Here is a 45,333-nt window from a genome sequence, read left to right as displayed (position 1 = left end):
TTTCTTGCCCCCACCCCCCCCTACTAAACACTTGCTTTTTCTATCACAAGCTATTCTGGTTGTTTTTTACTCCCCGCCCGCTCACCGGCCACTCCCGGTTGAAATCCCGGTCAGGCGCCGTTCCGCGGGCGTTTAGAAGAACCCGAGCTTCTTCGGTGAGTAGCTCACCAGCAGGTTCTTCGTCTGCTGGTAGTGCTCCAGCATCATCTTGTGGTTCTCGCGGCCGATCCCGGACTGCTTGTAGCCACCGAACGCGGCATGTGCCGGATACGCGTGGTAGCAGTTCGTCCAGACCCGGCCGGCCTGGATGGAGCGGCCGGCCCGGTAGGCGGTGTTGATGTCCCGCGTCCACACGCCCGCGCCGAGTCCGTACAGCGTGTCGTTCGCGATCTTGATGGCGTCGTCGAAGTCGTCGAACGACGTCACCGAGACGACCGGGCCGAAGATCTCCTCCTGGAAGATCCGCATACGGTTGTCGCCCTCGAAGATCGTCGGCTGGACGTAGTAGCCGCCCTTCAGCTCCCCGTCGTGCTCGATGCGTTCACCGCCGGTGAGCACCTTGGCGCCCTCCTGCCGGCCGATGTCCAGATAGGAGAGGATCTTCTCCAGCTGGTCGTTGGAGGCTTGGGCGCCGATCATGGTGTCGGTGTCGAGCGGGTTCCCGGGCTTGATGAGCTCGGTGCGAGCGACCGCCGCCTCCATGAACTCGCGGTAGTGGCCGCGCTGGACGAGGGCGCGCGAGGGACAGGTGCACACCTCGCCCTGGTTGAGCGCGAACATCGTGAAGCCTTCGAGCGCCTTGTCGCGGAAGTCGTCGTTCTGCGCCCAGACGTCGTCGAAGAAGATGTTCGGGGACTTCCCGCCCAGCTCCAGCGTGACCGGCTTGATGTTCTCCGAGGCGTACTGCATGATCAGCCGCCCCGTGGTGGTCTCACCCGTGAACGCCACCTTCGCCACCCGGGCGCTGGACGCCAGGGGCTTGCCCGCCTCCACGCCGAAGCCGTTGACGATGTTCACCACACCCGGCGGGATGAGATCAGCGATCAGGCTCATCCAGTAGTGGATGGACGCCGGTGTCTGCTCGGCCGGTTTGATGACGACCGCGTTGCCCGCCGCCAGCGCCGGAGCGAGCTTCCACACCGCCATCAGGATGGGGAAGTTCCACGGGATGATCTGCGCGACCACGCCGAGCGGCTCGTGGAAGTGGTACGCGACGGTGTCGTCGTCGACCTCGCCGAGCGAGCCCTCCTGGGCGCGGATCGCCCCCGCGAAGTAACGGAAGTGGTCGATCGCGAGCGGGATGTCGGCCGCCAGGGTCTCGCGGACCGGCTTGCCGTTCTCCCAGCTCTCGGCGACCGCCAGCTTCTCCAGGTTCGCCTCCATCCGGTCGGCGATCTTGAGCAGGATGTCGGCGCGCGTGGTCACGGAGGTGCGACCCCAGGCGGGAGCCGCCGCGTGTGCCGCGTCGAGCGCGCGTTCCACGTCCTCCGCGGTGCCTCGCGCGACCTCCGTGAACGGCTGCCCGTTCAACGGGCTCGGGTTCTCGAAGTACTGCCCGCGAGCCGGCGGAACGTACTCCCCGCCGATGAAGTGGTCATACCGCGCCTGGTAGGAGACGATCGCGCCCTCGGAGCCGGGCGCCGCGTAACGGGTCATGCTGTCTGCCTCCCGGAGAAGCGCTGCCCGCCGTTGGGCAGCTCTCGCCGCGAGGCTAGGAACCCGGACGTTGCAACCACGTTGCGCTTCCCCGGAACCGCCCGTCGCGCCCCGCGGACGGGGCTGCGCCCTCTCCGTCAGCGCGGCTCCGGTCGCATACGGCCCTTCCGCGCGGAGCGCGCCCATCCGACCGGTGCGGCCTGCTCGGACTCCAGCTCCGCCAGGCGCGCGTGTACGGCCGCGGCCGGGCGCACCGCGGACAGTGCCCGCCAGACGTCGAGATCGTCCTCGCCCCACGGCGCACGGACCCAGTCGGCGAGCAGGTCGGGGTCCCGCCGGGCGATGAGCGCCGTCCGCAGCCCGTCGGCGATCCTTCGCCGCAACCGCACCACCGCCGGCGCCGTCGAGGCCGGCAGCAACGGACCGGCGTACACCGCCGCGGCCGCCGTCACCGCGCCGGTGCCGAGTCGTCGCTCCACCACCGTCACGTCGGACTCGACCGGCAGGGTGAGCCGGTAGGGCCGCGAACCCAGCATCCCCGGACCGAGGATTCTGCGCAGCCGCGCCAGCTCGGCGCGCAGCGTCACCGGCGTCACCGACTCGTCCTCGTACAGCGCGCACAGCAACTCGTCGCCCGTCAGGCCCTCGGGATGACGGGCCAGCAGCACCAGGATCTCGCTGTGCCTGCGGCTGAGTCTGATCTTCCGCCCCTCCGCGACGAGTTGAGCCTCGTCGCGCCCCAGCGCGGTCAGTTCGAGGGCGCCGGCCATGGCCTGCGGCGGTGCGAGCAGCGCCAGATGGGCCTCGGCGGCCCGTGCCACCGCCTGCACGAAGGCGAGGCTGTGCGGATGCGCGAGCCCGTCCCCGCCGGTGATGTCGACCGCGCCGAGCACCCGCCCGGTGCGCGGATCGTGCACCGGGGCCGCCGCGCAGGTCCACGGCTGTACCCGCCGGATGAAGTGCTCGGCCGCGAACACCTGCACCGGACGGTCGACGGCGACCGCCGTGCCCGGCGCGTTCGTACCGACCGCCGTCTCCGACCACCGCGCGCCCGGCACGAAGTTCATCCGTCCGGCCTGCCGCCGCGTCCCCGGATGGCCCTCGACCCACAGGAGCCTGCCCTGCGCGTCGCACACCGCCAGAAGGTGCTCCCCGTCCGACGCGAACGTTCCCATGAGCTCCCGGAACAGCGGCATCACCCGGGCGAGCGGATGTTCCGCGCGGTAGGAACCGAGCTCCCCGTCCATCAGTTCCACGCTCGCGGTGCCGTCCGGGACGACACCCGCCCGCGCCGAACGCCGCCATGAGTCCGCCACCACGGAACGCACCGGCCGTGGCACCGTCCCGGCCTCGGTGAACGACTCGTATGCGCGACGCAGCAGCCGAACCCGCTCGGCGGGGTCGGTCCCCGGTTCCAGGGCCACCCAAGGATCGGTCAACTCGGCCTCCCGGAAGGCGATGCGGCTGGGTCCCATCGTCACTCCCGGTGCGGGCCCCGACAACCCGTGTGACGCGCACCTTCCGGTCGGTGCCTCCGGTCGGGCCTCGCGGCGCCCGCCCGGGCCCACCGCGAGGCCTCCCCGGGTCAGGCGAAGTTGACGAGCCTGATGTAGCGCGTCCAGTCCCAGTTCGGCCCGGGATCGGTGTGATCCGTGCCCGGCACTTCGTAGTGACCGAGGATGTGGGCGCGGTCCTTGGGAATCCCGTACTGGTCGCAGATCGCGGCGGTGAGCTTGGCGGACTCCTCGTAGAGGGCGTTGGTGAAGTAGGCGGGCTTGTCCACCCAGCCCTCGTGCTCGATGCCGATGCTTCTGGTGTTGTAGTCCCAGTTGCCCGCGTGCCAGGCGACATTGCGCTCTCTCACGCACTGGGCGACATGGCCGTCGGCCGAGCGCACGACGTAGTGCGCGGACACCTTCTTCTCCGGATTCTGGAAGATGGCCAGGGCGTTGGCGTACGCCGTCTGTGTCACATGGATGATCACATAGTCGAGCTGGTAGGTGTCGGGGCGATCGGACACCGTGTAGTTGGAGCTGGTCGCCGGAATCCACTCGGCGCCCGGATAGTCGACGGCCGCGGTCTGCGCCGTCGCCCTGACCTCCGGGAGTAACGCGTAGGGGAGGGCGGCGAGGGCAGCGCCCTTGAGCAGCCGCCGCCGGCTGGGGAACGACCGTGCTCGCTCCATGGAGTGCTGGCCTTTCGTCTGTGGGGGTGGGGTGGGGTGGGGTGGTGGGGGTTGTGAGGACGGATGTCGGGGGCTTGAGGGTGGATGTCGCTGGGAGCTGGGAGCTCGGGGCCGGGAGCTGGAAGTTGGGGGCCGGGGCCCGAGGCGGGAGGCACAAGTCGGGTTCGGAGCCCGGAGCCTGCGGCTCTCGGCCTCGGGAGATCGGAGCCCTGAGCCGAGGCCCGGAGCTCTGAGCCGAAGCCCGAAGCCCGAAGCCCGAAGCCGGGAGCCCGGAGCTCGGAGCCGGGAGCTCGGAATCGGGGGCCGGAGGCCCGGAGTCGGAGCGTCGGAATCGGCGAGTCGATCCGGGTTCCCGCGCGGGCCGCGCGATCAGTGCCGGAGCGCCGCGGCCGTCTCGCGCAGTCGGGCGTGCAGTCCGCGATGGGTCTCACGCGCGGGCAGCCATTCCTTGCGCAATTTCGCGACGCACGTGTAGTTCGTGTCGCAGACGTTGGCGACGGGTGACTCGACCGTCTGCGTCGCGAACTGGTACGCGTCCAGCTCGCTGAACCCGTAGTCGCGTACCAGCCACTGCACGAGGTCGAGCTGAGATATCCGGAAGGCGTCCTCCAGGGGCCGTGCCGAGCCGGTCGAGATGATGTGGGTGTCGGACTCGATGCGCGGCCAGGGGGTGGCGACTCCCTTGAGGAGCTCGACGATCACCACCGTGTTCATCGCGCACTCGACGGCCACTCCGCAGGTCTCGCCCTCGCCCTGCCGTGCGTGCCCGTCACCCAGACTGAGCAGGGCCCCCTCGACGTTCACCCCGAGATAGCAGGTCACCCCGGCCCGCATCTCCGGCGTGTCCATGTTCCCGCCGTGCGCGTCGGGGACCAGGGCGGAACGCACCTCCAGGTTCGCGGGCGCCACACCGACCGTGCCGTGCATCGGATCCATCGGCAGCTCGATCCGGATGTCGCTGTCCCGCGCGCTGAACAGCGCCGTTCGCCGCTGCCGGTCGAGCTGCCAGATCCAGACCGTCTCCGGCAGCGCCGGCTGAAGCGTCGCGGTGGTGTGAGTGGAGGTCAGGGCCCCGAAGAGGGGGACAGTCGTCGACGCCGCCCAGTCACGGGCCGGTTCGATCGAGACGAAGTGGACCGCGACCGTGTCACCCGGTTCCGCGCCTTCCACATGGAAGGGACCGGTCTGCGGATTGAGGAACGGGAACTCGCACACCTCGGACACCAAGTCCTTCTCGGAGCGCACCCGTCCGGCGAAGCAGTCCTCGGTATAGAGATCCAGCACGGTGCCCGGCTCGATCCGTGCCACGGGCGGTGCGCCACCGAACGTCCAGGCGAACTCGCCCGGTGCGGGCCGCACGGTCAGGATCCGGGGGTCGCTCATGGCTGCACAGCTCCGCTCTGCCGAGGGGCGGGGGTGAAGGTCTCGAGGTGGACACGGGCGGTGCCGGCTATCCGCCCGGGGTGGCGGAGCAGGATGATCAGTATCACGACACCGGCTGACATCCGGACCGCCACGACCGGCCCGGCGTACGACAGGGGCGCGGTCGGCCCGGTCATGAAGGCGCGGACCGGCAGGCCCGCAACCGTCGGCGGCGCGAGGACGAAGAAGATGACACCAGCCAGCGGGAAGACCCGGATGCGGCCCAGCGCGAAGGTCGTTCGCGTGGAGAGGGTGGTGCATCTGTCGGCATCGGCGATCGTCGAGCCGACCACCGTGAGGAAGACAAGCATCCAGAACAGCGCCTCCGACATGTGCCCCCCCGATCCGCCCGGAATGCAGCCATCGGCAGGACGGCTGCGCCTCGCGTGAATTACGGTACGGCGCCCGCCGGTTGGGCTGGAAGAACGAGGTGTGAATCGGTGGACAGCCCGCTGATTGTGGACAAGGCGATCACCCGCTAGGGGGAACGACTCGACTTTCGCCGCCTACGACCGTCCGGCCACCGCAGCCGGGTCGTCGAGCACCCCTCGCACCACCGAGTGAGCCGCACCCAGCAGTGGTCCCTCGGATCCCAGTCGGGAGACGGACACGGCGCAGGCGGGACCCGCTGTGCGTCGAGCCAGTTCGCCCTCCAGCGAGGGAAGCAGCCACGGTGCGAGACCGGCGAGCGCCCCGCCCAGCACGACCGTCTCCGGGTCCAGCAGGTTGACCGCTCCCGTCAGGGCGATTCCGAGCGCGGTTCCGGCGTCGCGCAGGGCGCCGCGTACGTCCGGATCGCCCTCGGCGGCACGACGGCCCAGCAGCCCGACCCTGTCCTCGCCCGGTTCCAGGCCGGCGGCACGCAGAACGGCCTCCTCGCCCGCGTACTGTTCGAGGCACCCGCGTCCACCGCAGGGACACTCCGGTCCCTCCGGACGTACGGGCACATGCCCCAGTTCGCCCGCGAAACCACGGGTCCCGCGCAGCAGCCGCCCGTCCACGAGCACCGCGGCGCCGATGCCGATCTCCGCCGAGACGTGCAGAAAGTCGCGCGGGGTCGCGTTACCGAGCCAGAGCTCCGCGAGACCGCCGAAGTTCGCCTCGTTGTCCACGGTCAGCGGCAGTTCCGAGGGCAGCAGCGCGCCGAGGTCCGTGTCGTGCCAGTCGAGGTTCGGGGCGCGGACCACGGTCCGGGCGTCGCGTGCCACGAGTCCGGGGACGGCGACGGCGAGGCCCGCGGGCCACAAGCCCTCCCGCTCGGCCTCGGCGACGACCTGGCGTACCAGCGTGGTCAGCTCGCGGATCACCGGCTCGGCCGGCCGGCCGCGGTTCGTGCCATGGCGTACAGCCCGGGCCCGCACGGCGCCGCGGAGGTCGACCGCGCACACCGCGAGATGGTCGACGCCCACCTCCGCGCCGATCCCTGCGGGACCGTGCGCGCTGACGGCGAGCGCGGAGCCGGGGCGCCCCACTCTGCCCGGCCGCTCGGGTCCCAGTTCTTCGAGGAGCCCGCCGCGGATCAGTTCGTCGACCAGGGTCGACACGGCCGCCCGGGTCAGACCGATGTGGGAGGCGACGGCGGCCCGCGACAGCGGCCCCTCGGCGCTGACGGTGTGCATGACCCGGGAGAGGTTGCGGCGGCGCATGCCCTGCTGGGTGTCGGGCAGCCGCCGGCCGGAACCGGCGGGGTGGGCCTCGTGCAGCGGTGCGGTCATGCCTCCGTCAATCCTCGTCCGGCCGTTCCAGTCGGCCTCTCGGTGCCGGTCCCCACATGGCGGTCCCTCGTCGTGCGGGGGCCAGTGGGGTGGCCTCACCGCCGGTACCGCTCACGCGGGACCGGTACTCGTGGGAGCCGGTCCCGCCGGGGCGGCATGATCGGTCCTGGTCAGTTCCTGTTCGGCTCCCGTTCGAGCAGTGGGGCCGCGTCGGAGAGTACCCCGGTGATCCTCGCGAGTGTCTCCTCGTCCCGCTCCACGGCGTCGAGCACCGGCCCGTGGGCGGTGCCCCAGCGACGGGCGACGGCCGCCGGGTCCTCTCCCGTCAGCAGGCCCGCCGCCTGGGCGGCGGCGCCGAGCGCGACCAGTTCCCTGGCCTCGGGCACCTGAACGGGCCGACCCGAGAGTCGGCGCACGGTCTGCTGCCAGGCCTTGCCCCGCGCGCCGCCGCCGATCAGCAGCAAGGGCGCCGAGAGGTCGGCGTCCGCGTCCAGCACCAGATCCAGGGCGCCCAGCAGGGCGTGCACGGCGCCGTCGTACGCGGCCTGGAGCAGCTGTCCGCCCGTCGTGTCGTGCCGGAGCCCGTGCAGCAGTCCCGAGCCGTGCGGCAGGTTCGGTGTGCGCTCACCGTCCAGATAGGGCAGCAGCGTCACCGAGGCACCCGGCTCGACGGCCTCGCGGTCGAGACCGAGCAGCGCGGCGATCCGGTCGACGGCCAGCGTGCAGTTCAGCGTGCAGGCCAGCGGGAGCCAGTCGCCGCGCGCGTCCGCGAACCCCGCCACCGTGCCGCTCGGGTCGGCGGGACGACGCGTCGAGACGGCGTACACCGTGCCCGAGGTGCCGAGGCTCACGACCGGGGTGCCGGGGCGCAGCCCGAGGCCGAGCGCGGCGGCCGCGTTGTCCCCGGTCCCGGCCGCCACCAGGGTGCCCCGGGAAAACGGGAGCTCGCCCCTGGCGTGCACCGTTCCGGCAACCTCGCCCGGCCGGACGACGCGGGGGAGCAGGGCGGGGTCGAGACCGATGTGGGCGAGGACCTCCTCGTCGTACGCCTCCGTCCCGGAGGACCACCAGCCGGTGCCCGAGGCGTCGCCGCGATCGGTGGTGCCCTGCCCCGTGAGCCGTTCGGTGAGGTAGTCGTGGGGCAGGCGGACCGCCGCCGTCGCCCGGACGGCGTCCGGCTCGTGTTCGGCCAGCCAGGCCCACTTCGTGGCCGTGAAGGACGCGGCAGGCACGCTGCCGGTCCGATCGGCCCAGGACTTCGGGCCGCCGAGCTCCTCGACGAGCCGACGCGCCTGCGGTGCCGAGCGCACGTCGTTCCACAGCAGCGCTGGGCGTACGGGCTCGCCCCGCGCGTCGAGCGTCACGAGCCCGTGCTGCTGCCCGCCGATCGACACCGCCGCGGCCTCGTGCGCGGCGTCACCGCACTGGCGCAGCGCTTCGCAGAGCGCGTCCCACCACTGGCGGGGGTCGCTCTCGCGGCCCGCCCCGGTGGAGACGGTGTGCGGCGCCTGTCCGCTCGCCACCACCTGGCCGGTCGACGCGTCGACGACCAGGGCCTTGGTGGACTGGGTGGACGAGTCCACCCCGACGACGAGCGGACCCTCGGCTGCTGACATCGGGCTCTCCCTCTTCCGCGGCTCCGCGGGATCTGTCCTGGTCACGGGGCTGTCCGGGCTGCCACGGCCCGGGTCCCGCGCTTCGTCCCTGGACCGACGTGACCAGGGTTTCGTACTTCGTCTCTTCCCAGAGAAGCGTCCGCATACTAATTTGTAAACTGCCATGACGAAATAGTCGGAGCTAGCAAGGAGCCGCGACATGAACTACCAGCCCACCCCCGAGGACAGGTTCACCTTCGGCCTGTGGACCGTCGGCTGGCAGGGAAGGGACCCGTTCGGCGACGCCACCCGGCGCGCCCTGGACCCGGTCGAGACGGTGCAGCGCCTGGCCGAGCTCGGTGCCTACGGAGTGACCTTCCACGACGACGACCTGATCCCCTTCGGATCCTCGGACAGCGAGCGCGAGTCGCACATCAAGCGGTTCAGGCAGACCCTGGACGCCACCGGCCTCAAGGTGCCGATGGCCACCACCAACCTGTTCACGCACCCCGTCTTCAAGGACGGCGCGTTCACCTCGAACGACCGGGACGTGCGCCGCTACGCGCTGCGCAAGACCATCCGCAACGTCGACCTGGCGGTCGAGCTCGGCGCCGAGACGTACGTCGCCTGGGGCGGCCGGGAGGGAGCGGAGTCCGGGGCTGCCAAGGACGTACGCGCCGCCCTCGACCGCATGAAGGAGGCTTTCGATCTCCTCGGCGAGTACGTGATCTCGCAGGGCTACGACCTGAAGTTCGCGATCGAGCCCAAGCCGAACGAGCCGCGCGGCGACATCCTCCTCCCCACCGTCGGCCACGCCCTCGCCTTCATCGAGCGCCTGGAGCGCCCGGAGCTGTACGGCGTGAACCCCGAGGTCGGTCACGAGCAGATGGCGGGGCTGAACTTCTCGCACGGCATCGCGCAGGCCCTGTGGGCGGGCAAGCTCTTCCACATCGACCTCAACGGCCAGACCGGCATCAAGTACGACCAGGACCTGCGGTTCGGCGCGGGTGATCTGCGGGCCGCGTTCTGGCTGGTCGACCTTCTGGAGAGCGCCGGTTACGTGGGCCCGAAGCACTTCGACTTCAAGCCGCCGCGGACCGAGGACTTCGACGGCGTGTGGGCGTCGGCCGAGGCCTGCATGCGCAACTACCTGATCCTGCGCGAGCGTTCGGCCGCGTTCCGCGCCGACCCGGAGGTCCAGGAGGCGCTGCGCGCCTCGCGTCTGGACGAGCTGGCGCAGCCCACGGCGGAGGACGGCCTGGCGGGGCTGCTCGCCGACCGCGGCGCCTTCGAGGAGTTCGACGTCGAGGCCGCGGCCGCGCGCGGGATGGCCTTCGAGCAGCTGGACCAGCTGGCGATGGACCATCTCCTGGGCGCACGGGGCTGATCGGGCCCGCTCTCCAGGGCACGGACCCGCCTTCGGGCGGGTTCCGGTCCGCCCCTTCGGCCACCGGTCTCCGCGTGGATTTCACCGGAATCATGCGATCCACGGCATGAGTCCGTATCAACTTCCGCACAGGGGTCGCGCCATGACCGGTTCGAGGCGACTCTTGGCGGTATGGCCATGCCGCCCGTACCGCCTCAGCCTCCACGGTCGCCGGGAGGCACGCCGCCTCCTGGAGGTGATGTTCCGGACCCGCCGTCCGGGGTCTACGGCCCTCCGCCCTCAGGTGGTTACGGTCCTCCGTCCTCAGGTGGTTACGGTCCCCCGCCCTCGGGTGGCTACGGCCCGCCGTCCTCAGGCGGATATGGTCCGCCCCCGGGTGGCTACGGCTCTCCTCCGGCGGGAAGCGGCCTTCCCTCGGGGGACCACGGTTCGCCGTCACAGGGAGGCGATGGGCCCCCCGGCCAGGGCGGCGGGGGGTGGCCGCCACCGCCACCGCCGCCTCCAGGACCGCCGGGCGGGCCCGGCGGTCATCGCGGAGGGCGGCGCCGCAACACCCTGGCCCTCGTCATCGCCGTGATCGTCGGCGTCGGAGTCATCGTCGCCGTGGCGGTGGCGGCCGCCGGTGGCGGTACCAAGGACAAGAAGTCCCCCACCGAGAGCACAGGGCGGTCGCCGAGTCCCTCGCTGAGTCTGCCGTCCGCACTGCCCTCGCTTCCCTCGGGCCTGCCCAGCGTCGTGCCGTCGCTGTCCTCGGACCTGCCCACCGAACTCGTGCCCAGCGACCTGGAGTCGTTCCTCCCGTCGCTCGCGGACGACGAAGTGCCCTACTACATGCTCCAGCAGGGCGATTGTTTCGACATGGACGACGGCCTGCCCGGGCAGGCGGTCAAGCGCCCGTGCACCGAACCGCACGACGCCGAGGTCGTGAAGGTCGCCGAACTCAACGGCACCTACACGACGAACGCGGCTCTCAAGAAGGCCGCGTCCACGCTGTGTCAGGGGCCTCTTGAGCGCAAGGCGGCCCGCCAGGCCGCCGGGACGGTGCGGGACACGTTCGTGCAGTACCCGGACACCGGCGGCTACAGGATCGGCATCGACAAAGTCGCCTGCAGCCTCGCCGCGGACATCGGCAAGGGCACCCACAAACTCACGAAGCCGCTGAAGTGACCGGCACGCGCGCGTGGCCGCTGTCCATCCTCCACGCGCGCGTGCCGAGCCCAAGGGACCCGGGATCAGATCCCGCGTGGCAGTCGTACGTAGGTGACGCTCGTCTCGATACCGCTGTCCACGAGCCGGCCCTGCGCGTCGAAGGCACCGGTCCCGTCGGTCATCCCGAAGTCGTTGTCGTTGATGAGGGCGAGTGTGTCGTGGTCCACGCGCGCGACGCCCTCGATCTTGCCGGGGACCCCCGCGACGGTGCCCAGGTCGACGACCAGACGCTTGCCCAGCACCGGAACACCGGCCGATGCCGGGTCGTCCAACTGCTCCAGGGAGGGCGACGTCGTGTCGCTGTCCCACGGGCCGCCGAGGATGTCCGCGTCGCGCGTGAGCCGTACAGTCTGCAGACGGGCCGCCTTGTCGGTGCGCTCCTCGACGAGCAGCCGGTCGCGGCCGACGGCCACCACGGAGGAGATCTTCAGCTCGGAGGTGTCGTCCTCGCTCGGGTCGACCACGTTCACCGGGTCGAAGCGGTACGCGTACTCGGCGGTCACGGCCCGCTTCCTGGGTGAGAAGCGCAGCAGCCGCGTCGTGCGCGAAGCGTCTCCCGCGTTCCCGTCCGGCAGCGAGAGCGGACTCTGCAGGGCCATCACCAGGTCGCCGTCGGGGAGTTGGGCGAGCCCTTCGAGGCCTCGGTTGATCTTCCGGTGGAGCAGAATGGCGGGCAGCGCCTCGACGACCGGGTAGTCCGTGCCGGTGAGGCCGAGCCCCTTGGGCACATGGCGCATGAGCACCTTCCCGCGCGCGGAGACATGGATCAGCGACGGGCCGTACTCGTCGATGAGCCAGAACGAACCGTCCTTCGCCCGCACGATGCCCTCGGTGTCCACGCCGTTCGGGTTGTACGCGAGCGGGGTCTGCGCGTCGTAGGAGTACGGCGCCTCGTCGCGTCCCGCCTGGTTGGACAGCCCGGTGACCGGCTTCCCGGAGGACGTGGTGATCGGAATCGCGTCGAGCACCTTCACGCTGTCCCCGCGCACCCGGATCTTCACGATCGCCGGGTCGAAGCCCGGCACCGGGAACGTCCGTCGCTTCTTGCCGTCCACCTTGATCTGGCCGTTGGGCCCCCGGTCGGTGACCGTCCAGAACTCGCCCTTACGTCCGGCCGGGTAGAGGTCGCTGCCGATGCCGCCGAGGTCGACACCGCGGTCGTCGTTCACCGTGCCGGGCAGCAGTGTGTTGCTGAACGTGCCGAGGGGCAGGTCCCCGAGCGTCGCGGTGTGCGTCACCCGCGGCTGAGCGGGTCCGGACGTCGCGCTCGCCGTGCCGGCCACCACGAAGGCGGCCAGCACGGCGAGCGGCATGCCCAGCGCGACGGATCGGTGGACGTGGCGCCGGCCGACGGCATGCGGGGACATCAGGCCTCCTGAGGCACAAGTTCGTTGACAGCGGCAAGAGTTGGCCCCGGCGTCGAACGATGTGCGACCTGAAGGTGAACGCCAGGCGTCAACCACTCATCGGGTCTTCCTCGGCCGTGGCGAGGGCGGTCGCCGGGTCCCTCACCGCCGGCCCCGCGGGGGTCCAGTGGTCCCGCTCCTCGCGGTAGGGCCACCACCTGCCGTCGCGTCCGAGCCGCAGCTGCGTGGAGGTGCCGACCGCCGTCCAGCGGTTGTGGGCCGCGCGCAGCCTCGGGCGCTCGCCCTCGTCCCAGGCCGCCTCCAGGGCGGCACGCGCGCGTGCCAGTGTTTCCCCTTCGACGGGCCACTCGTCCTCGAGGACCGACAGCGCCGCGACACCCCCGTACCGCCAGGCCTGTACGGCGAGGCGCAGTTCCTCGCGTTCGCGCCCCGATCCCTCGGCGAGCCGCCGGGCGGTCTCCTCGTCGGGGTCGCCCGCCGCCAGCCGCACCGCGTCCTGGGCGAGGGTCGGCGCCGCCTCCACCGGATGCTCTTCGTGTCCCGACGACAGTGCCTCGGCCAGCAGTCGGTGTGCCTCGCCCGCGGTCGCGGCGGCGACGAACTCCAGGGCGGCGGGATCGATTCCGGGAGCGGGTGCCGCCTCGGTGTCCAACGAGGGGGGATTTCCGGGTTCGTCGGGCAGCCGGGGAAGGGCGGGCAGCGGAGGCAGGATGTCACCGGCCGCGTACGCCTCGGCGGCGTCCACGCCTTCCTCAAGGTCCTCGAGCGGCTCGTGGGCGGGCTGCCTGCCGCGCTCCTGGAGGTCGTCCAGGAGGGTGCGTTCACCGCGCCCGCGCATCAGCAGCAGTACGAACGGATCCTCGTCGAGCAGCCGGGCCACCTGATAGCAGAGCGCGGCCGTGTGGCCGCAGTGGTCCCAGGCGCCGCAGTCGCACTCCGCGTCGAGATCGCCGAGCCCCGGCAGGAGTTCGACTCCGGCGGCCGCCGCGTCCTCGACCAGGTGCGGTGGCATGTCGCGGTCGAGGAGCGCCGCGATGTGCCCGGCGCGCTCCACGGCCATGTCCAGGAAGCGTTCCCACTGCTCGCCGGACAGTTCCTGCAGCAGGACGTCCGCGCGATGGGCGGTGCCGTCGCGGTCCTTGACCACGGCGGTGACCCGCCCGGGCCGCACCGAGACAGCGCCCACAGCCCCGGCGCGCGCGAGCCTGCGCCCGGTCTTCAACTGTCCCAAGTCCAGCGCCGCGTCCTCCAGGGCCGTCAGCCAGGCCCGGCCCCACCACGTCTGCGCGAAACCGCGTCCGTGCGCGGGCGGTAGCGCTTCGAACGTGCGTTCCTGGTCGTGATCCGTCATCGTGCGCCCCCTCGCAGTTCCACCAGGTCGGCCAGTTCCGCGTCGGTCAGCTCGGTGAGCGCCGCCTCGCCCGCGCCCAGGACGGCGTCGGCCAGCCGCTGCTTGCGGCGCAGCATGTCGGCGATACGGTCCTCGATCGTCCCCTCGGCGATGATGCGGTGCACCTGGACCGGCCGGCTCTGGCCGATGCGGTACGCACGGTCCGTGGCCTGCGCCTCGACGGCCGGGTTCCACCAGCGGTCGTAGTGCACGACGTGCTCCGCGCGCGTCAGGTTGAGCCCCGTTCCGGCGGCCTTCAACGACAGCAGGAAGACCGGGACTTCGCCCTCCTGGAAGCGCTCCACCATCGCCTCGCGTTCAGGGATGGGCGTCCCTCCGTGGAGGAACTGCGTCGGCACGGCACGCGCGCTCAGATGGCGCTCGATGAGGCGTGCCATCCGCACGTACTGCGTGAAGACCAGAACACTCGCCCCTTCCGAGAGGACGGTGTCGAGCAGTTCGTCCAACAGCTCCAGCTTCCCGGACCTGCCGGGAATCCTCGGCCCTTCCTCCTTGAGGAATTGCGCGGGGTGGTTGCAGATCTGCTTCAGGCCGGTGAGCAGCTTCACGATCAGACCCCGCCGGGCCATGCTGTCCGCGCCCGAGATCTCCGCGAGGGTCTCGCGCACCACCGCCTCGTACAGCCCGGCCTGCTCCTTGGTGAGCGTCACGGCATGGTCGGTCTCGGTCTTCGGCGGCAGTTCGGGTGCGATGCCGGGGTCCGACTTGCGGCGGCGCAGCAGGAACGGGCGTACGAGCCGGGCGAGTCGCTCGGCGGCCGCGGGGTCCTGACCGCCCTCGACAGCCTGTGCGTAGCGGGTGCGGAAGGTGCCGAGCCGGCCCAGCAGGCCCGGTGTCGTCCAGTCGAGGATCGCCCACAGTTCCGAGAGGTTGTTCTCCACCGGGGTGCCGGTGAGCGCCACGCGCGCGCGTGCTCCGATGGTGCGCAGTGCCCGCGCCGTCGCCGAGTACGGGTTCTTGACGTGCTGGGCCTCGTCCGCGACCACCAGGCCCCAGGCCACCTCTCCTAGCCGTGGCGCGTCGAGTCGCATGGTGCCGTACGTCGTCAGCACGAACTCGCCGTCGCGAAGGTCCTCCAGGCCGCGCCGGGAACCGTGGAAACGGCGTACCGGTGTGCCGGGGGCGAACCTCTCGATCTCGCGCTGCCAGTTGCCCATCAGGGAGGCAGGGCAGACGACGAGCGTCGGGCCCGCGGCCGATTCGTCGGTCTGCCGGTGCAGATGCAGCGCGATCAGCGTGATCGTCTTGCCGAGGCCCATGTCGTCGGCCAGGCAGCCGCCCAGGCCCAGGGAAGTCATCCGGGCCAGCCAGTTGAGGCCCCGGGCCTGGTAGTCGCGCAGTGTCGCGCGGAGCGCCGCGGGCTGCCCGACCGGCCGTTGCCCTTCCGGGTCGGCCAAGGCCTCCCGCAGCGCCGCCAGCCATCCTGTGGGCTCGACGTCGACCCGGCTGCCGTCGACCTCCACGGAGCCCGTCAGAGCGGCGCTCAGCGCCTCGACGGGTGTGACCCGGCGGTCCCGCTGCGCATGTGCGCGGCGTACCTCCTCAGGGTCGACGAGCACCCACTGGTCGCGCAGGCGCACGATGGGACGGTTCGCCTCGGCCAGCCGGTCCAGCTCCTGCCGCGTGAGGTGCTGGTCGCCCAGTGCGAAGCACCAGTTGAACGAGAGCAGGGCTTCCGCCGACAGGAACGACGGGGCGTCCGAGGACGCTTCGGCACCGGAGCCGCCGTCGCTGCCCGACGCGATCCCGCCCGGGGCGTCGGCGTCCTCGTGCGGGCCGACGACCGCCCGGGCCGTCAACTTCCGTGCGAGCTCCTTCGGCCAGTGCACGTCGACACCGGCGAGGGCCAGCAGCCGGGCGCCCGCTCCGAGGAGTTCACCGACCTCCTCGTCGGCGAGCTCGACGGAATCGGGCACGGCGGCCGAGAGCAGCGGAGCCAGGGGCGGCCAGGCCCGGACGGCGCGCCGCAGCGCGAGCAGGGCGTCCATCCGCGCGCGCGGGCCGAGGGGCGAGGCCCCCGCCCACACGGCCGCCGCGTCCGCGACGAGAGCGGGATCACTGACGCTGTGCAGTTGCAGTACCGCCCGGAACGGCATCCGCGTCTCCTCCGACACGGCCGACGCCAGCCCCGGCACCTCCATACGCAGAGAGATCCGTACGTCCGCGTCGTGAACCGCGGCCACCTCCCTGGCCCACGCGCGATGCTGCGGTACGCGCTGCGGCTCCGGCGCCGCGAAGGCCGGACCACCCGCCGCGATCGCCGCCGCCGGAGAGCGCGGAAGGGCGTCGGCGACGGCGTCCAGGAAGGCACGCACCAGTCGTTCCGGATCGGGCAGCAGCGGTGGTTCGGTGCCCGCCACCGGCACCGCGTGCGCCTCCGGCGGCATCGCGGCGGCCAGTTCGCGCACGCGCTCCAGGTCCTCCGCGCGCAGGGGGCCGGCGCGCCAGACGTCCTGGTCCTCGGCCGTGAGCCCGGGCAGCAGCAGCCCGCGCGCGGCGAACTGGAGGGCGAGGACGGCCGCCGCGCCCCAGAACGAGGTCGCCCGATGCGCGTGCGCGGCGGCACGCGCGCGCGTGAGGACCGGCAGGGCGGCCCTCACCGGCAGCAGCACGGCGGGCACGGACACGGCCTCGACGCCTCCGCCCTCCGCGGGCAGGACCACCGTGAGGTCCTCGGCGGAGCCGGACGCCACAACGGAAGGCCCGTCGCCGGACGGGTGCCAGAACGCGATGCCGCCCGTACGCGACGGACCGGCGGGCACGAAAATGGCGCGGCAGCGTGCCAGCTCGGAGATCTCGGCGGGTGTGGCCGCGGGAATCCTCTGCTCAGCGATGATGCATTCCTCAAATTTGACTACTGGAGCCGGGTCGCCGAGGTTACAGCACGCCCGGTGGTGTACGAGAACCGGTTCCGGCCATGATCCGCAGATTCGGCGTGTACTTTCCGCACTCGTTCGCAACGCCAGGGCGCCACGCACCCGGCCGTGTTCAACCCCTGGTGCGCGGGCGCTGCCTGGAGTTGGCTGTTCCCTACGCTGGGACCGGACTCTTCGACTCCTCGCCGGGGCCACGTTCCATGGGCGCGAGGCCGGGGCTTCTCAGGGTCGCGTAGGGGGCGCGCGTCAGGGACGTATCAGGGTCGCGGTCCGGAACCGTGGGGCACGGGGACCCGTTCTCAGGACAGAGAGCGGCAGCAGCCGCGGAGGAGGCGACACATGTCGAAGAACGCGAAGATCGCCGCAGGGGGTGTGGCGGTCGGCCTGATCCTGTTGATCTGGCTGCCCTGGTGGGCCGCCTTCTTGATCGTGCTGGGAGTCCCGGCGGCCGCGTACCTGGCGCTGGACCCCTCGCAGCGGCGGAGGCTGCGCCGTGCCACCCGTAAGGAGCTCGGTCGCTGAGGAGCGACCGCCGCAGCGTCGACCGCCCCGCGGTTCACCTTGGCCGGTGAGGTCCGGAGAGGCCGACACAGAGGACGGACAAAGGCCGCGCCACGCGGATTCCGCGTGGCGCGGTCACTCAGCTGGGGCGGACCGCCATCTTGTCCAGGGCCTCCAGGAGGCCGGGCAGCTCCGGTCCGCGGCCGACGGGCAGGACCTCGCCGGGTTCCTCGTCGAGCAGGACGAACGCGATGTCGTCGGTCCTGGCGACGAGAGACCAGCCCGGGCCGTCGGCCCGCAGTGTCCGAGCGTCGCCCGTGGCGAAGGACGAGCGGACACGGCCCAGCGGGGGCGGTGTGTCCACGTACGAGCGCGCCTCGGCGAGAACCCTACGAACGCCGGTGCGGTCACCGCCGCCACCGCTCTCGCCCTCGACGTCGCCCGAGGACTCTGCCCCCTCGGCGCCGTCCGAGGACGCGAACTCGCTGTCGTCGATCTGCTCGCGCCACGTCGCCCACTGGAGCGCGATCTCGTCCGCGCCGAGGCGTCGCTGTGCCGGCCCCCAGGTGGTGGTGTCCGGCGGGCTGAGCGGGGGCCGCTCCGTGAGCTCGGTCGACGGATCGTGCGGAGCCGGAACTCCGGGGGCCGAGACGGCCACGTCGAGGGGCCAGCCGGGGAGCGCGGCGACGACCGTCCGCTCGTCCGGCGACAACTCGTGCTCCATCCCGCAGTCCCAGGAGGCGATGGCGACGGCGACCAGTGAGACGTCGTCGATGACGACGGTCCACCGCGCGCCGTCTCCGTCCTGGCCGAGCACCAGTCCGTACCCCTCGGCGAGAGGGGCGAGGTCGAGCGTCGTGCAGGCCTCCGGATAGTCGTCACCCAACGCGCTGGGGAACTTCGCCGGTGTCAGCAACACCGCCGTCAGCACATACAGTGCGTCGTCGTCCCCGGTGGCGACGGCGTCTTCGTCCGTCCCGGCCATTCCAGCCTCCCGATCGCTCCATCTGTCGGCGCACCTTAAGCGACCGGAAGGCGCTTGTCACGGGCCCGAAACGCATGCGGAGCTGCAGGTATCCGGCTGGACGGGGGCGAAACGCCCTCGCGGACCCCGCCCCGGTCAGGCCGCGGGCAGTCCGAGCAGTGTTCGGGCGACCGCCTGCGGCGACTCGTCGCGCTCCCGGGCGAGAGCGATCACGGCCCGGCAGGCCAACTCGTTCACACCGAAGGACAGTGCCTCGGGCGACACCCAGGCGGCCGCCTCGTCGATCTGCTCCTGATTGTCCTCCGCGCACCCGGACACGTACACCGCAGCCGCCTCGAAGAGGTTGTATGTGCGCTTCCTCTCCTGCCGTGCCCCTGCCGGCGGGTTTCCTTCGGGCAGCTCGGCCGTCTTCTTGCGCCCCATCGTGCGGAGCCTGCCGAATATGCCGGACATCGGGTCACCTTCCCCCTGTGTGATCGATCGCTGACCGTCCATGTGCTGCTACTCAACGTAGAGTTGGAGGCGCGGAGACAGAAGGGGGCGGATCGGTGAAGCGCTACGAGCGACTCGAACAGGTCCGGCGGATGGATCCGGAGAAGGAGGCGTCGGAGATCTACCGGCTCACCTCCGCGTACGAGTTCCCCTGGGACTTCACCCGCGCCCTGTAGCCGGCGCTCTACCGCACCTACGCCGTGCCGGGCATCGGCCGGCTGCTCGCCGAGACGGCGGAGCTCACGGAACGCGGCCAGAAGGGTTACGACGACACCGCGCTGCTCCTCGACGCGATCGTCGAGCACGGTTTCGGCGCCGAGGAGGGCCTGACCGCGATCCGCCGCATCAAGATGCACCGCAGCTACGACATCGGCAACGACCACATGCGTTATTGCTCTGCACGTTCGTGGTGATGCCCAAACGGTGGGTCGAGGCCTACGCCTGGCGCAGGCTGTCGCGCCACGAGATCGTCGCGTCCGCCGGGCGCTACCGCACCCTGGGCCGGCATATGGGGATCAAGGACGTCCCCCAGACGTACGAGGAGTTCGAAGCGTGCCTCGACGCCTACGAAGAGGCTCACTTCGGCTGGGACGAGAGCGCCCGACGGGTCTCGGACGCGACGCTGGACCTGATGGCCTCCCGGTACCCGCGTCCGCTCGCGCCCCTGCTGCGCACCACCCCCCTCGCCCTGCTCGACGAGCCGCTGCTCCGCGCCTTCCGCTACGAGCCCCCGGGTGATGCCCCACGCGCGCTGGTCCGGCGGGCCGTACGCGCGGCCGGCTGCTGCCGCCTCGTCGCTCCCCGCAATTCGCCCGGCAGAACCGGGAGATCAACGGGTACCGGACGGCTACCGCGTCGCCGAGCTGGGCACTTGCCCCGTGCCCGGCGTGCGGGGCTGTCCCGCCTCACCCGACCGCGTCGAGTGAGTCGAGGGTGGTCCGCAGCCAGGTCAGTTCGGCCCGGCTCGTGGCCCGCGCGATGGTGAGGATGCCGCGACGGAAGGGGTCGTCCAACTCCTCGGCGCGCAACGGCCGGTCACCGTCGTAGAAGAAACTCGCGGGCTCCTCCAGGAAGGCCAGTCTGCGCCGCAGTACGGCCGCCTGCGCCTCGGGGTTCTCCAGGTGTCTCAGGAAGGCGAGCACCGTGAACCAGCGGTTCTCGTCCGTGATGTCGCGTCGCGCCGGTTCCGCGAGCCTGCGGCGCAGTTCGCGACCGCCCTCCTCGGTGAGTGTGAGGACGTGGCGCGGGGCGGCCACCGATCCGGGCTGCGTGGCCCGTTCCAGCAGATGGGCGTTCTCCAGCCGCTTGATCGCGGGATACAGCGTGCTCTCCGCCACGGGCTTCACGTGCCCCGTCAGGGCGGTGATGCGTTTGCGCAGCTCATAGCCGTGCAGTGGGGCGTCGTACAGAAATCCGAGGATGGCCAGCTCCAGCATGACCCACATTCTGACGCACCCGCGTTGTACATCGCTAACGCTATACATCGGAACCGATGTATTCTTCTGGTGCTGGGAGAACCGAAGGAACGGCGAACAGGGGAGAGTGCTGTGCGACAGGCAGAGTTCGACGGCAGGGGAAGCCGCATCCGCTGGACCGAGGCGGCGGGCGCCGGACCCGCACGCGTGTACGTGCACGGACTCGGATCGGCCTCGACGGTCTACAACGCCCATATCGCGGCCCGGCCCGAACTGGCGGGCCGGCGCTCCCTGTTCGTCGACCTGCCCGGCCACGGCATCAGTGACCGGCCCGCGGACTTCGGCTACACCCTGGAGGACCACGCCGCGGCGCTGGCGGTCGCCCTGGACGAGGCCCGTGTCACCGCGGCGGAACTCGTCGCGCACAGCATGGGCGGTGCCGTCGCCATCGTGCTCGCCGACCGGCGGCCCGACCTCGTCTCGCGGCTCGTCCTCGTGGAGGCCAACCTCGACCCGTACCCTCCGGCCACCGCGGGCAGCAGCGGCATCGCCTCCTACGAGGAGCACGACTATGTCGAGAACGGCGGGCACGCGCGCGTGCTCGAGAAGGTCGGCCCCTCCTGGGCCGCGACGATGCGCCTCGCCGATCCATGCGCCCTGCACCGCACGGCGAAGGGGCTCATGCGGGGCACCAGCCCCACGATGCGTCAGCTGCTCGTCGGGCTGACGGTGGAGCGCGTCTATCTCCAGGGCGAGCTGAGTGGTGAACTGCCGGGCGCGGAAGGCCTGGAGGCGGCAGGGGTGCGTGTCATCACCGTGCCGGGTGCCGGACACAACATCATGTTCGACAACCCCGATGCCTTCGCCGCGGCCGTCGCGGGCCCAGTCTGACGGCTGACGGGCAGTCTGACGGGCAGTGTTCCACCGGTGATCATCCCCGGCGGACGGCCAGGGCGAGGAAGCGGGCGTCCTCGTCCACGTACGAGGTCATGTCCCAGCCCGAACCGGCCAGCAGGGGAGCCAGGTTGGCCTCGTCACGCAGGTCGTCCGGCGTGATCTGCCGTCCCTGGCGGGCCGCGAGTGCGGCCCGGCCGATCGGGTGGAAGAGGGCCAGCGTGCCGCCGGGCCGCACCACCCGGGCCAACTCCCGCAGATTCTCAGCAGGGTTCGGCAGATGTGCGACGAGTCCGGCCGCGAACACCGCGTCCAGCGACTCCGTGCGCAGGGGCAGTCCGGTGACATCGGCCAGCAGCAGCTGCCCGTCGCGGTCCCGTCCGGACCGGACGGCGGCCTCCAGCATGTCCGGGGTCAGATCGGCTCCGACGACCATCCCGGTGCCGCCCACGGCCGCTCGCAGCGGAGGCAGGGCGCGCCCGGTGCCGCAGCCCGCGTCGAGCACGCGGTCACCGGCGCGCAGTCCCATGTGCGCCACCGCGGACGCGTACGCGGGCCCGTCGTCGGGAAACCGGGTGTCCCAGCCGGCGGCGCGCGCGGCGAAGAACTCCTGGACGCGTGTGTGGTCGTTGCTCATGCGCCGCATGATCTCTCACCGACATGAAGGATGACGCGGTGCACACGTTCGAGCTTGACGCGATCGCTCTGGTGCACCTCTTCGTCACTTTGCAACAGCTTTCGAAATGCGCTCCAGTTGTGCGCCCCCACGCGCACTAGCGTCCCTGGGTCATGGGACACCTGGACCACGCCGCCTTCGGCTGGCTGACCCCCGTACTGTCGTACGCGATGGCCTGCATCGGTGCCGCACTGGGACTGCGCTGCACGGTCCGCGCGCTCGACTCGGCCGGACGGTCGCGCCGCAACTGGCTCCTCGCCGCGGCCTCCGCGATCGGCACGGGCATCTGGACGATGCACTTCGTGGCGATGCTGGGATTCGGCGTCACCGGCACGGAGATCCGCTACAACGTGCCGCTGACCCTCTTCAGCCTGATGGTCGCCATGGCCGTCGTCGGCGCGGGCCTCTTCGCCGTCGGATACGGCCGCGACAGGCGGCGCGCCCTCCTGTTAGGCGGGCTCACCACCGGGCTCGGCGTCGCGAGCATGCACTACCTGGGCATGGCGGCGCTGCGCATGCACGGCCAGGTGCGCTACGACCCGGCACTCGTCGGGCTCTCCGTCGTGATCGGCGTGATCGCGGCGACCGCCGCCCTGTGGGCCGCGGTCTCCATCAGGTCGCCCGTCGCAGTGGCCGTCGCCTCACTTGTCATGGGCGGTGCCGTGAGCAGCATGCACTACACCGGAATGATGGCGGTGAGCGTACGCGTCAACCCCTCCGGCGGCGCCCTGCCCGGGGCCACGGCGATGCAGTTCATCTTCCCTCTCGCGGTCGGTCTCGGGTCCTACCTCTTCCTGACAGCGGCGTTCGTCGCGCTGTCCCCGATGTCCGACCGGCGCGATGCACCCGCGCCGGCCCAGCGGCCGGTCGAGAGCGTCGCCCGCTGACGGCGGGCCGGAGCCACGCGGCCCGGACTGCACGCCCCGAACCTCTCCGATCGAGGAGGCCATGCGTACACCCCGTAGGACCACCACATCCGGCGGCCAGCCACCGCCCACGTTGCGCGGTCGGCGCGCGCACGCGGGACCGCCGGCCGACGAGGGCGCCGGCATCGGCGAGCCCGTCGCCGGGCCTTCGACGGAAACACTCGCCCGCGGGGGGCGGTGGCACATCAGGCCCCGCACCGTCCGGGCCAAGATCGTCAGCCTGCTGATGGTGCCGATCGTCTCCCTGCTCGCTCTGTGGGCCTTCGCCACGGTGAGCACGGCGCAGGACATCGCGCGGCTGCGGCAGCTGCAACGCGTGGACTCGACGGTCCGAGCCCCCGTCGACGACGCCGTCGCCGCGCTCCAGGCGGAACGGGCGGCGGCCGTCCGCTACGCGACCGACCCCGCCACGGTGCGGCCGAGTGAGTTCAAGGAACTCTCACGGCTCACCGACCGTGCCGTGGTGAAGCTGCGCCTGGGGGACCACAACACCGTCGCCGACGGTGCCGACCTGCCCGACGGAGTCGCCGGGCGCCTCGGCACCTTCGTCACCGAGGCGGAGCGACTGCGGCCGCTGCGCACCGCCGTACTGGACCGCCGTACCGGATGGGACGAGGCGTACGGCCGGTACACCAGGACCATCGCGACGGCATTCGGCGTCGACGGAGCGCTCACCGGCATCCCCGGCACGGGCCTGCGCTCCGACGACCGCGTCCTGCTCGAACTCTCCCGGGCGGGAGAGGCGCTCGCCCAGGAGGACGCCGTGCTCGGCACAGCCCGGCTCGCCGGGACCCTCGACGGTGAGCGGCTACGGCTGTTCACGGGGGCCGTCGACACCCGCAGGACACTGACGGACGCCGCCGCGACGGATCTGAGCGGGCCCGAACGAACCGCCTGGAACGACCTCGTGAAGGGGAGCGCGTACGGGGATGTACGCGTCGTCGAGGACAAGGTGCTCGTCTCGCGCCCCGGCGCCAAGGCCCTCGACGCCGCGCCGGAGACCGTCTGGAACATCGCTCACGCGCGCGTGCAGGACGCCATGCGCACGATCGATGCCGAAGCGGGCCGTGGTGTCGCGGACCGGACCGACCCGTTCGGGAAGGCTCTGCTCACCCCCGCCGGTGCCGCGGTCCTCTTCGGCCTCGCCGCCGTCATCGCCTCGCTGATCATCTCCGTACGCATCGGACGCGATCTCGTCGTCGAGCTCGTCGGCCTGCGTGACAGCGCCCTGGACATCGCCCGTCGAAAGCTCCCCGCGGCCATGCGCAGACTGCGCGCGGGCGATGCGGTCGACGTGGACGCCGAGGCCCCGCTGGGGCGGCCCTCGGAGGACGAGACCGGACAGGTCGCCGAGGCACTGAACACCGTGCACCGAGCCGCCCTGCGTGCCGCCGTCGAGCGCGCGGAACTGGCCGGTGGCATCTCCGGGGTCTTCGTCAACCTCGCCCGGCGCAGCCAGGTTCTCGTGCACCGCCAGCTCAATCTCCTGGACACCATGGAGCGCAGGTCCGACGACCCGGACGAGCTGAGCGACCTCTTCCGGCTCGACCACCTCACCACACGGATGCGACGTCACGCGGAGAGCCTGATCATCCTCTCCGGAGCCGCGCCCGGCCGGGCCTGGCGAAGGCCCGTCCCCCTGACGAACGTGGTCCGGGCGGCCGTCTCCGAAGTCGAGGACTACGCGCGCGTGGAGGTACGGCAACTCCCCGAGGCGGCCGTGGTCGGGGGAGCGGTCGCCGACCTCACCCATCTGCTGGCGGAAGTCGTCGAGAACGCCGCCCAGTTCTCGCCCCCGCACACCAGGGTGCGGATCACCGGCGAACCGGTCGGAAACGGCTACGTGATCGAGGTAGAGGACCGGGGCCTCGGGATGGGCAAGGAGAGGCTCGCCGAGGCCAACCGGCGTATCGAGCAGTCCGAGGCGCTGGACCTGTTCGACAGTGACCGGCTCGGCCTCTTCGTGGTCAGCCGGCTCTCGGCCCGGCACGGCATCAAGGTGCACCTGCGGACCTCGCCCTACGGGGGCACCACCGCGGTCGTTCTGCTGCCCACGGCGCTGCTGCACGACGGTCCGACGGAACGTTCCCTCCGTCAGGCCGACGCGGACAGGCCGGTGGAGAGGGAGTACGCGCGCGTGTCGGCCGTCCCGGAGCAGGACGCCGTCCAGCCCGTCACCGAGCGGCCCGCACTGGTCTCCCCGAGACCGAAGGCCTCCGAAGCCCCGGCGAACGGTTCGCGGGAGACCCCGCCTTCGGGAGTCGCGGCGCTCCGGCTGCACCGTCCCCCTGACGATCCCGAAGACTCCGACCAGCTTCCCCGCCGCGTCCGCCAGGCGAACCTGGCCCCCCAGCTGCGCGGACAGCGTTCCGAGGAACAGGCGGAGCCCCCCGTGTCCGGGGCGGACGACGAGCGGACACCCGAACTCGTAAGGGCGCGCATGGCCGCGTACCGAGCCGGCTGGGTACGCGGCGGCGGCCGGTCACCCGGCGCCGGCGCCACCCCCGACCCGGAAGCGGGCAGCGACAGCAGCGAAGGAGACCCCGCATGATCCAGGACCCGAGTACGAGAGCCGCCCACCGGTCCGGCGAGCTCGACTGGCTGCTGGACGACATGGTGCTGCGCGTGGCGGAGGTCCGACACGCCGTGGTGCTGTCCAACGACGGACTGGCGGTGGGCGCGTCCACCGGCCTGCGGCGTGAGGACGCCGAACACCTCGCGGCCGTCGCCTCCGGATTTCACAGCCTGGCCAAGGGTGCGGGGCGCCACTTCGGCGCGGGCGGGGTGCGCCAGACGATGGTGGAGATGGACGAGGGCTTCCTGTTCGTCGCCGCGGCGGGGGACGGTTCCTGCCTCGCAGTCCTGACCGCCGTCACCGCCGACATCGGCCTCGTGGCGTACGAGATGGCGCTCCTGGTCAAGCGCGTCGGCGAGCATCTCCACGCCCCACCGCGCGTCGCCGCACAGCCGCCGGCCGCGGGATGACCGAGGACGGCCTGTGCAGATGACCGAGGACACTCCGGGAGCCCCGCCACAGCCGGGCAGTCAGTGGTACGACCAGGACGCGGGACCACTAGTCCGCCCCTACGCGATGACGGGCGGCCGTACCAAAGCCGGTCCGACCGGGGTCCATTTCGATCTGATCGCCCTGGTCACGCTCGACGCGGGCGCACCCGGAGCCGACGACGACACCTCGCTCGGTCCGGAGCACCGCACCCTGATCGAACTGTGCCGTACCGAGACCCAGTCGGTCGCCGAACTGGCCGCCGACGCCGATCTTCCCCTGGGGGTGGTCAGGGTGCTCCTGGGTGATCTCCTGGAACGGAGCTGCGTCACCGTGAGCCGCCCGGTGCCGCCCGCGCAACTCCCCGACGAGCGCATCCTCCGCGAGGTGATCGAGGGACTGAGGGCGCTCTAGGCGACCCACACCGGTCGGCACTGTGGCTCCTTGCGTTCACATCTGGGCACCGAAGGGGCGCGTTCCGGTCGCAAGGGGCAATGTGCGGTCCAAGCCCGTCCGGCGGCGCCGGAGTTGTCATGATGCTGACTTCGCTCCCCCTGCAGACGCACCGATGCCGACGGTTGTCGGCACTCCCGAGAGAAGTGATCGATGGTCTCCGAGAACTCCGACGCCTCGGGTGGCGACTCGACCGCCCTGGCGCTGAAGATATTGGTCGCCGGTGGGTTCGGCGTGGGAAAGACCACTCTGGTGGGCGCGGTCAGCGAGATCCGACCGCTGCGCACCGAGGAACTGCTGAGCGAGGCCGGTCAGTCGGTGGACGACACCGGCGGAGTGGACCAGAAGGTCACCACGACCGTCGCCATGGACTTCGGACGCATCACCATCAGGTCCGGCCTCTCGCTCTACCTCTTCGGAACACCGGGGCAGGACCGGTTCTGGTTCCTGTGGGACGAGCTGTCGACAGGCGCCCTGGGCGCTGTCGTCCTCGCGGACACCCGACGGCTCGAAGACTGCTTCCCGGCGGTGGACTACTTCGAGCACCGCCACATCCCGTTCGTGGTGGCCGTCAACTGCTTCGCGGACGCTCGCGCGTACGGCGCCCAGGACGTGTCCCGCGCCCTCGACCTCGACCGGGGTACGCCGGTCGTCCTCTGCGACGCGCGTGACCGCGACTCCGGCAAGGAGGTGCTGATCCGGCTCGTCGAATACGCCGGGCGGGTACACACCGCCCGGCTGCTCGACTCCGTCGGCTGACACCGTGGGCGCCCGGCCGGCGAACCATTGCTCCGGCCCTGGCCGCTCACGCGTACGCGGCCGTTGTGTTCAGTCCGCCACGGCCGCGTAGGCCAGAACCTTCTCGATCCTCACGCGCACGAGCAGTTCACCGGGAACCCCGTTCCGCCTGCCGAACTCCTCCGCGCGCTCCTCGCCCATGTAGCGGCCGCCGATCCGGGCGGCCCAGTGCCGCAACTCGTCGACATCCTCCGACAGCACCGCCCGGCCCTGCAGTACCACGAAGTCGAAGGGCGGCCGGTCGTCGTCCACACACAGGGCGACCCGGCCGTCCCGGGCCAGGTTCCGTCCCTTGACGCTGTCCTTCGCGGTGTTGAACACCAGGTCGTCGCCGTCCAGCAAGAACCAGATCGGTGCCACGTGCGGACTTCCGTCGGCCCGGACGGTGGACAGCTTCCCCGTGCGGGTCCCCTGCGAGACGAATGCTCGCCACTGCTCGTCGGTCATCTTCTCTGCCATGCCGCCCATCCTCCTTGCCCGGACGCCGACTGTGGGGAAGGCTTGCAGGTCGAATCCTCCGGCCAGGGGGGAACGACGCAGGGGGAGACCGGATCATGGAGCAGAACACGGGACTTGGCTGGTTGCTGGACGACCTCACCGAGCGGGTCGAGCACGTTCGGCACGCGCTGGTGCTGTCCAACGACGGGCTGGTGACGGGCGCGAGCGCGGGACTCCGGCGCGAGGACGCCGAACACCTCGCCGCGGTCTCGTCGGGCCTGCACAGCCTGGCGAAGGGCTCCGGCCGCCATTTCGGTGCCGGACAAGTGCGGCAGACGATGATCGAGTTCGACGAGGCGGTGCTCTTCGTCACCGCGGCCGGAGCGGGCAGCTGTCTGTGCGTCCTCAGCGGGGCGGAGGCGGACATCGGCCAGGTCGCCTACGAGATGACGTTGCTGGTGAACCGCGTCGGCGAACACCTTCGCGTGGACGCGCGACAGCCGGAGGGCACACCCATTGTAGAGCTCTGACCTGCGGATATGTCGTCGTGGTCAGAGTTGTCCACAGGCTCGACACGATGTCCGACAAGCCGGATACGGTTTTTCCCGAAGCGAGCGCACACCGGCGCGAGCGTCCGACAGCCCAGGGGAGACAGCCATGTCCGGAAGCACCGCCACGCGGTCCGCCACCTCGTCGCTCAGCCGAGCGGCACGAGAACTGGAGCTCAGGCGCGGCGAGTTCGATCTCGCCCTGCACCTCGGCTGTGTGCGCTCGGTTCCCGACGAGGGAGGTGGGGGACGCAGGGTCGCGCGCGCCGAGATCGAGCGGGTGCGCGCCGAGGCAGGCTTCCCGGAGGCGCTGCGTGAGCGGGTCAAGGCCGTCGGCACCACCGAGGGCGCCGCTCTCATGGGCGTCACGACCACCCGGTTCACCCGCCTCGCGCGCCTGGGACTCGTGGTGCCGATCAAATTCTATTTGAACCGCTACCGAATGGTGGTCTGGCTCTACCTTGCCGAGGAACTGCGGCAGTTCGCCGCCGACGAGCAGAACGCACCGCTGATGACCGGCCGGACAGCCGAAGGCCTCCGCGATCAGCTGGACGAAGGCCTGGACCTCCGTCCGCGCAACTGGCGCGGTCGCCACCTGGGATTCCTGCTGAGGCAGACCAAGGATCCCTGGGCACGTGCCGCTGTGGTGGCGTCCCTGCTCGATCCCGTCGAAGTGGCCGAGATCGTCGAGGATCCCCACGAGCGCGCCCACCTCGACAGCCTCCGGCCCGAGCGTGTTTCGCAGGCGGCCCCGGAATCGCCGGCGGCGCGGATCGCCGAGCGCATCACGACGGCGGACGATCCCGACGAGATCAGCTGGCTCAGGGCCGACCTGGGTCAGAGCCTGACCGAAGCCAGGCAGGACCGCCCCGCCCTCCGCCCGACACCGACCGCCTCATCCGTCGCGGCCCCGGGGCCGGCGGTCACCGCGCCGTCGGGCCCACCACCCCTGGTTCCACCGCCATCAGCCCCGCCGTCACCGATCAGCGCTCCGCACGCCTCCCGACCACGGCTCCCCGCCACGGAAGACCGGCTCACGACGCCGGAGTCCGCGCGAACACGCGGGCTGCTCGGATGGCTGAGGCGCAGGAAGCCGGACGCGTGTCCGCCTACAGCGCTCTGAACAGTCCCTCCTGCACCACCGAGACGAGAAGACGTCCCTTCAGGTCGTAGATGCGCCCGCGGGCCAGTCCGCGGCCACCCGTCGCGATGGGAGACTCCTGGTCGTACAGGAACCACTCGTCCGCGCGGAACGGCCGGTGGAACCACATGGCGTGGTCCAACGACGCCATGTCGAAACCGCGCTGCCCCCACAGCGGTTCCACCGGGATACGGACGGCGTCCAGGAGGGTCATGTCGCTCGCGTAGGTGAGGGCGCAGGTGTGCACGAGCGGGTCGTCGCCCAGTGGTCCGACGGCACGCATCCACACGGCACTGCGCGGTTCGGCGCCCTTGGTCTCCTCGGGCGTCCAGCGCAGCCGGTCCACATAGCGGATGTCGAACGGCTGGCGCCGTGCCATGCGTTCCAACGCTTCGGGCAGAGCGCCCAGATGCTCCTTGATCTCCTGCGTCACCGTCGGCAGTGACTCGGGATCCGGCACCTCGCGGGCCGGCGGCAGCTGGTGCTCGAAGCTCCCTTCCTCGGGCTTGTGAAAGGAGGCGGTCAGATTGAAGATCGTGCGGCCCTGCTGCACCGCGGTGACCCGGCGTGTGGTGAACGACCGCCCGTCCCGCACCCGTTCGACCTGGTACACGATCGGGACACCCGGCCGGCCCGGGCGCAGGAAGTACGCGTGCAGCGAGTGCACCGGCCGGTCTCCCTCGGTGGTACGGCCGGCGGCGACCAGCGCCTGGCCCGCCACCTGGCCGCCGAAGACCCGCTGCAGGGACTCCTGCGGGCTGCGGCCTCGGAAGATGTTGACCTCGATCTGCTCCAGGTCGAGCAGGTCGACGAGCTTCTCGGCGGGGTTCGTCATCGGCGAGATTCTCCTGTGCTCACAGCTGTCCGACGTCGGTGACCTTGACGATGGCACGGCCCTCGGCGTCGGAGGCCACGAGGTCGACCTCCGCGCTGATGCCCCAGTCGTGATCGCCGTTCGGGTCGGCGAAGGTCTGACGGACGCGCCACAGGCCGTTCTGCGGCTCCTCCACGATCGACAGCAGCTTGGGGCCACGGGCGTCGGGACCCGTGCCGAGGTCCTCGTACTCGTCCCAGTACTTGTCCATCGCGTCGCCCCACGCGTCGGCGTCCCAGCCGGCGTCGGCGTCCATCTCGCCGAGTTCGGAGACGTTGTCCAGAGCGGCGAGCTCGACCCTGCGGAACATCGCGTTGCGGACGAGGACGCGGAAGGCGCGGGCGTTCGCGGTGACCGGCTTGACCTGGTCGGCCTTCTCCTGGGCCTCTTCGGCCGTCATCACCTCGGGGTTGGAGAGCTGTTCCCACTCGTCGAGGAGGCTGGAGTCGACCTGCCGGACCAGCTCGCCCAGCCAGGCGATCAGGTCTTCCAGGTCCTCGGACTTGAGGTCGTCCAGGACGGTGTGCTCGAGGGCCTTGTACGCGCTGGCCAGGTAGCGCAGGACGATGCCCTCGGTACGGGCGAGTTCGTAGTAGGAGACGAACTCGGTGAAGGTCATCGCCCGTTCGTACATGTCACGGATGACGGACTTCGGCGACAGCGGGTGATCGCCGACCCACGGGTGGCTCTTGCGGTAGGTGTCGTACGCGTGGAAGAGCAGCTCCTCCAGCGGCTTGGGGTACGACACGTCCTGGAGCCGCTCCATCCGCTCCTCGTACTCGACACCGTCGGACTTCATCGCGGCCACGGCCTCGCCACGGGCCTTGTTCTGCTGGGCCGCGAGGATCTGCCGCGGATCGTCCAGCGTGGACTCCACGACGGACACCATGTCCAGGGCGTACGAGGGGGATTCCTGGTCCAGCAGGTCGAAGGCGGCGAGAGCGAACGTCGACAGCGGCTGGTTGAGCGCGAAGTCCTGCTGGAGATCGACGGTGAGCCGCACGATACGGCCGGTCGGGTCGGGCTCGTCGAGCTTCTCGACGATGCCGCCGTCGAGGAGCGAGCGGTAGATCGCGATGGCCCGCCGGATGTGCCGCAGCTGCTGCTTGCGCGGCTCGTGGTTGTCCTCCAGCAGATGCCGCATCGCCTCGAAGGCGTTGCCGGGCCGGGCGATCACCGAGAGCAGCATGGTGTGCGTCACGCGGAAACGCGAGGTCAGCGGCTCAGGATCGGAGGAGATGAGCTTCTCGAAGGTGTTCTCCGTCCAGCCGACGAAGCCCTCGGGAGCCTTCTTGCGCACCACCTTGCGGCGCTTCTTCGGGTCGTCGCCCGCCTTGGCGAGCGACTTCTCGTTCTCGATGACGTGCTCCGGCGCCTGAGCCACGACGAAGCCCGCCGTGTCGAACCCCGCGCGCCCGGCCCGGCCGGCGATCTGGTGGAACTCACGGGCGCGCAGCGTGCGCACCCGCGTGCCGTCGTACTTCGTGAGCGCGGTGAACAGCACGGTGCGGATGGGCACGTTGACGCCGACACCGAGGGTGTCGGTGCCGCAGATGACCTTCAGGAGACCGGCCTGGGCCAGCTTCTCCACCAGTCGGCGGTACTTGGGCAGCATGCCTGCGTGGTGCACACCGATCCCGTGGCGTACGTAGCGGGAGAGGTTGCGGCCGAACTTGGTGGTGAAGCGGAAGTTGCCGATGAGCTCGGCGATCCGGTCCTTCTCCTCGCGCGTGCACATGTTGATGCTCATCAGTGCCTGCGCCCGCTCCACGGCCTGCGCCTGGGTGAAGTGCACGATGTAGACAGGGGCCTGCTTGGTCGCGAGCAGTTCGGTGATCGTCTCGGTCAGCGGAGTCAGGAGGTACTCGTAGGACAACGGGACGGGCCGGTTCGCCGAGCGGACCACCGCTGTGGGGCGGCCGGTGCGCCGCGTGAGGTCCTTCTCGAACATCGAGACGTCGCCGAGCGTCGCCGACATCAGGATGAACTGCGCCTGGGGGAGTTCCAGGATCGGGATCTGCCAGGCCCAGCCCCGGTCGCCCTCGGCGTAGAAGTGGAACTCGTCCATGACGACCTGGCCCACATCGGCGTGCTTGCCGTCCCGCAGCGCGATGGACGCCAGGATCTCGGCGGTGCAGCAGATGACCGGGGCGTCGGAGTTCACGGAGGCGTCGCCGGTGAGCATGCCGACGTTCTCGGTGCCGAAGATCTTGCACAGCTCGAAGAACTTCTCCGAGACGAGTGCCTTGATCGGAGCCGTGTAGAAGGTGACCTCGTCGCGGGCGAGCGCCGCGAAGTGCGCACCGGCGGCGATCATGCTCTTGCCCGAGCCGGTGGGCGTCGAGACGATCACGTTCGCACCCGAGACCACCTCGATCAGCGCCTCCTCCTGATGGGGGTAGAGGGTGAGACCGCGTTCCCCGGCCCACGACTCGAAGGCTTCGTAGAGGGCGTCGGGGTCTGCGGTCTGCGGCAGCTGATCGATAAGGGTCACGCCCCCATCTTGCCTGTCGTCGCACGCGATGGGGGAATCGGATGTTCGTCGAAAGATCACGAACGCTACGCTGTGGCGCCGATGACGCGTCAGCGTGCACGGGCAACTGGACAGCTGCACAAGAGGAATAGGGCGGGGAACGGCCATGATGGGACCAGCACACTCACTGTCGGGGGCCGCGGCCTGGCTCGGCGTCGGAGCGGCCGCCGCCGCGGCCGGCCACACCATGCCCTGGCCGGTTCTGCTGGTCGGCGCGCTGATCTGCGCAGGCGCCGCCCTCGCCCCGGACCTGGACCACAAGGCCGCCACCATTTCGAACGCCTTCGGTCCGGTGTCACGACGCCTCTGCGAGATCGTCGACAAACTCTCCTACGCCGCCTACAAGGGGACCCGGAAGCCGGGCGACCCGCGGCGTTCCGGCGGTCACCGCACGCTGACCCACACCTGGCTGTGGGCGGTGCTGCTCGGCGCGGGCACGGCGGTGCTGGCGATCACCTGCGGGCGCTGGGCGGTCCTGGCCATCCTCTTCGTGCACATGGTGCTCGCCATCGAGGGTCTGCTGTGGCGGGCCGCCCGCGGTTCCAGCAGCAACGTCCTGGTCTGGCTGCTCGCCGCGACGAGTTCGTGGATCCTCGCGGGAACGCTCGACAAGCCGGGCAACGGTGCGGACTGGCTGTTCACGGCGCCGGGCCAGGAGTACCTGTGGCTCGGTCTGCCGATCATCCTCGGCGCCCTGGTGCACGACATCGGGGACGCCCTGACGGTGTCCGGCTGCCCGATCCTGTGGCCCATCCCGGTCGGCCGCAAGCGCTGGTATCCGATCGGCCCGCCCAAGGTGATGCGCTTCCGCGCGGGCAGCTGGGTCGAGCTCAAGGTGCTGATGCCGGTGTTCATGCTGCTGGGCGGCGTGGGCTGCGCGGCCGCGCTGAACTTCATCTGAGGCCGTCTCCTCCCCGGGGACACCGACGCTCGGTGACGCCGGGCTCGCACACCGGCATCGTGCGGAGTCTCCCCGCTGTGGCCCTACGCGGCGGCGGGAGGGGCGGTTCGCGCGGGCGCCCGGCTCAGCCGGCGGGACGTCCTTCGCTCAGCAGGCGACGCCCGTCCCGCTCAGGCGTTCTCCGCGGCGCCGGTCCCCGGCTCCCCGCCTCCGTACCGCCGCTCGAACTGGGCGATGCGGCCCTCCGAGTCCACCGTGCGGGCCTTGCCCGTGTAGAACGGGTGGCTCTCCGAGGAGATCTCGACGTCCACGACCGGGTAGGTCTCGTCGTCGTCCCAGTCGATGGTCCGGTCGCTCGTCGCGGTGGAGCGGGTGAGGAAGGCGTATCCGGCGGCGCGGTCGCGGAAGACCACGGGGTGGTAGTCGGGCTGCTTGTCCTGTTGCATGGGTGCTCCTTGAGGGAGGGCCGGGTCGGGCGCCGGTCAGCCGGGCACGGAGTCCTCGTCGACGATGTGCATCGCGGCCTCCTCGGCCGAGGCCGCGGCGCCGTCGATGCCGATGTCCGTGGCGATGAGCCCGCTCTCCTCGTCCTCGTGCGCGCCTTCGTTCGGGGCTACCAGACGGCCCGAGCGGAGGGCGCCGACCTCGTTGTCGAGGGGTTCTCCGTCGGTGCCCTGGCAGTCGCCGATGCCGTCTCCGTCGGGTTCGGCGACATCGGGCAGTTCCTCGGCCAGGCGCTGGTCCAGGGTCTCGCCCGCCCGGCGCTCCGAGGCGGTCACCCCGCGGTTCTCCACCGCCCACGGCCGATCCGGCGGGGACCAGCCACGGTCCAGTGGGTCACTGACACCGTCGGCGACCAGTGTGTCCTCGCCGTCGAGCAGCCCCGCGTCGTCCTGTACCTCGGATCCGTCGGGCTGGTAGACGTCGTCTCCCCATCCGTCGGCGCTGTCCACGGCTACCTCCAGGGGGTGCGGACGGGACCGGTGCCGCCGTACTCGGCGACGGGCCCGCGGGCCACAGGACACAGGCGTCGCCCCGAGCGAACCGGATGGTTCCCGGGAGCCCTCCGAGCGGGTGCCCACGTCCAGGGTTCCACCCCCCTTCGCCCCCGCGCAACGCCACAGCGGCCGACGAGCAGCGCCACAAGGGCCGACGTCCGGCCCCACCGGCCTCTTGCGGGGCTCGCGGAGGGCCGGCGCGACCCGGTTCCCGGCGAGAAGGGAGACCGCGTCGACCGAGCCCACTGCCGGACCCGGCCTCCATCGGCCCACTCCACTGAGCGGCGGGACGAAAGCGGCGCGGGACACCCGGAGGGCGGGTCCGCACCGGTCCGGTCCACCGTGCGGGCGGGAGCGGACCGGCGCGTCGGGTGCCGGGCCGGGCACGGTCCGGGCGGCACCCTCCGCTCACCCGTGCCAGGACCTCCACAGCGCCGCGTACGCCCCGTCCGCCGCGACCAGTTGCTCGTGGCTGCCGAGTTCGCTGATGCGGCCGTCCTCGACGACGGCGATGATGTCCGCGTCATGAGCGGTGTGGAGGCGGTGGGCGATCGCCACGACGGTGCGGCCGTCGAGCACCCGGGCCAGCGAGCGCTCCAGATGGCGGGCCGCCCGCGGATCCAGGAGCGAGGTCGCCTCGTCCAGGACCAGGGTGTGCGGGTCGGCCAGTACCAGCCGGGCCAGCGCGATCTGCTGGGCCTGGGCCGGAGTGAGCGCGAACCCGCCCGAGCCGACCTCGGTGTCCAGGCCGTCGTCCAGCGCCCGCGCCCAGCCGTCCGCGTCGACCGCTCCGAGAGCCGCCCACAACCGGGCGTCGATGGCGTCGACCGGAGCCTCGGCCGGTGCCTCCTCGTCCGTGCCGTGCCGGACGTGCGGGACGGCGAGCAGCAGGTTGTCGCGCAGGGAGCCCACGAAGACGTGGTGCTCCTGGTTGACCAGGGCCACGTGCGAGCGGACCTTCTCGGCGGGCATCCGGGACAGCTCGGCGCCGCCGAGCGTGATCCGGCCGTCCCGGGGTGCGTAGATCCCGGCGAGCAGCCTGCCCAGCGTGGACTTGCCCGCGCCGGACGGGCCGACCAGGGCGAGCCGGGTACCGGGCGCGACCGCCAGGGAGACCTCGCGCAGTACGTCCACGCCCTCGCGGTAGCCGAAGTGCACCCGGTCCGCGTGGACGTCGCGTCCCTCCGGCGCCACCGTCGGGTCTCCCGCGGCCGGCTCGATGTCCCGGACACCGACCAGCCGTGCCAGCGAGACCTGGGCGACCTGCAGCTCGTCGTACCAGCGCAGGATGAGTCCCACCGGGTCGACGAGCATCTGCGCGATCAGCGCACCCGTCGTCAGCTGTCCCACCCCGATCCAGCCCTGGAGGGCGAAGAATCCGCCGATCATCAGGACCGAGCAGAGCACCGTCACATGCGTGATGTTGACGACCGGGAAGAGGACCGACCGCAGCCAGAGCGTGTACCGCTCCCATGCCGTCCATTCCTGGACCCGCCGGTCCGACAGCTCGATGCGGCGCCTGCCCAGGCGGTGCGACTCGACGGTGCGGCCGGCGTCGACCGTCTCGGCGAGGACGGCGGCGACGGCGGCGTAGCCGGCGGCCTCCGAGCGATAGGCGGAGGGCGCGCGCTTGAAGTACCAGCGGCATCCCACCACCAGCAGCGGCACGGCGACCAGCACGGCGGGAGCGAGCGCCGGGGCGGTCACGGTGAGCCCGGCGAGCAGCAGGGCCGCCCACACCACACCGATGGCCAGCTGCGGCACGGCCTCGCGCATGGCGTTGGCGAGCCGGTCGATGTCGGTGGTGATGCGGGACAGCAGGTCGCCCGTCCCGGCCCGCTCCAGGACGCCGGGCGGCAGCCCGACCGACCGCACGAGGAAGTCCTCGCGGAGATCGGCCAGCATGCGCTCCCCGAGCATCGCGCCGCGCAGCCTCACCTGGCGGACGAAAACGGCCTGGATGACCAGCGCGACGACGAACAGGGCGGCGGTGGCCTCCAGATGGAGTTCGCGCGTGTGGTCCGAGACCCGTTCGACGACCGAGCCCAGCAGATAGGGCCCGGCCATCGAGGCCACGACGGCCACGGTGTTGACGGCGACCAGAAGCAGGAAGGCCCTGCGGTGCCGTTGGAACAGTTCGGTCACGTAGGCGCGTACGGTCGCGGGCGCGCCGACGGGCAGCGTGTTCGCCGTCGTCGGGGCGGCCGGGTCGTACGCCGGTGGCGCCACGCCGATCATGCGGTCTCCTCGATTTCTTCCAGTACGCCGTCCAGAACGGCCTCGTCGTCCACGGTCACGCCGCGGAGGGTGGCCTGTGCCGCTGCCTCGGCGGCGGCCTCCTCTTCGGTCTCGCGGGTCACCACGGCCCGGTAGCGCGGCTCGTCGCGCACCAGATCGCGGTGCACGCCGACCGCGACGACCTCGCCGTCGTGGACCAGGACGACCCGGTCGGCCTGGTCCAGGAGCAGCGGTGAGGAGGTGAAGACCACGGTGGTGCGCCCGGCGCGCAGGGAGCGCACTCCGTCGGCGATCCGGGCCTCGGTGTGGGAGTCGACCGCGGACGTCGGCTCGTCCAGGACGAGCACCTCGGGGTCCGTGATCAGGGACCGGGCCAGCGCGAGCCGCTGACGCTGGCCGCCGGACAGGGAGCGCCCGCGTTCGGTGACGCGGGCGTCCATCGGATCCTCGGCGTCCAGTGAGCCCTGCGCGAGCGCGTTCAGCACGTCGCCGCACTGCGCGGCGGCCAGCGCTGCATCGGCGCTCACGAGACCCGACGCGGGTACGTCGAGCAGCTCGCGCAGTGAGCCGGACAGCAGCACCGGGTCCTTGTCCTGGACGAGGACCGCGGTGCGGGCGGAGTCCAGGGGCAGGTCGTCGAGCGGTACGCCCCCGAGGATCGCGGAGGTGCTCCGCGGCACGCCCCCGACAAGCACCTCGGTGCCCGGCTCGGAGGCATGGCCACCGAGCCGCTCGGCCAGCAGCCCCGCCGCGTCCGGGTCGCCGCACACCACGGCGGTGAACCGCCCCGCGGGAGCGAGCAGCCCGGTCACCGGGTCGTACAGATCGCCGGACGGGACTTCAGCGGCGCGCGAGCCGTCGCTGTCCATGGCCCGTTCCAGGGACAGCACCCGGGCGGCCCGCCGGGCCGACGGACGCGAGAACGAATAGGCCATGGCAATTTCCTCGAAATGCCGCAAAGGGTACGTAAGCAGCATGACGGCGCTGTAGACGGTGACCAGTTCGCCGACCGTGATGTGGCCGTCGCGGGCCAGCTGCACACCACGCCAGACGACGACGATCATCAGCAGACCGGGCAGCAGTACCTGGATCGCCGAGATCAGCGACCACATGCGGGCGCTGCGCACCGCGGCCCGGCGGACCTCCTGGGAGGCGCGGCGGTAACGGTCGAGGAAGAGTTCCTCGCCGCCGATGCCGCGCAGTACCCGCAGGCCGGCGACGGTGTCGGACGCCAGCTCGGTGGCGCGGCCCGCCTTCTCCCGCTGGAAGTCGGCGCGCCGGGTGGCGCGGGGCAGCAGCGGCAGCACGGCGAACGCCAGCACGGGTACGCCCACGGCGACGATCACGCCGAGCGCCGGCTGATAGAGGACCAGGCCCACGCAGACCAGTACCACGGTCACGGCCGCCGCCGTGAAACGCGACATGCCCTCCACGAACCAGCCGATCTTCTCGACGTCGCCGGTGGAGACCGCGACCACCTCACCCGCCGCGACGCGCCGTGTCAGCGCGGCGCCCAGTTGAGCGGTTCTGCGGGCGAGCAGTTGCTGTACGCGCGCTGCCGCGGTGATCCAGTTGGTGACCGCCGCGCGGTGCAGCATGGCTTCGCCCAGGGCGATGCACGCGCCGCACAGCACCATCAGCCCGCCGGTCAGGGCGAGCCGGGTGCCGGAGTGGTCGATGACGGCCTGGACGGCCAGACCGACGCAGAACGGCAGCACGGAGACGGCCACGAAGTGCAGCAGGCCCCAGGCCAGGGCCTTGAACTGACCGCCGAGCTGGTTCCGCCCGAGCCACCACAGGAATCGGGGACCTGAGCGCGTGTCCGGCACGCCCGGGTCTGGATACGGAAGGTCTTGGATCTGCATGACGTCCCAGTGGCTCGTGTCAGGGGGTGGAGGGAGCCGCGGATTTCGGCAACCTTCCGGCCGAGGCCGGTAGCAAACCGTGAAAGGTTCGCGTCGCAACGTGGTCGGAGGCAAACCATTTACCGGGCAGGGGGACGGAATCGGCCCGACCGGCCGCGAACGGCCGGGCTGGGGGGAGAGGGCGATTCGTCCGAGACGTGGTGCGAGGATGGGCGGATGCGAAAGAACGGTGCGATGCGTACGGGGCTCGCGGCAGTGGCCTGCGGGGCCGTCGCGGTCACTCTGTCGGCTTGTGGTGGCTCGGCGGGCGGGAGCGGGACGAAGGGGCACGCGGGATCGGGTGGCGCAGCGGCCCGTACGAGCGCGCCCGCGGTCGATCCGAAGCGCATCCCCGATGTGGGTGACAAGCTCCAGCGGAAGATCCCGTCCGAGTCCCGCCAGGTCCTCGCGGTCTACGGCGAGGGCAAGGATTCCGCGAACTCCACGGCGGTGCTGTACACGAAGTCGGGTACGGCCTGGAAGAAGACCCGCAGTTGGGCCGCGCACAATGGGAAGAAGGGCTGGACCACCGACCATCACGAGGGCGACAAGCGCAGTCCGGTCGGAGTGTTCACGCTCAGCGACGCCGGTGGTGTGCTCGACGACCCGGGCGCCCGGCTCCCGTACACGCAGGCGGACGGCTTCCAGGCACCGCGCTACTGGGCGAAGTCGCACTGGCACGACTTCGACTACGTCATCGCCATCGATTACAACCGTCTCAAGGGCAATCCGCCGGACGACCCGACCCGCCCCTGGGGCGACGAGAAGGGCGGCGGCATCTGGCTGCACATGGACCACGGCAGCGGCACGTCGGCGTGCGTGAGCCTGTCCAAGCCGGCCATGGAGTACCTGCTGCGCACACTCGACCCGGATCAGCACCCCGTCGTCGTGATGGGGGACAAGGCGGACCTGAAGGCCTAGCGCACCGGGCGTCCGGCCGGATGCCGGCGGAGGCGCGAGGCGGGGCCGGCCGGTTCGCCGGACGTCCCGATGTTCCGCCGCCCGGGTCACCCCGTCGTTCCGCCGCCCAGTCACTCCGCTGTTCCAGCGCCCCGGTCACTCCGCTGTTCCGCCGCCCCGGTCACCCCGCTGTTCCAGCTTCCGGGGGTTCGCCGTTGCAGCGGCCCGGGGTTCCGCCGTTCCGTCGTTCGGGTGCGCCGGGGGCTTCGAGGCGCCATTGCGGACGGCTCAACCGCCCCGTAGAACACCGCACATGAGTAGACCGGTCATCATGTCCATGCTCGCCGGAGTGATCCTCGTGGCGGGCGCCCTCCTCGGGGCGGGCCCGGCCCCGGCGGCCCCCGCGTCCGTCGCGGCTCGTACGTCCGGCGTACCCGTCATCGCCCGATCCGCCGACGTGCCCGCCGAGTTCGGCAGCGACTGGCACGATCCCGTCACCGCTTCCCCGCCCGTCGGCAGGCCCGCCGGTACGTCCTGTGAAGTGACCCTCGCCGAGGCGCAGTTCCGCGACTTCACGCCGTACACGGGCACCTACACCCCGCCGAAGCGCTGCGGCGACCGCTGGAGCAAGGTCGTGCTCCGCCTCGAAGGCAAGGTCAAGGGGCGCCAGTTCGACCGCCTCGGGTATCTGCGCGTCGGCGGGGTGGAGATCCTCCGCACGTCCACCCCGGAGCCGTCGCCCGACGGGATCGCGTGGTCCGTCGAGAAGGACGTGACGCGCTACAGCGACACGTTCCGGCGCAGCCGCGACGTCGAGATGCTCATCGGGAACGTCGTCGACGACACGTACACGGGCGTCCTCGACGTCAGGGCCACGCTGACGTTCTACGCGGGCGGGCCCGCCGCGGCCCCCGACCGTGTCCTGACGCTCCAGGACGGCACCCTGACCACCCCGCGCAACAGCGAGCGCGTGATCGCCGAGGTGTACGCGACCGGGTCCGGTGGTGGCTGCGAGGAGTACTGGTATCTCACGGTCCCGGACGAGGCGCCCTACTCCTGCAAGGCGGACAACGGCCCCTACCGTGAGGTGCAGATCAGTGTCGACGGCCAACTCGCCGGTATCGCCGAGCCGTTCCCGACCGTGTGGACCGGCGGCTGGTCCAACCCCTTCCTCTGGTACGTGATTCCGGGGCCCCGCGCGTTCGACGTCAAGCCCGTCGAGTACGACCTGACCCCCTTCGCCGGACTGCTCAACGACGGGCGTCCGCACCGGATCGACGTCTCGGTCGTGGGCGTCCCCGAGGGGCGGACCGGCTGGAGCGTGCCGGTCAACGTGCTCGTCTGGCAGGACGCGCGGCGCGCCCACGTGGGCGGTGCCCTCACTCGGGCCGAGGCGGGCGATCTCGTCAACTCTTCTACGTACAAGCCAGGTTCGGAGAACCGGCTCGACACCGAGGGAGGGCACCGACTGACGGTTGCCGGATACCTCGACACCTCGCACGGTCGGGTGCGGACCACGGTCAGCCGCACTCTCGCGCACACCTCCGGGCACCGCTGGACCGACGGCGAGACCACGGACGGCCTCGAGGCGAAGTGGACCGACGACGAGACGGTCACGGTCGACGGACGCGGACCCGCCGTGACGACGTACACCCGGCGCACGTACACGATGGACGGCACGACCACCCTCGGCGCGGACGACCGGCTGCGGACCGTGCTGACGCTCGGCGACCGGGCCGCCGTGACCGAGGCGTCGGCCGGCCGGCGCACCGCGTGGTCATGGCTCGACGACACCTATACGGGCGACGCGACGTACACGGCGAACGTGCCGCGCGACCAGCGTCACGCCGTCGCCACGACGAGCGAGCGCTATCGCCGGTACGGCTCGGCGGGCTGCTACGACCGTTCCCTCGTCACCGTGCAGGGGCTGCTGACGGAGGATCGCACCGGCTGCTGAGGCGGCCGTCGAGGGGCCGCGATTCCCCGGGAGCGGCGGCCCGGGCGAGGAGGGACGGCGGACGCGGGGTGCCTCCCGCGGCGTTCGCCGTCCGGTATCCCATGCTCGGCGTCCGGCGTCCGGCGTCCGGCGTCCGGTGTCCGGCGTCCGGCCGGGTCACCCGGACCGGTCGTCGGCCGCCGGACGGGTCGCGTGCTCCAGCGCCAGCAGGGCGGAGTAGTAGCCGCGGCCCGTCGCGTGTTCCATGCCCACCTCGCACATGCGGTTCGCCGACAGATGAGCGTCGAAGTCGCGGGAGTCCACGAACGCCGCCTCCTCGCGGGTGGCCGACTCGGTGAGTTCCCTGTGGAGCATGCCGCGGTCGCCCGCGAAGGCGCAGCACCCGGCGTCGTCGGGCACCACCACCTCGTCGGCGCACGCCTCGGCCACCGTACGCAGCTGTGCCTCGTCGCCCAAGTGCCGCATGGAGCAGGTCGGGTGGAGTACCGCGGAGCCGAGAGTGCGGTGCACGGTGAGGTGGGGGAGGAGTTCCTCCGCGGCCCACACCAGCGAGTCGACGACCGTCAGCCCGGCGTGCAACTCCCGGTTGTCGGCGGTCAGATACGGTACGACCTCCCGCGCGATGCCGAGCGTGCAGGACGAGGCGTCGACGACGAGCGGCAGTCTGCCGCCGGCGGTCCAGCCCCAGGCGGCCTCGACGACGCGGTTGGCCATCACGGCGTTGCCCGTGTCGTACCCCTTGGAGTGCCAGATCGTGGCGCAGCACGTCCCCTTCACGTCGTCCGGGATCCAGACCGGCTTTCCCGCGCGCTCGGAGACCGCGACGACGGCCCGCGCGAGCGACACGTCTCCGGGACCCGCGAAGATGCGGTTGACACAGGCCGGGTAGTAGACGGCGACGGCCCCGACGCGCGCCGTACCGGGCATGGCGGAGGCGGCGGCTCCCGGCATCCGCGGCAGCCATTCGGGCACGAGGTCCGGGCGTACGACCCTGCGCACCGCGCGCGTGACGGCGGTGACCCGCCGGTCGCCGATCCGGTCCGCGGCGGCGACGGCCAGCCGGGCCGAGACCTCGAGGGCGCGGAAGTGCCGCGCGGCCAGCGCGGCCGCCTTCTCCTCGCGGGGCGAGTGCCGCGCGTGCCGGAACTCTTTCATCAGGGCGCCGGTGTCGATGCCGACCGGGCAGGCGAGTCCGCAGGTCGAGTCGCCCGCGCAGGTGTCCACGGCGTCGTATCCGTACGCCCCCAGGAGGCCCTGCTGGACCGCGGAGTCGCCGGGCTGGCGCATCATCTCGCGGCGCAGCACGATCCGTTGGCGTGGTGTGGTCGTCAGGTCCCGGCTGGGGCAGGTCGGTTCGCAGAAGCCGCACTCGATGCAGGGGTCGGCGATGGCCTCGACCCGCGGGATCGTCTTCAGGCCCCGCACGTGCGCTCGCGGATCACGGTCGAGCACGATGCGCGGTGCGAGCACTCCGTCGGGATCGATCAGCCGTTTCGTGCGCCACATCAACTCCGTCGCCGCGGGCCCCCATTCGAGCTCCAGGAAGGGCGCGATGTTGCGTCCGGTGGCGTGCTCGGCCTTCAGCGATCCGTCGAAGCGCTCGACGGTGAGCCGGCAGAACTCGTCCATGAAGGCGGCATAGCGCTCCACATCGGCGGGCCTGGACGCGTCGAAGGCCAGCAGGAAGTGCAGGTTGCCGTGGGCGGCGTGGCCCGCGACGGCGGCGTCGAAGCCGTGCCGGGTCTGGAGTTCCAGCAGTGCCTCGCAGGCCTCGGCGAGCCGCTCGGGCGGCACCGCGAAGTCCTCCGTGATCAATGTCGTGCCGGACGGACGAGCACCGCCGACCGCCGTGACGAACGCCTTGCGGGCCTTCCAGTAGCCGGCGACGATCCGCTGATTGCGGGTGAAGGAGTTCGCCACCGAGGGCACGGGGGTCACCAGGGGGAGCCCCTCGAGCATCGTGCGGACCCTCTCCTCGTACGCGTTCTGCGTGGCCTCGTCCGGAGCGCGGAACTCGACGAGCAGCGCGGTCGTCGGGCCCGGGAGACCCGCCCAGTCCCCGGGCACGCCCTCGACGCTCACGGAGGCGCGCAGCGTGTTGCCGTCCATCAGCTCGACGGCCGAGGCGCCCGCGGCCGTGAACAGGGGCACGGCGGCGGCCGCGGCCGGCAGCGAGCCGAAGAAGAGCAGCGCGGCGGAGACCCGTCGTTCCAGCGGCAGGGTGTCGAAGACGACCTCCGAGATGAAGCCGAAGGTGCCCTCCGAGCCGACCATCAGGCCGCGCAGGATCTCGACGGGCGTCGAGCCGTCGAGGAAGGCGTCGAGGCGGTAGCCGTTGGTGTTCTTGATCGCGTACTTGGCGCGGACGCGGGCGACCAGCCCGGCGTCGGACTCGATCTCCGCCTTGAGCTCCATGAGCCCGGCGCACAGGGCCGGTTCGGCCTGCGCGAGCCGCACGTCGGCGTCCGGCTCCGCCGTGTCCACGACCGTGCCGGTGGGCAGGACGAAGGTGAGCGACGCGAGCGTGCGGTACGAGTTGCGGGTGGTGCCCGCCGTCATGCCGGAGGCGTTGTTCGCGACCACGCCGCCGACCGTGCAGGCGATCGCGCTCGCCGGATCGGGACCGAGCACGCGCCCGTGCCGGGCGAGCGCTGCGTTGGCGCGTGCGACGGTCGTGCCCGGGGAGATACGGGCCCGCGCTCCGCCGTCGAGGACCTCGACGCCCGTCCAGTGCCGGCGTACGTCGACGAGGATGTCCTCGCCCTGGGCCTGGCCGTTGAGCGAGGTCCCGGCCGCCCGGAACACCACCTCGCGGCCCTTGCCGTGCGCGTACGAGAGCACGGCCGAGACGTCGTCGATGTCCTCGGGGACCACGACGACCCGCGGCACGAATCGGTAGGGGCTGGCGTCGGAGGCGTAGCGCACGAGGTCGGAGATCTTGGTCAGCACCTTGTCGGCGCCGAGCAGTGCGATCAGGTCACCGCGCAGTGGCTCGGGGGTGCCCCCGGCCCGGTCCTCGGGGACCCGGTCGGCCGCCGGGGCCTCGCGGTGTCCGTCGGGGCGCAGTGCGTCGGGGTCGGGCTCCAGCAGAGGCATCGCGCACCACTCCTCACGGGCTCACCGAGCGGCGCGCACCCGTGCTCGACCGCTCCGTGGGCGGTGTTCCGCCCCGTGCGGTCTCAGCGGCGGAGCTCCGCCCTGAACCGTCTCAGCAACGGTGTTCCGCCCTCGGCATGCCGTCCACCAGGGTGTCCAGCAGCTCGCCGAGCACCTTGCGCTGCTCGTCCGTCAATGGAGCCAGGATCTCCTCCGCGGCGCCGCGGCGCGCGGCGCGCAGTTCGCGCAACGCCTTGCGTCCCTCGTCCGTGACCTCGATACGGATCACCCGGCGGTTGGTGGGGTCGGGTGCCCGGCGTACCTTGCCGCTCGCCTCCAGGCCGTCGACCAGCGTGGTCACGGCGCGCGGCACCACTTCGAGGCGCTCCGCGAGATCGGCCATGCGGGGCGGTGAGCTGTAGTGCGCGAGGGTGCGCAGCAGCCTTGACTGGGCGGGTGTGATGCCCAGCTCGCGCTGCTCCAGATGGCGCTTCTGGATGCGGTGCACGCGGCGCGTCAGGCGCAGCAGCTGCTCGGCGAGCAGACCGTCGGCATCGGGGGTGGTCATGCGGGAACAATATCAGGATGACGTTCATTGTGAGTATAGGTAACAATGAGCTAGGCTCCGGCAGTCGTCGGATCCTCACTGATGTCCTCGTCGTCCCATTTCCCTAGGAGTCCATTGCGTCCCGACCAGTCAACCTGGAGCCCGCCACCCGTCGACAAGGAACAGCCACGGCAGGTGCGCCGCATCCTGAGTCTCTTCCGGCCCTACCGTGGCCGCCTCGCGATCGTCGGCCTGCTGGTGGGCGCCGCGTCCCTCGTGTCCGTCGCCACG

At 71.3% G+C, this 45,333-nt stretch carries 38 protein-coding genes and 1 pseudogene (1 of these 39 cut by a window edge); 16 read left to right on the top strand and 23 right to left on the bottom strand.

Features of this window, described 5'->3' with window-relative positions; all coding sequences use genetic code 11:
- Positions 1-132 precede the first annotated feature (132 nt).
- The 7 genes from exaC to xylB form a co-directional block, all read right to left on the bottom strand.
- Positions 133-1,656 carry an acetaldehyde dehydrogenase ExaC gene (gene exaC / locus ACWD68_RS23945; protein WP_451808479.1) on the bottom strand — a complete coding sequence of 508 codons (1,524 nt, stop codon included), beginning with the start codon at positions 1,654-1,656 and terminating at the stop codon, positions 133-135.
- A gap of 137 nt (positions 1,657-1,793) precedes the next feature.
- Positions 1,794-3,131: a GAF domain-containing protein gene (locus ACWD68_RS23940; RefSeq protein ID WP_451808478.1), complete on the bottom strand. Its 1,338-nt coding sequence runs from the start codon at positions 3,129-3,131 to the stop codon at positions 1,794-1,796.
- 110 nt (positions 3,132-3,241) lie between these two features.
- Complete coding sequence (locus ACWD68_RS23935) at positions 3,242-3,841, bottom strand: N-acetylmuramoyl-L-alanine amidase (protein ID WP_451808477.1); 600 nt, start codon at positions 3,839-3,841, stop codon at positions 3,242-3,244.
- A gap of 369 nt (positions 3,842-4,210) precedes the next feature.
- Positions 4,211-5,224, bottom strand: a complete 1,014-nt coding sequence (locus ACWD68_RS23930) for an acetamidase/formamidase family protein (RefSeq protein ID WP_451808476.1) — start codon at positions 5,222-5,224, stop codon at positions 4,211-4,213.
- A complete protein-coding gene (locus ACWD68_RS23925; RefSeq protein WP_451808475.1) occupies positions 5,221-5,595 on the bottom strand; it encodes a hypothetical protein in 375 nt (124 codons plus the stop codon). Before ACWD68_RS23925 ends, ACWD68_RS23930 begins: the two co-directional genes overlap by 4 nt.
- A 174-nt stretch (positions 5,596-5,769) precedes the next feature.
- Positions 5,770-6,978 carry an ROK family protein gene (locus tag ACWD68_RS23920; protein WP_451808474.1) on the bottom strand — a complete coding sequence of 403 codons (1,209 nt, stop codon included), beginning with the start codon at positions 6,976-6,978 and terminating at the stop codon, positions 5,770-5,772.
- A 170-nt stretch (positions 6,979-7,148) separates the two neighbouring features.
- Complete coding sequence (gene xylB, locus ACWD68_RS23915) at positions 7,149-8,594, bottom strand: xylulokinase (protein ID WP_451808473.1); 1,446 nt, start codon at positions 8,592-8,594, stop codon at positions 7,149-7,151.
- 199 nt (positions 8,595-8,793) lie between these two features.
- Here xylB and xylA point away from each other — a divergent pair, with 199 nt between their 5' ends.
- Together xylA and ACWD68_RS23905 are read left to right on the top strand one after the other, a co-directional pair.
- Positions 8,794-9,960 carry a xylose isomerase gene (gene xylA / locus ACWD68_RS23910; RefSeq protein ID WP_451808472.1) on the top strand — a complete coding sequence of 389 codons (1,167 nt, stop codon included), beginning with the start codon at positions 8,794-8,796 and terminating at the stop codon, positions 9,958-9,960.
- A 573-nt stretch (positions 9,961-10,533) separates the two neighbouring features.
- The gene (locus tag ACWD68_RS23905; protein WP_451808471.1) at positions 10,534-11,127 is read left to right on the top strand and encodes a hypothetical protein; all 594 of its coding nucleotides are present in this window, start codon (positions 10,534-10,536) and stop codon (positions 11,125-11,127) included.
- Positions 11,128-11,192: 65 nt separating this feature from the next.
- Here the strand turns inward: ACWD68_RS23905 and ACWD68_RS23900 are convergent, their stop codons facing one another.
- The 3 genes from ACWD68_RS23900 to ACWD68_RS23890 all read right to left on the bottom strand — a co-directional run bounded on the left by ACWD68_RS23900 (position 11,193) and on the right by ACWD68_RS23890 (position 16,766).
- Positions 11,193-12,536, bottom strand: a complete 1,344-nt coding sequence (locus tag ACWD68_RS23900; RefSeq protein ID WP_451808470.1) for an esterase-like activity of phytase family protein — start codon at positions 12,534-12,536, stop codon at positions 11,193-11,195.
- Between the two features lie 88 nt (positions 12,537-12,624).
- Positions 12,625-13,887 carry an SWIM zinc finger family protein gene (locus ACWD68_RS23895; RefSeq protein ID WP_451808469.1) on the bottom strand — a complete coding sequence of 421 codons (1,263 nt, stop codon included), beginning with the start codon at positions 13,885-13,887 and terminating at the stop codon, positions 12,625-12,627.
- Positions 13,884-16,766, bottom strand: coding sequence for a DEAD/DEAH box helicase (locus tag ACWD68_RS23890; RefSeq protein ID WP_451808482.1), 2,883 nt, complete (start codon positions 16,764-16,766; stop codon positions 13,884-13,886). Before ACWD68_RS23890 ends, ACWD68_RS23895 begins: the two co-directional genes overlap by 4 nt.
- Before the next feature lie 396 nt (positions 16,767-17,162).
- On the opposite strand from ACWD68_RS23890, the gene ACWD68_RS23885 reads away from it, so the two are divergent.
- Complete coding sequence (locus ACWD68_RS23885; protein ID WP_261703155.1) at positions 17,163-17,345, top strand: hypothetical protein; 183 nt, start codon at positions 17,163-17,165, stop codon at positions 17,343-17,345.
- A 118-nt stretch (positions 17,346-17,463) separates the two neighbouring features.
- On the opposite strand, the gene ACWD68_RS23880 is transcribed toward ACWD68_RS23885, so the two are convergent.
- Positions 17,464-18,309 (bottom strand): hypothetical protein, encoded by an 846-nt coding sequence (locus ACWD68_RS23880; RefSeq protein WP_451808468.1) that lies wholly within the window; start codon positions 18,307-18,309, stop codon positions 17,464-17,466.
- A gap of 135 nt (positions 18,310-18,444) precedes the next feature.
- On the bottom strand, positions 18,445-18,732 hold the full coding sequence (locus ACWD68_RS23875) for a hypothetical protein (RefSeq protein WP_451808481.1): 288 nt from the start codon (positions 18,730-18,732) through the stop codon (positions 18,445-18,447).
- A 125-nt stretch (positions 18,733-18,857) separates the two neighbouring features.
- On the opposite strand from ACWD68_RS23875, the pseudogene ACWD68_RS23870 reads away from it, so the two are divergent.
- Positions 18,858-19,727 (top strand): annotated as a pseudogene (locus ACWD68_RS23870) (oxygenase MpaB family protein).
- Here ACWD68_RS23870 and ACWD68_RS23865 read toward each other — a convergent pair.
- Positions 19,707-20,237: a PadR family transcriptional regulator gene (locus tag ACWD68_RS23865; protein ID WP_451808467.1), complete on the bottom strand. Its 531-nt coding sequence runs from the start codon at positions 20,235-20,237 to the stop codon at positions 19,707-19,709. The pseudogene ACWD68_RS23870 and the gene ACWD68_RS23865 overlap by 21 nt on opposite strands.
- A 111-nt stretch (positions 20,238-20,348) precedes the next feature.
- On the opposite strand from ACWD68_RS23865, the gene ACWD68_RS23860 reads away from it, so the two are divergent.
- Positions 20,349-21,107 (top strand): alpha/beta fold hydrolase, encoded by a 759-nt coding sequence (locus tag ACWD68_RS23860; protein ID WP_451808466.1) that lies wholly within the window; start codon positions 20,349-20,351, stop codon positions 21,105-21,107.
- A gap of 40 nt (positions 21,108-21,147) precedes the next feature.
- On the opposite strand, the gene ACWD68_RS23855 is transcribed toward ACWD68_RS23860, so the two are convergent.
- Positions 21,148-21,747 carry a class I SAM-dependent methyltransferase gene (locus tag ACWD68_RS23855; RefSeq protein WP_451808465.1) on the bottom strand — a complete coding sequence of 200 codons (600 nt, stop codon included), beginning with the start codon at positions 21,745-21,747 and terminating at the stop codon, positions 21,148-21,150.
- Positions 21,748-21,899: 152 nt separating this feature from the next.
- Between ACWD68_RS23855 and ACWD68_RS23850 the strand changes: the two genes are divergently transcribed.
- From ACWD68_RS23850 to ACWD68_RS23830, 5 genes are all read left to right on the top strand, one after another.
- Entirely contained in the window at positions 21,900-22,673 is a 774-nt protein-coding gene (locus ACWD68_RS23850) for an MHYT domain-containing protein (protein ID WP_451808464.1), read from the top strand.
- A gap of 61 nt (positions 22,674-22,734) precedes the next feature.
- On the top strand, positions 22,735-25,263 hold the full coding sequence (locus tag ACWD68_RS23845) for a sensor histidine kinase (protein ID WP_451808463.1): 2,529 nt from the start codon (positions 22,735-22,737) through the stop codon (positions 25,261-25,263).
- A complete protein-coding gene (locus ACWD68_RS23840; RefSeq protein WP_266755904.1) occupies positions 25,260-25,697 on the top strand; it encodes a roadblock/LC7 domain-containing protein in 438 nt (145 codons plus the stop codon). The genes ACWD68_RS23845 and ACWD68_RS23840 overlap by 4 nt, the downstream gene beginning before the upstream one ends.
- 19 nt (positions 25,698-25,716) lie before the next feature.
- The gene (locus tag ACWD68_RS23835; protein ID WP_451808462.1) at positions 25,717-26,130 is read left to right on the top strand and encodes a DUF742 domain-containing protein; all 414 of its coding nucleotides are present in this window, start codon (positions 25,717-25,719) and stop codon (positions 26,128-26,130) included.
- Positions 26,131-26,322: 192 nt separating this feature from the next.
- Positions 26,323-26,928, top strand: a complete 606-nt coding sequence (locus ACWD68_RS23830) for a GTP-binding protein (RefSeq protein ID WP_451808461.1) — start codon at positions 26,323-26,325, stop codon at positions 26,926-26,928.
- 69 nt (positions 26,929-26,997) lie between these two features.
- On the opposite strand, the gene ACWD68_RS23825 is transcribed toward ACWD68_RS23830, so the two are convergent.
- Positions 26,998-27,426, bottom strand: coding sequence for a PPOX class F420-dependent oxidoreductase (locus ACWD68_RS23825; protein WP_451808460.1), 429 nt, complete (start codon positions 27,424-27,426; stop codon positions 26,998-27,000).
- A 95-nt stretch (positions 27,427-27,521) separates the two neighbouring features.
- Here ACWD68_RS23825 and ACWD68_RS23820 point away from each other — a divergent pair, with 95 nt between their 5' ends.
- Together ACWD68_RS23820 and ACWD68_RS23815 are read left to right on the top strand one after the other, a co-directional pair.
- Positions 27,522-27,935, top strand: a complete 414-nt coding sequence (locus tag ACWD68_RS23820; protein ID WP_451808459.1) for a roadblock/LC7 domain-containing protein — start codon at positions 27,522-27,524, stop codon at positions 27,933-27,935.
- Positions 27,936-28,062: 127 nt separating this feature from the next.
- A complete protein-coding gene (locus ACWD68_RS23815; protein WP_451808458.1) occupies positions 28,063-29,076 on the top strand; it encodes a DUF6397 family protein in 1,014 nt (337 codons plus the stop codon).
- Here the strand turns inward: ACWD68_RS23815 and ACWD68_RS23810 are convergent.
- Positions 29,063-29,929 carry an acyl-CoA thioesterase gene (locus ACWD68_RS23810; protein WP_451808457.1) on the bottom strand — a complete coding sequence of 289 codons (867 nt, stop codon included), beginning with the start codon at positions 29,927-29,929 and terminating at the stop codon, positions 29,063-29,065. The genes ACWD68_RS23815 and ACWD68_RS23810 overlap by 14 nt on opposite strands.
- A gap of 19 nt (positions 29,930-29,948) precedes the next feature.
- Positions 29,949-32,462, bottom strand: a complete 2,514-nt coding sequence (locus ACWD68_RS23805) for a DEAD/DEAH box helicase (RefSeq protein WP_451808456.1) — start codon at positions 32,460-32,462, stop codon at positions 29,949-29,951.
- 145 nt (positions 32,463-32,607) lie between these two features.
- Here ACWD68_RS23805 and ACWD68_RS23800 point away from each other — a divergent pair, with 145 nt between their 5' ends.
- The gene (locus ACWD68_RS23800) at positions 32,608-33,402 is read left to right on the top strand and encodes a metal-dependent hydrolase (protein WP_451808455.1); all 795 of its coding nucleotides are present in this window, start codon (positions 32,608-32,610) and stop codon (positions 33,400-33,402) included.
- Positions 33,403-33,572: 170 nt separating this feature from the next.
- On the opposite strand, the gene ACWD68_RS23795 is transcribed toward ACWD68_RS23800, so the two are convergent.
- The 4 genes from ACWD68_RS23795 to ACWD68_RS23780 form a co-directional block, all read right to left on the bottom strand.
- Entirely contained in the window at positions 33,573-33,848 is a 276-nt protein-coding gene (locus ACWD68_RS23795; protein WP_451808454.1) for a type B 50S ribosomal protein L31, read from the bottom strand.
- Between the two features lie 36 nt (positions 33,849-33,884).
- Positions 33,885-34,355, bottom strand: a complete 471-nt coding sequence (locus ACWD68_RS23790) for a DUF5709 domain-containing protein (protein WP_451808453.1) — start codon at positions 34,353-34,355, stop codon at positions 33,885-33,887.
- 453 nt (positions 34,356-34,808) lie between these two features.
- Positions 34,809-36,638, bottom strand: a complete 1,830-nt coding sequence (locus tag ACWD68_RS23785; RefSeq protein ID WP_451808452.1) for an ABC transporter ATP-binding protein — start codon at positions 36,636-36,638, stop codon at positions 34,809-34,811.
- Complete coding sequence (locus ACWD68_RS23780) at positions 36,635-38,503, bottom strand: ABC transporter transmembrane domain-containing protein (RefSeq protein WP_451808451.1); 1,869 nt, start codon at positions 38,501-38,503, stop codon at positions 36,635-36,637. Before ACWD68_RS23780 ends, ACWD68_RS23785 begins: the two co-directional genes overlap by 4 nt.
- 216 nt (positions 38,504-38,719) lie before the next feature.
- Here ACWD68_RS23780 and ACWD68_RS23775 point away from each other — a divergent pair, with 216 nt between their 5' ends.
- Both ACWD68_RS23775 and ACWD68_RS23770 read left to right on the top strand, forming a co-directional pair.
- Positions 38,720-39,463, top strand: a complete 744-nt coding sequence (locus ACWD68_RS23775) for a L,D-transpeptidase family protein (protein WP_451808450.1) — start codon at positions 38,720-38,722, stop codon at positions 39,461-39,463.
- A gap of 292 nt (positions 39,464-39,755) precedes the next feature.
- Entirely contained in the window at positions 39,756-41,399 is a 1,644-nt protein-coding gene (locus tag ACWD68_RS23770) for a peptide-N4-asparagine amidase (RefSeq protein WP_451808449.1), read from the top strand.
- A 156-nt stretch (positions 41,400-41,555) separates the two neighbouring features.
- On the opposite strand, the gene ACWD68_RS23765 is transcribed toward ACWD68_RS23770, so the two are convergent.
- Complete coding sequence (locus ACWD68_RS23765) at positions 41,556-44,495, bottom strand: FAD-binding and (Fe-S)-binding domain-containing protein (RefSeq protein ID WP_451808448.1); 2,940 nt, start codon at positions 44,493-44,495, stop codon at positions 41,556-41,558.
- A 112-nt stretch (positions 44,496-44,607) separates the two neighbouring features.
- Entirely contained in the window at positions 44,608-45,063 is a 456-nt protein-coding gene (locus tag ACWD68_RS23760; protein ID WP_451808447.1) for a MarR family winged helix-turn-helix transcriptional regulator, read from the bottom strand.
- 114 nt (positions 45,064-45,177) lie between these two features.
- Between ACWD68_RS23760 and ACWD68_RS23755 the strand changes: the two genes are divergently transcribed.
- A protein-coding gene (locus tag ACWD68_RS23755; RefSeq protein WP_451808446.1) for an ABC transporter ATP-binding protein crosses the window boundary here: on the top strand, positions 45,178-45,333 show its beginning. The gene runs 1,644 nt beyond the window's last position; the window shows 156 of its 1,800 coding nt (coding positions 1-156); the start codon lies at positions 45,178-45,180; its stop codon lies off the right edge, out of view.

The sequence above is a fragment of the Streptomyces sp. NPDC005141 genome, assembly GCF_053599975.1.
This window is presented reverse-complemented; position numbering and strand designations above follow the sequence as displayed.

What these genes read in the sequence shown, in the direction of transcription:
- ACWD68_RS23815 (WP_451808458.1), top strand. Translation starts at nt 28,063, where the DNA reads ATGTCCGGAAGCACCGCCACGCGGTCCGCCACCTCGTCGCTCAGCCGA.
- ACWD68_RS23940 (WP_451808478.1), bottom strand. Translation starts at nt 3,131, where the DNA reads ATGGGACCCAGCCGCATCGCCTTCCGGGAGGCCGAGTTGACCGATCCT.
- ACWD68_RS23800 (WP_451808455.1), top strand. Translation starts at nt 32,608, where the DNA reads ATGATGGGACCAGCACACTCACTGTCGGGGGCCGCGGCCTGGCTCGGC.
- ACWD68_RS23935 (WP_451808477.1), bottom strand. Translation starts at nt 3,841, where the DNA reads ATGGAGCGAGCACGGTCGTTCCCCAGCCGGCGGCGGCTGCTCAAGGGC.
- ACWD68_RS23795 (WP_451808454.1), bottom strand. Translation starts at nt 33,848, where the DNA reads ATGCAACAGGACAAGCAGCCCGACTACCACCCCGTGGTCTTCCGCGAC.
- exaC (WP_451808479.1), bottom strand. Translation starts at nt 1,656, where the DNA reads ATGACCCGTTACGCGGCGCCCGGCTCCGAGGGCGCGATCGTCTCCTAC.
- ACWD68_RS23930 (WP_451808476.1), bottom strand. Translation starts at nt 5,224, where the DNA reads ATGAGCGACCCCCGGATCCTGACCGTGCGGCCCGCACCGGGCGAGTTC.
- ACWD68_RS23875 (WP_451808481.1), bottom strand. Translation starts at nt 18,732, where the DNA reads ATGGGGCGCAAGAAGACGGCCGAGCTGCCCGAAGGAAACCCGCCGGCA.
- ACWD68_RS23835 (WP_451808462.1), top strand. Translation starts at nt 25,717, where the DNA reads ATGACCGAGGACACTCCGGGAGCCCCGCCACAGCCGGGCAGTCAGTGG.
- ACWD68_RS23765 (WP_451808448.1), bottom strand. Translation starts at nt 44,495, where the DNA reads ATGCCTCTGCTGGAGCCCGACCCCGACGCACTGCGCCCCGACGGACAC.
- ACWD68_RS23810 (WP_451808457.1), bottom strand. Translation starts at nt 29,929, where the DNA reads ATGACGAACCCCGCCGAGAAGCTCGTCGACCTGCTCGACCTGGAGCAG.
- xylB (WP_451808473.1), bottom strand. Translation starts at nt 8,594, where the DNA reads ATGTCAGCAGCCGAGGGTCCGCTCGTCGTCGGGGTGGACTCGTCCACC.
- ACWD68_RS23880 (WP_451808468.1), bottom strand. Translation starts at nt 18,309, where the DNA reads ATGGCCGGGACGGACGAAGACGCCGTCGCCACCGGGGACGACGACGCA.
- ACWD68_RS23865 (WP_451808467.1), bottom strand. Translation starts at nt 20,237, where the DNA reads ATGCTGGAGCTGGCCATCCTCGGATTTCTGTACGACGCCCCACTGCAC.
- ACWD68_RS23885 (WP_261703155.1), top strand. Translation starts at nt 17,163, where the DNA reads ATGTCGAAGAACGCGAAGATCGCCGCAGGGGGTGTGGCGGTCGGCCTG.
- ACWD68_RS23840 (WP_266755904.1), top strand. Translation starts at nt 25,260, where the DNA reads ATGATCCAGGACCCGAGTACGAGAGCCGCCCACCGGTCCGGCGAGCTC.
- ACWD68_RS23920 (WP_451808474.1), bottom strand. Translation starts at nt 6,978, where the DNA reads ATGACCGCACCGCTGCACGAGGCCCACCCCGCCGGTTCCGGCCGGCGG.
- ACWD68_RS23785 (WP_451808452.1), bottom strand. Translation starts at nt 36,638, where the DNA reads ATGATCGGCGTGGCGCCACCGGCGTACGACCCGGCCGCCCCGACGACG.
- ACWD68_RS23855 (WP_451808465.1), bottom strand. Translation starts at nt 21,747, where the DNA reads ATGAGCAACGACCACACACGCGTCCAGGAGTTCTTCGCCGCGCGCGCC.
- ACWD68_RS23775 (WP_451808450.1), top strand. Translation starts at nt 38,720, where the DNA reads ATGCGAAAGAACGGTGCGATGCGTACGGGGCTCGCGGCAGTGGCCTGC.
- ACWD68_RS23850 (WP_451808464.1), top strand. Translation starts at nt 21,900, where the DNA reads ATGGGACACCTGGACCACGCCGCCTTCGGCTGGCTGACCCCCGTACTG.
- ACWD68_RS23845 (WP_451808463.1), top strand. Translation starts at nt 22,735, where the DNA reads ATGCGTACACCCCGTAGGACCACCACATCCGGCGGCCAGCCACCGCCC.
- ACWD68_RS23925 (WP_451808475.1), bottom strand. Translation starts at nt 5,595, where the DNA reads ATGTCGGAGGCGCTGTTCTGGATGCTTGTCTTCCTCACGGTGGTCGGC.
- ACWD68_RS23830 (WP_451808461.1), top strand. Translation starts at nt 26,323, where the DNA reads ATGGTCTCCGAGAACTCCGACGCCTCGGGTGGCGACTCGACCGCCCTG.
- ACWD68_RS23825 (WP_451808460.1), bottom strand. Translation starts at nt 27,426, where the DNA reads ATGGCAGAGAAGATGACCGACGAGCAGTGGCGAGCATTCGTCTCGCAG.
- ACWD68_RS23820 (WP_451808459.1), top strand. Translation starts at nt 27,522, where the DNA reads ATGGAGCAGAACACGGGACTTGGCTGGTTGCTGGACGACCTCACCGAG.
- ACWD68_RS23760 (WP_451808447.1), bottom strand. Translation starts at nt 45,063, where the DNA reads ATGACCACCCCCGATGCCGACGGTCTGCTCGCCGAGCAGCTGCTGCGC.
- ACWD68_RS23770 (WP_451808449.1), top strand. Translation starts at nt 39,756, where the DNA reads ATGAGTAGACCGGTCATCATGTCCATGCTCGCCGGAGTGATCCTCGTG.
- xylA (WP_451808472.1), top strand. Translation starts at nt 8,794, where the DNA reads ATGAACTACCAGCCCACCCCCGAGGACAGGTTCACCTTCGGCCTGTGG.
- ACWD68_RS23780 (WP_451808451.1), bottom strand. Translation starts at nt 38,503, where the DNA reads ATGCAGATCCAAGACCTTCCGTATCCAGACCCGGGCGTGCCGGACACG.
- ACWD68_RS23895 (WP_451808469.1), bottom strand. Translation starts at nt 13,887, where the DNA reads ATGACGGATCACGACCAGGAACGCACGTTCGAAGCGCTACCGCCCGCG.
- ACWD68_RS23900 (WP_451808470.1), bottom strand. Translation starts at nt 12,536, where the DNA reads ATGTCCCCGCATGCCGTCGGCCGGCGCCACGTCCACCGATCCGTCGCG.